Origin of the sequence: Terrimonas pollutisoli (genome assembly GCF_029360765.1) — a bacterium.
Classification (GTDB): domain Bacteria; phylum Bacteroidota; class Bacteroidia; order Chitinophagales; family Chitinophagaceae; genus Terrimonas_B; species Terrimonas_B pollutisoli.
Genome location: NZ_JARKNA010000010.1, coordinates 1 through 57671 on the forward strand (window position 1 = coordinate 1; position 57671 = coordinate 57671).

The window sequence follows — 57671 nt, forward strand, 5'->3', positions numbered from 1 at the left end:
AATCGAGTTTTGCGTGTGGTAACTCAAAATTATCTTTTATTAATGCTCACTTCTTTTTTTATACACCAAACAGCCTATTGCGTTGACCAAATAGTTTTTTTGACATATTAACTAGCAACTTGAGTTAATTAAGTACCCGGGATCAACACGTATCAAAAAGGCGATCAGTTGCTGATCGCTTTGGATGTACCTTAATGCATCAGCATGTTACAACGAATCTATTATAAATCTTGTACTCAACCAGCAATTTTTCGAAAAAAGCAATTATTGCTTTACAAATTGAATTCGCTTATTGATTTTATCACCCTGCACACTGAGCAAATAAACGCCTCTGGATAATTTCGTCACATCAAGCCCAACGATATTGTCGCCGGCAGCAATCGTACGCTGCCCATTCATTACCGTGACACCCGACATGTTAATTATTTTCCAAACTACTCTGTCATTAGCAGAGGAACTTATTTGTAAGCCCAGTTGATTACCGACAGGATTTGGGTAAACTTTTACTTTACTTGCATTATTTTCCAGTGAGACTGCTATAACTTTTGAATACGTAGACTTTCCGTCAATATCTTTTTGGAGCAACCGGTAGTGAACAACGGAGACGCCATATGCATTGATGGCCGGATCTACAAAACTATAGTTATGAGTTCCCGCTGTGTTTGCGGCCGCTACTACTCCTACACCGGCGTAGGATGTGCCGTCCGTACTTCTTTCTACAATGAACTCCTGTGTGTTCAATTCATTTTCTGTTTTCCAGCTTAGTAGCGCATCATTGTTTTGCAATTTGCCTGAAAACTCCAGTAAGGTCAATGGCAAAGCTGTGCTGGATTTATTGGCAAAATAAAACGTAGAAAAACTGGTAACACTGGTTTGCAGTACATAATCATCTATCCAGTTGGCTGCATTGGAAATAAGTGACACTGCCTTCTTTTGCAGCGACGGATTGCACCCGTCATCATTTTTGAAAACACCCAGGTCAGCAATAGTGTTTATCCCGGATGCCGTGCCGTTCGAATTAACCGCAGCTTTTAATGCAAGCAATTCCTCGCCCCGGATGTACAAGCGAACATCTACCGGTGTTGCAGGCTGAAATTGTGGTGTGATGGTGATGTTCCTGTCAAGATATAATCGCTTTGTCCCATCTTCTCTTACAGCACCATTATTTATAAATACAAAAGCAGTAACAATACCCAGGTTATTACCATTGGCATTTATTTCTGCAACAGCAAGGCCACTTGCATCGGTGATGGGTACCCATTTGTTGCTGTTTTCAGCGCCAATTGTGACGGGAGCATAAGCCTGGCAACTACCGGGCAGTCCTCCTGCTACTTCTACTGGTACCCGTGTTAATTCGTTCTTACCAGTCGGATTTCTGCCATTGGCTCCATTGAAATCTGATTTTTTTGCATACAAATTCATAGCAGGATCCCATTCGAAAATTGTCCCTAAACCAAAGCTGCCGCCGTTCCTCGTCATCCCGTAAAACTTGCCATCGTTTAGCACAAGACTACTGATGGGATTACCTCCCTCGATGCTATTGAAGTCATATTTTTTGGTGTAAATATTTGTAGCCGGATCCCATTCGAAAATGACACCTATATTATTAATACCACCGGCATCGGTCATGCCGTAAAATTTGTCGTTGTAAAGTAGCATTGTTCCAACAGGCGTACTACCAGACGCAGCGATCAAATCAAATTTTACAGCGTAGCTTGTTGTCGCAGGATCGTATTCAAATATATAACCTGCATTGTTGGCACCGCCATTACTTGTTCCGTATAGCTTTCCGTTTTGGCTGACTACCCCATTTCCGTCGGAACTATTTATCTGATTTGCCAAACCTGACGTAAATTGATTAGATGCCGGAGTGTATTTAAACAAACCCCTGTTTAAAGAAGGTTTGATAATGCCATATAAGGCATCCCCACTTGCTGTCAAACTACCTGTATTTCCGTAACTCCCATAATAAAGCTTTTGTGTAAAATTGTTGATAGACGGATTCCACTCAAAAATATGACTCTGAGGGTGTGGACCGCCACCACCCAACATATAATAACTTAGCCCGTAAAAACTACCATTGAAAAAAGTGAGTTTTCCACTTGGATGACGGGTATTGCCTGAAGGTTGCTCTAAGCCGGCATTTCCATCAAACTCATGTTTCCCGACAATTTTGTTTGTTGCAAAATCCCACTCAAAGATCGTCCCCAAACCATCAAATCCTCCTTTATTGGTAATTCCATACAAGTGATTTTCATGAAATACAAGGCTATTGGGTAGCGAAGCATTGTCATGAGCATTTAGATTTATTTTTTTTGCATATTGATTCGTAGTTAAATCGAACTCAAAGATGACGCCATCATCACTGCTTCCGCCTTCGGAAGTCATTCCATAAATTTTTTCGTTTTTAATGACTAAACTTCCATAGGGATTCTCTCCACTAAATGTGTTATCCCTATCGCCCTGAATCGTGTATCTATATTTAATGGTATAAGCATTGGTGGTAAGATCAAGCTCAAATAAATAACCAAAGTATTTTCCATTACTTCGATAATCTGAACTGCTCATTCCATAGAGCTTACCGCTATGAGATATCAAATTTCCACGAGAATTTCCGTCTGCTCCCTGGTACTCGTGTAACTTAATGAAAGTGTTTCCTGATGGATCCCATTCAAAAATAATTCCTTCTCTTGCCCCCGGCGCCCTGCCCCAGGTCATTCCATAAAATTTTTGATTTACTAATGTCAGGCTGCCGTATGGTTTGCCCTGGTTTGTAAGGTCAAAATCCAATTTCTTTACATAATTATTGGAATTGGGGTTCCACTCAAATATTACTCCATAGTTATTCGCTCCACCCAAAAAAGTCATCCCGTAAAACTTCCCTCCTTTTAATGCCAAATCCCCATAAGGATTACTACCATTGGCGCCATCAAAATCATATTTTTTAGTATACACATTTGTCGCTGGGTTCCATTCGAAGATTACGCCTTTATCATTAACGCCGCCGGAATAAGTCATCCCATAAAATTTTGCGTTACTAGCCACGAGACTACCATAAGGATTGCTGCCACCCGCCCCAGTAAAATCATATTTTTTAGTATACACATTTGTTGCGGGATCCCATTCAAAGATCACACCCTTATCGTTGGCGCCACCAAACACTGTCATTCCATACAACTTATTATTCAATACTACGAGGCTACCATGGGGATTGATGCCGGAGGCGAGTTCGAAGTCATACTTTTTTATATACCTATTGGTGACAGGGTCCCACTCAAAGATCACCCCTAAATTATTTGCACCTCCCTGTGAGGTCATGGAGTAAAACTTTCCGTTATACTCCGTGAGTTGATTGTACATGGGAACAGCTCCTAAGTTGGTCTTCGGGAAAGAATAAACTGGCTGAATATTGCCGCCTTGTCCATCAGTGCGGAAGATAGCGCCGATATCGTCGGCTCCTCCCTGCGATGTCATTCCCCATAATTGGTAAATACCCTGAGCTGATGATGTGGAAATAATAAAAAATAAAACAAAAGAAGTTAGAATAGAGTAGAGAATTTTCATACCAACGGTTTAAAAATGAGCAAAAATTATAGCCTTTAATTTGCTACGGGAAGACATAGGAATTGAACATTGTAAACTCGTTACAAAAGAGCCCCGCGAAAAATGATTGGTTTTTTTACAGTAAACGTTCGAACAGAAGAATTACCCGATTGGTATTGGAAGATGCAAGCTTGAAAGTAGCATTAATTCCAAATTTTGACAAAAAATATTCCCTTTCCCGGATGAGATTTAATCCACACTGATTCGGCTGTTGAATGTCAGACAGCCATTCCAGGTTACTCTTGTTTATTGTTTTACGAATTGAACTCGAGTATTGATCCCATCTCCCTGTACAGACATCAGGTAAATTCCTTTTGACAATTTGCTTACGTCGATAGCAGTTATATTGTTGCCCTGGCTTATTGCCCGCTGCCCTTTCATTACCGTGATACCGGACACATTAATGATATTCCAGATCACTCTATTGCCTGTTGCTGATCTCACCTGTAAATGCAGCAGGTTGTCTGCCGGGTTGGGAGAAAGTCTTACATAGTTTGTTTCGTTGTTTAATACAATCGAAACAATCTTTGAGTAGGTAAATTTTCCCTCAATATCTTTTTGCTGCAACCGGTAGTACACTTTATTGAAACCAGAATTGTTTATACCCGGATCGGTAAAGCGATAGTCATGGCTGCCGGGAATGTTTGCAGCAGCCACTTTACCGATTGAGTTGAAATGTGTGCCATCTATGCTTCTTTCAATGTTAAACTCCAGCGTATTCAATTCGTTTTCGGTTTTCCAGTGCAACAAAGCGTCATTGTCCTCCAGCTTTGCTGTAAACTCCAGCAGATTTAGCGGCAGGGCAGCACTGCTTTTGTTAGCAAAATAAAAAGTGGAGAAGCTGGTAACACTTGTTTGCAATACATAGTCGTCTATCCACTCCTCACCCTGTGTTACAAGTGGCGTTGCTTTTTTTTGTAAAGATGAATGACAGCCATCATCATTTTTAAAAATCCCGAGATCCGTAATCGTATTAATTCCTGCCCCCTTGCCACTTGAATTTACTGCAGTCTTCAAAGCCTGGAACTCTTCACCGCGGATATAAAGACGGACATCAACCGGACCGGAAGGCTGAAACTGGGGCCTAATGGTAATGCTCCTGTCAAGGTATAATCTTTTGGTTCCGTCTTCCCGCACGGCGAGGTTATTTACAAATACCGAAGCATTGACAAGTCCCAGGTTATTGCCATTGGCTTTTATCTCGGCGACAGCCAAGCCGTCGTCATCCATGATTGGCACCCAATCATCATGATTGCTATTGTCTACAGCAACTGGTGCATAACTGTTGCAAGTGCCGGGTGTACCGGCAGCAACGGATACGGGAACTAATGTTAACCTGTTTTTTTTCAGCGGATTCCTGCCATTTACACCATTAAATTCTGATTGCTTCTTATAGTTATTGTTTACAGGGTTCCATTCGAATATCGTTCCAAGACCAAGGCTACCGCCATTACGGGTCATACCATACATCTTTCCATTATTTTCTACCAGGCAACCGACCGGGTTACCACCATCATCGCTGTTAAAATCATATTTTTTAACGTAAGTGTTGGACACAAGGTCCCATTCAAAAATGACACCCAGGTTGTTTGCACCACCTGCATCAGTCATCCCATAATATCTATCCTTATAAAGTAACATGGCGCCAACAGGATTGGTACCCGTTGATGCTACAAAATCATGTTTTACTGTAAACAAACTGTTGGCGATATCCCATTCAGAGATCCGGGTATCCACTCCATACAACTTGCCATCATTTTCAACAAGTTCATTATCTGAACTGACAGGAGCGGGCAGAAGTGTTGTTTGCTGCAAAGCCAGATCATATTCAAAAATTGACGGTCCTCCGCCGTACCCGTGAGTTCCATACAACTTACCGCCGCTTTCTACAAGATTTCCACGTGTTAATATTCCAAAGTTCCCGCCGAGTTGAAATTGTTCGAATTGGTTAGTGGTAAAATTCCAACCGAAAATATGATCAGTAAAACTGACTGGGGCCAGAGAGTACGAGGTAGCTCCATACAGCTTTCCGTTGTAAGGAGTCAATTTACCTTTTGGATAACGGCTATTTGAAGCAGTAGAGGTGGCTCCCGTAATACCATCGAACTGATATTTTTTATTAAAGCTTTTTGTTGCAAAATCCCATTCAAAAATTACTCCAAGACCGTCAAATCCTCCATTTTCAGTAACTCCAAATAAATGGTTTTCATGAAACACAAGACTGTTAACGGCGGAGCCATTTTCATGCGCATTAAAATTTATCTTCTTCTTGTATACGCCTGCTTCCAGGTCAAATTCGAATATCACACCATTATCACTGGCGCCGCCGACGGATGTCATACCGTACAATTTGCCATTTTTTTCAACAAGTGTACTATAAGATTTGTCGCCATCGTAAACATTATCGATTTCGGTCATTGGCCCTTGCCTGGTAAAAACGTATTTTTCAGTATAAACATTTGTGGCAAGGTCAAACTCGAAAAGATGACCCCAAAAAAATCCTTTTGGCCGGAACTCGGGGCTGGTACATCCATAAAGTTTTCCATTATGATACAAAAGACTCCCACGAGGACTCCCCCAAATGTCGCCAAACTCAAGTCTTTTGGTGAAAGCATTCGTAATTGGCTCCCATTCGAAAATAACACCATAATGGCCAGCGCCACCCCGGCTTGTCATTCCATAGAATCTGTTATTAACCAAGATAAGGCTACCATAGGGCCTGCCACCTGAAGTGCTATTAAGATCATATTTTTTAGAGTAAATATTTGAATTAACATCCCATTCAAAAAAAACACCGAAATTATTAATCCCACCTGAATAAGTCATTCCATAAAATTTGCCATCCTTGATAGCAAGATCGCCATAAGGATTACTTCCATTGGCTTCGTCAAAATCATACTTCTTCGTATATATATTGCTTGCGGGATCCCATTCAAAAATGACTCCTTTATCATTGGTGCCACCATCATGCGTCATCCCATAAAACTTACCGTCTTCGTAAACGAGTCCGCCGTAGGGATTGCTGCCATTTGCTCCATCAAAATCATATTTCTTCGTATAGATATTGCTAGCCGGATCCCATTCAAAAATCACTCCCTTGTCATTAGCGCCGCCAAACAAAGTCATTCCATAGAATTTGTTGTTTAACACAGCAAAACTGCCATGCGGGTTGATGCCATTGGCCAGTTCAAAGTCGTACTTCTTTATATAAATATTCGTCAGGGGATCCCATTCAAAAATTACACCCGTATTATGTTTACCTCCCTGCGACGTCATGGCGTAAAATTTCCCATTGTATTCAGTCAACTTGTTGTACATGGCTGTAGCACCTTCATTCGTAACAGGAAAATTGTAGACCGGCTTTAGATGTTTTCCCTTTCCATCAGTTTTAAATATCACACCGATTTCATCGACGCCACCTTGCGAGGTCATACCCCAAATCTGGAAAATACCCTGGCCAAATCCAGTTGCAGAAAAAAAGGATGATAAGTAGAGAATAAAAGCCGGGTAAAATTTTCTTTTCATAACAAAGATTTAATGGTGATGAAATAACCATTGTTTTTTGCTACTGCTTAACCTTTGTTGTTTTAGAAAGGATACCGGCAGAGTGATCAATCCGGCAGGAAATAAAAAGAGGGATTAGTATTTCAAAATGGTATGAAAGTTTCCTGGGCAGGTTACTTATCAAACAATGCTGACCCTATTGGTCGCATTTTCTTTTTTTCAAGAAACACAAATGGAAGACCAAGTTAATATTAAAGCTGATAATTATTGTTTCCAAGTAATAGTTGGGCGTCCCTGGTGAACGGTTTGCTCAAATGATCATCTTATATTCAGACTTATTCACCCATTGCTACCGGCAGGTCATTCCTCGACCATTCACTCCAGGAACCCACATATAACGAAGCCATCCCAAGCCCGGCATGATCCATGGCCAACAGCGTATGACAGGCAGTAACGCCTGATCCGCAGTGAACAATCACCTGTTTGGACTCCTTGTTGCCAAGAGCTTCTTTATATTTTGTTGCTAATTCTCCCGGTGAAAGGAAATTTCCATTTGCATCCAGGTTGCCGGCATAAGGGATATTGACCGCTCCCGGAATATGACCTGCAACGGTGTCGATTGGTTCGCTTTCGCCGCGATACCGGAATGCTTCTCTTACATCGACCACTTTGTAGCCGGGGTCTTGTACTGCGTTTGCAACGGTATTGATATCAACGGTCGGTAATACCCATTCAATCGCAGGATAAGCCGATCTTGTTCTTGCTTTTGACGCTTCGTCAGTTATCGGCAGGCCGGCGTTTTGTGCAGCCTGTAATCCGCCATCCAGCACCTGAACCTTTTCATGTCCAACGGCTCTCATCATCCACCAAAAACGAGCGGCAGCATTGGCGCCGCTTTTATCATCATAAACTACTACATGGCTTGCTTTATCAATACCCAATTGTCCGAGCAAAGCTGTAAAATCTTTTACTGCCGGTAATGGATGACGGCCCCCATTTGCAGGATCTTTTTTTTCAGACAGATCTTTTTCCAAATCCACAAATAAAGCTCCCTTCAAATGCTGCCCGTTATATTTTTCCTTTATCCCAGGCCCTGTCCTTGCATCAATCAAAACAAGATTTTCATTTGATATCAATGAGGCCAATTCTGTTGCACTGATTAAGGGGGATATTCTTTGCATAGCTATTTTTATTTGAGTCATCAAAATTGCAATGATCCGGTAAAACTTGAAAGATTTTTTTATTGGTCCTCTCAATAACAATCGTTGGTCAGCTTGTCTAAAACGCTTAAACTTACTAATTACCTACATTTGCGGCACAAAATTGTATTGTATGGATTATCGTATAGAAAAAGACACCATGGGCGAAGTGAAAGTGCCGGCCAACGCCTATTATGGCGCACAAACACAACGCAGCATCGACAATTTCAGGATTGCACAGGATATCAATAAAATGCCGAAAGAAATCATCCGTGCCTTTGCTTATCTGAAAAAAGCGGCGGCCATTACTAACCAGGAAGCTGGTGTATTGGCAAAAAATAAAGCTGCCCTGATCGGTAAAGTATGTGATGAAATACTGGATGGAAAACTGGATGATTATTTTCCGCTCGTGGTTTGGCAAACAGGTAGCGGTACTCAAAGCAATATGAATGTAAACGAGGTGGTCGCTTACCGCGGTCATGTGTTGAAAGGCGGTAAACTTACCGATAAAGAAAAATTCCTGCACCCTAACGATGATGTCAATAAATCACAATCATCGAACGATACATTCCCCACAGCAATGCATATTGCCGCTTATAAAATTTTGGTGGAGACTACGATTCCCGGCATCAAAAAACTTCGTGATACACTGGCGAAGAAGAGTAAAAAATATATGAAAGTAGTGAAGATCGGCCGCACCCACTTCATGGATGCTACTCCACTAACTGTAGGCCAGGAGTTCAGCGGTTATGTTTCACAACTCGATCACGGATTAAAAGCAATCAACAATTCACTGGCGCATTTGAGTGAACTGGCGCTGGGAGGAACTGCAGTAGGTACCGGCATTAATACACCGCCAAACTATGCTGCAAACGTGGCCAAACAAATTGCTAAACTTACCAGGCTTCCTTTTAAAACAGCCGACAATAAATTTGAAGCTCTTGCTGCACATGATGCGATTGTAGAAGCACACGGCGCCTTGAAGATGGTGGCAGTGAGCCTCATGAAGATCGCCAACGATATTCGCATGCTATCTTCAGGACCAAGAAGCGGCATTGGCGAACTGTTTATCCCGGATAATGAACCGGGCTCTTCTATCATGCCCGGTAAGGTGAACCCAACACAATGTGAAGCACTGACGATGATCGCTGCTCAGGTAATCGGTAATGACGTGGCCATCAGTGTAGGTGGCAGCAACGGCCATTTTGAATTAAATGTATTCAAGCCGGTGATGATCTATAATTTCCTGCATAGCGCAAGATTGATTGGCGACGGTTGTGTCAGCTTTAATGATAAATGTGCCGAAGGAATAGAACCCATTGCCGCTAATATCAAAAAGCACGTTGACAATTCTCTGATGCTGGTTACTTCATTAAATACGAAGATCGGCTACTACAAAGCGGCGGAGATTGCTCAAAAAGCACACAAAGAAGGAACCACACTAAAAGAAATGGCGGTGAAACTGGGCTACCTGACACCAAAGGAGTTTGATGAATGGGTGGTACCGGCCAATATGGTTGGAAAATTGAATTAAAACAATAGTATATTTTCTATCGTAAAAAGAGAAGAACTGCTGGTTCTTCTCTTTTTTTATCTGGCTGTGCTTGTAAATTAGGTGGTTTCCTGACTATCTTTCTAGTCGAAAATTTACTACAATCCAACCTTATGAAAAACAACATTAAACCCTCCTTTTATTATTCGGCTTACCCGTTAAAGGCTATTGAAAAAGCCGTATCAGAAGCAAAAAATGGTGATCCTTCGCCAAGACTGAAAGCTCTGCTTTCAAACGATTCAAAAATTCCAGGTCGTATCCGGGTTCATCCTATGGTCAATGCATACAAAACTGTGGTGAGAGCATTGACGCCCCGGCTGAAGAGAGTAAAAGAGGTAGAGCCTGAAGGAAAAGACTGGTTCTCCAATTATGAATAGAGGCCCAGCCCCCTTCCGACTTCCCCCATTAGGGGGAAACCACCCACTCACAACCCTTGCTTTTCGGAGACTCTCCAAACAATCGGAGTCTTCGAAAATGATGAATGGGACCTCACCTGACCTCTCCAAAGGAGAGGAACCAAGCACAGCCCTCGCTTTTCGGAGATACTGGTAATAATAAGAAACTCCGAAAATGTTGAGGAGAGATATAAAGCTGAGGTGGTAGCTATGAAGTTTAGATTTGCATTGCAGCACCGTTCCCTCTCCTTGGGAGAGGGAAAAGAAGGGTGAGGGTTCTAAAGCACCTGCATTTTATCACTTACTTCCGTACTGGTTTCAACAGTTGGATGTTTCTCTTCTTCATGATGTTTTTTGAAGAACTTTTTTTGAAACACAAATAAGGTAATCACACCAATTGAAATAGAAGCATCGGCTATATTAAAGATCGGGCTAAAAAATTCAAAATCGTCACCGCCTACAACAGGCAGCCAGGAAGGAAAATTCGATTTGATAATAGGAAAGTATAGCATATCGACAACCCTTCCGTGTAAGAAGCCGGCATATCCCTGCGGCGGAAACATTTTAGCTACATGAGAATACGAGCTGTCTTCAAATATCAACCCGTAAAACATGCTATCGATCAGGTTGCCCAGGGCACCTGCATAGATAAGGGCTGCGCAAATAATAAAACCCCGGTTGTACTTCTTCTTAACAATTTTGCCAAGATACCAGGTTCCAAAGATCACTGCGCCTAAGCGAAAAAGCGTCAGGATCATTTTGCCCCATTCACCGCCAAATTCCCAGCCCCAGGCCATTCCTTTATTTTCAATAAAATAAAGCTTGAACCAGGGAATACCCATTACATCAATAACATGGCCAAAAGGAAAGCTCGTTTTAATCCATATTTTCAGGGCCTGGTCAGCAATAATAATAAGGGCAATAATCAGAACCGTATTTCTAAGCTTCACTGCTAAGTTTTTAATCAGCAAATATAATGGATATATAGCGAGAGGGGTATAGCGAGGGCTAAGTGAGGGAAAGGGATTTTATTTTTTATGATTTTCTTATTTATTCTTCATAATAAACCCGTTTTACCCGCTGCGAAATGCCCGTCATGATTTCATAGGGAATGGTTCCGGCCCATTCGGCCAAATGCTGAACGGGTAATTCTTTTCCAAAAATGATCACTTCATCGCCTTCCTGTATAGGAGATATGCCTGTTACGTCGATCATCGTCATATCCATGCAAATGCTGCCAATAACTGGTACCAGTTTTCCTTTCACCAACATTTTACCGTTGCCATTTCCGAGCTTTCTTGAATACCCATCAGCATATCCGATGCGGACGGTGGCTATCACTGAATCCCGTTGTACAATACCCCGGCGATTATAACCAACTGATTCTCCTTTTCTCAAATGTTTCAATTGCGCTATCGTTGTTTTTAATGTAGCCACAGGTTGCAACAACGACTGGTGATCAACAGCACTATCTACCCCGTACATACCGATCCCCAGCCGGACCATATCAAGATGAAGTTCGGGGCGCCTGAAAATACCAGCCGAATTACTGATATGCTGTAAAAAGGGATAGCTGATCTTTTCTTTTAATTGACTAACGGCATGTTTGTACTCATCGAGCTGCTGTGAAGTAAAAGCATCTTGTTGTGGATCTTCGCTGGCCGCAAGATGAGAAAAGACCGTTTGCACTTTTAGCAATGATGTTGATCCAAGATGTGTTGCCAGTTGCGTTATTTCATCGATGGCAAATCCCAACCGGTTCATTCCTGTCTCTATTTCTATGTGAACCGGGTAGCGCTGAATTCCTTCATTCAGCAAAAAGTTTTCAAAGGAGTGCAGCAGGTCAAACGAATAAATATCGGGTTCAAGATTGTATCCGGCTATCGAATCAAAAGCAGACTCCTCGGGATTCATGACCATGATAGGTAACACAATTCCAGCTTTACGCAACTCTACCCCTTCATCGGCATAGGCAACTCCAAGATAGTCGATATTCTGGTATTGCAAAATCCCTGCAATCTCTGCACCGCCGCTTCCGTATGCAAAAGCCTTTACCATCGCCATCATTTTAATAGACGGCTTCAGGTTTTTTTGATAGGCTTTTACATTGTGCACAATCGCATTAAGGTTAATCTCCAGCACAGTTTGATGTACCTTCTGTTCCAGCAATTGTACAATTTGCTCGAAGCCAAATATCCTGGCTCCTTTTATTAGAACAACCTCCTCTCTAAACTGCGAAGAACGGAACTGTTGAAGATAGCTTTCAGTTGAAGAAAACAATTCTATGATGAATCCTTCATCTGCAGGGACATGCCGCAATGTTTCAGCCATATGTTCTCCGATACCTATCAGCCGGCTTACCTGGTGTTTTTTCAATCGATCAATGATATAAGGATATAATTGCTCATCCAACCTGGCGGTTTGTAAAACATCCGAGAGAATGACCGTCTTTTTCGAAAAGCTTTTTTGCTGATCTAAAAAATTCAACGCAATCTCAAGCGAGTCGATATCCGCACTATAACTGTCATTGATAATAATGCAATGATTAATGCCCTTTTTTAATTCCAACCGCATGTTAACGGGTTGAAGTTGCTTCATTCGGTTTGAAATAACACTTTGCTCTACTCCCAATTGCAATAAAGCAAAAAAACAGGTGATAGCATTTTCTATCGATGCGTCATCTGTAAAGGGAATAACAAAAGATATATCGGATGAGCCCGGGCAAACAGTAATAGTTGTATAGGCTTCTTCTTTTTCAATATGCTTTACTGTCAGATCGCAGGTGGTTGAAAAGCCCCATGTCAGGAGTCGTGGATTAGTTTCAAAAGAGCTGATCAACGCTTTTTCGTTCTCCACATCTTTTTCCCGTGCAATGATCAACTGGCAATGCCGGAAGAGTTGAAGTTTCTCTACCAGCTTTTGTTTTTTATCAGCAAATCCTTCGTTATGCGCCTCACCGATATTGGTTAAAATTCCAATCGTCGGTTGAATGATTTTTTCCAATGATTCCATTTCGCCGGGTAATGAAATGCCTGCCTCAAAAATGCCCAGTGTGTGTTGTTCTTCCATTTGCCACACACTTAGCGGAACTCCGATCTGTGAATTATAACTTTTAGGGTTTCGGACGATGTGATAGTCCTGGTGTAAGAGTTGGCAGAGCCACTCTTTTACGATCGTCTTCCCGTTACTGCCGGTAATACCTATCACCGGTATGTCAAAACGTTTCCGATGATGGATGGCCAATTGCTGCAGGGCCGCCAGGGTATCTGGTACAACAAGAAAGTTCGCTGCGGGATAGTTAGCCAGTTCAGATTGTTCACTAACAACAAAACTGCGAAGGCCTTTTTTGTATAGATCTGGTATGAACTGGTGACCATCCCGTCTTGGTCCTTTTAAAGCAAAAAATAAAGAAGTGGCTGGTGAATACACTTTACGGCTGTCAAGCAAGAGCTGTTCAATAATAGTATCTGCAACAACTGCATTGGCGCCAAGGATACCGGCTATATGAGCTAATGAATATTTCAAGCATCATCAAATTAATCAGAAGAAGACCCTGCAATATTTTTATCTTATACTTTTATCTTCAAAATCTTCTGGCAGGCCTTTTTTAGTCATGAAAATGGAATAAAAAATGGCGCCCGCAATACAAACCATGATCACACCCAGTGAAATAAATACCTGTATTGTTTTATCAACCGCCTGGTTGATCCAATGTTCGCCCAGCATTTTCAAGCCGATAAATACCAGCACAATGGCAATACCCTGCTGCAGGTAATCGAACTTGCTAACTGCCCCTCTTAATAAAAAGAATAAAGAACGTAAACCCAGCACAGCAAAAATATTGGAAGTATAGATCACCAGCTTATCTCTTGATATACCCATTACAGCAGGGATAGAATCCACTGCAAAAACGACATCAATGGCAGCCAGCATGATCACTACCACAAATAAAGTAGTATAAGCAGGCTTCCCGTTTTCCCTGATTATGTATTTACCATTGCCATCATGAGGAACAAGTGGTAAAAAATTTTTCATGAACTTGTATACTTTGCTTTTATGCGGGTTAAACTCTTCTTCATGATTTGCAGCAAACATTTTATAGCCGGTATATACCAGAAAAACTCCGAAAATATAAAGTATCCAATAAAACTTATCTACCAGGGCCACACCTACAGTAATAAAGATGATACGAAAAACGATAGCCATCAATACACCTAAAAACAAGACCCTTCCATAAAATTTTTCCTTTACACCAAAAGCGGAAAAAATCAGGACGAATACAAAAATATTATCGATGCTTAAACTCTTTTCCATCAGGTAGGCGCTATAGTACTCAAGAGCGGAGGTTTGTCCTTGCTCAAACCAAACAAAAACTCCAAAGCCAAGTCCCAGAGCAATCCAGAAAATACTGGTCCATAATGCATTTTTCAGAGAGATAGTGGCTTCTTTTTTGGTAAACACACCGAGGTCAATGAAAATCGCCAAGGCCAATACAATTCCAAAAACGAGATAAGATAACTGGTCCGATGTCATACTTCTTGCAAAAATTAAACGACAAAGATAGCGGAAAGGCGCAAGCGATGAGGAACAGAATACAGGTAAACCTCTTCTTTATGATGCGTATTTTCTTTTTCTTGTCTGTTGATAAATGAAACCGGCGAGAATAACCAGCAGAACGGGTAAGACGATGTTTATAAATTGCCAGAATGCTTTTTTCTCCTGCACTTTTTTTGAATCAAGGAGACGGAGAACAATATCTTTATTTCTTGTTTGACTTATAGCAGGATCATTCACCAGGTATTCAATACAATTCAATAAAAACTCCCGGTTGGCTACAGGTATGAACAGTTTGCCATATTCAGATTGTTTTTGGTATTCCCCATAGGTATATTTATTCCAACCCATTGGCAATGGTATCGGCTGGCTATTAGGTCCGCCGCCGGGAATAAAATCATTCAAAACAATATCACCATCTGCAACAACGATCATTTTATTGTCCTGTGACAACGGAACAAACTGTCCGCCATGCTGCGATAAACTATCGAGCTGTGCTTTTGTTGCCCTGTTCTTATACAACGAGGTAAATTTTCCCTCCAGCATCATTGCCACCGGAATAGCATTGCGTTTGAATTTTTCATCTTCAGGAGTGTTCTTATTTTCATTCAGACTGATCAGGGCAGGTGTGCTGATGGATCGTGAATTGGCTGATGAAACAAGCAACGGCGTTTTGCTGATATTCTCCACTTTGATCGTATCGATTGAATTAGCAAAACGACTGGCGATATAGCCAAGGTTTTTGTTTAATGATTGAGCACCAGCAGGCGTAAATAAAGGGAAGTAATTCCAATGTAAAAATTCATACTGCGGATTTTCCGCCGATCCGCCAACAACAAAGGGAATCATATCACATTGCAGATCCATTACCAGGTCAGTATTGATCCGAAGGCCGTAGCGAAAGAAAAGATCAGTTAAGTTCAGATTCCTGTCATAAGCAATAGTCTCTGGTTTAAAAGCGAGACTATCCTGTTCTGCAAAAAGATTATCGATAAAACAAAGCAGCTTGCCGCCATTCATTACAAACTGATCTATTTTAAACTTCTCTTCCTCGGTAAAAGTTTGACTTGGTTTTACGATCATCAACACATCAACACCAGTGGGTATTGGACCTGGTAAGTGAAGGTTGAGAGTGCCAAACTGGTAATCTTGTCTAAGAGTCTGCGTTAAATCATAAGATCTTTCATTAGAAACTTCACCATTCCCAACGCTATAGGCAATACCCGGTTTGCCTTCCTGAGAAATTTTATCAAGAGCTTTTGCAAACTGGTATTCCATTAACGCTTCTGCGCTGTTTATTTCTTCCTGTGAAATTCTGCCGCTGGCGCCGGGATACAGGTTCACCAGTGACTGTTTCCCTTTATACTGCATCAATGCTACCGGGAAAACTATATTGCTACTTTCTCCTGTCTTTTTTTGAACGGTCAGGTTGATAGGTGTCGCTCCAAGATTGATCAGCGAATCACCATAAGAAACCTCTGAACCCGGCATCTTTTCTTCCGGTGAAATAAAGCGATAACTTATTTTAGAACCGTTGCGATCTTTTAATAATTGCAGGAATTCATCCGTGCTATTGGCCAGTTTTCTAAAGCCTGCCGGAAATTCGCCTTTCAAAAAAACATCTATCTGTACCTTATCATCCAGGGCTACCAGCAAATTCCTGGTGGCCTTGCTCAACGTATATCGCTTTTCTTTGGTAAGGTCAATGCGGGAGTGAAATGCTGAAGCGAGAAAGTTTATCAAAAACAAGACTAATAAAAGCCAGAGCCAGCCGAGTTTTGAAGCCAATATTTTATCGAAAAGGTTTTTCATTTTTTCTTGTTTTCGTAGCTGGAAATTTTATCCCCTTATCGCTTTAAAAGATTACGGTCTGTTATCGTCAGAAATAAAAAAATCATACTCAGGAAATAGACCAGGTCCCTGGTGTCAATAACACCGCGGCTGATGCTGCGATAATGAAAATCGATACCCAGCATTTCAATATAATAATCCGCCCCTCCTTCTAATGTAGCAAGCTGGCTGATGGCACTAAACCCATAGTACAACAACCCACAGGCAATAAGGCTAATAATAAATGCGACTACGGCATTATTGGTGAAACTGCTCACACCAATACCGATGGCAGTAAAAACAGCCGCCAGGAAGAACAACCCGATATAAGAACCTATTGTAGCTCCCATATCAATTCCATCGTTGGATGAAAGTGACTGAATCGAAAAAATATATACTATGGTTGGTAGCAGGGCTATCAATACAACTACCAGGCTGCCGAGGTATTTGCCGCCCACTATTTGCCAGCGGGTCAATGGTCTTGTCTGTAAGATCTCGAATGTGCCCCCCTTAAACTCGTCAGCAAAACTTCGCATGGTTATGGCCGGAATCAGTAACAGTAATATCCATGGCGCTAATTGAAAAAAGCGATCAAGTGTAGCGTAGCCAAACTCAAGAATATTATCCTTGAAGACAAAAAGCATCAATCCATTCACTAACAGGAAAACAATAATAGCAATATAGCCGGTGAGACTGCTGAAAAACTGCCGGAGTTCTTTTTTACAAATGGACCACATAGATATTGCAAAATAAGGCAAAAAGGTGAGCCATCAGTAGCGAATAGAATATCAGAAAGTGAAAAAGCAAAAGTGAGAAGTGAAAAGGCAAAAACTAAAACAGAGGCAGGTGGATGAGACCTGCATTAAAAAATATGGAATAATGGCGTTAATGAATCTAATGCTAAAACCAATTTATGAAGAAGATATTATTACCCGTTTGCCTGGTTTGCATTGTTGGGATAGCACAGGCACAAAACAAGAAACTTCCTCCACCGCCGCCGCCGCCACCAGTTCCGGCAGTAGTTGAAAAAACAGAAGCCATAGCTCCCCCTATCATGCCTGATGAAGAAGTGGCCGCTGCAGTTCCCGCGCCACCACCACCGCCAGCGAAACCAGGAACCAAACATTTGAAAAAAGGAGTTGCAAAATCTGACCCAACAGGGATTGTAAAAGATGGAGAGATGAACACCGCTCCACCGCCACCGCCTAAACCGCCAACACCGGCAAAAGCACCCAAACAAATTCAATAAAAATAAAAGCCTCCCTCGATAAAGGGAGGCTTAATTCATTATAAAAAGACTCTATACTGCGAAGCTCTCACCGCAGCCACAGGTGCGGCTTGCATTTGGATTATTAAAGAAAAAACCTTTCCCATTCAAACCATCGGAAAAGTCAAGCGTCGTGTTTACTAAATATAAAAAGCTTTTCAGATCGGTTACGACTTTTACGCCATTGTCTTCAAAAACCTGGTCGGATGGTTTTTGCACGTTATCAAAATCCATTTTATAACTTAAGCCAGAGCAACCGCCGCCAACTACGCTTACACGCAGAAAGTACGATGGGTCATCCCCTCTTCCGCCTTCTTTCAAAAGCTCTTTGATTCTTTCTTTTGCTTTATCGCTTACATGTATGCCATTATCTAATGATACACTCATATTTTGAAATTTTAAACGCTGAATAAGCCACAGGTAAATTTGTTTAGACTATAGCTCATCAATTTATTTTTTACTATAATTTTCCTGCCATTGATTCTGCTCTTAATTTGTTTACCGTGCTTGTCACCTGCTCAATGGCATAATCTATTTCTTCCTCTGTTGTATGTCGTCCCAGGCTAAAACGCAATGAACCATAAGCCAATTCATCATCCACACCCAATGCTTTCAATACATAAGAAGGCTCCATCACCGCCGATGTACAAGCTGAACCCGATGACAACGCAATGTTTTTATTCAGGCCCATCATCAACAACTCACCATCCATATAACGAAACGACATATTAGTAACGTGTGGAAGCCTGTTTTTCATATCGCCATTAACGGTTGCCCCTTTAATCTTTAGTAACGCCGATTGAAGCCGGTCTCTCAATTTTGCCAGTCTTGCAGATTCTTCTCTCATCTCATTTCTACAAATTTCACAAGCCTTGCCAAAACCGACAATGCCCGGCACATTCAGGGTGCCGCTTCTCACTCCTTTTTCATGCCCCCCACCATGGATCTGCGCTGTCAATTTTACCCGGGGATTTTTTCTCCGGATGTATAATGCCCCTGTGCCCTTTGGTCCATACAGTTTATGCGCTGAAAACGCCATGAGGTCGATCCCATCTTCCATCACATTGACCGGTAATTTACCAACCGCCTGGGTAGCATCGCTAAAAAAGATTATCCCCTTTCTTTTGGCTATTGCGCCAATTTCTTTGATGGGCATTATAGTGCCTATCTCGTTATTAGCATACATGATAGCAATAAGAATGGTAGTCGGCCTGATAGCGGCCTCCAACTCCTCAAGGTCAATCAATCCATTATTCTTTACGGCGAGGTAAGTGACATCACCGCCCCGTTTTTCGATATGATAACAAGTGTCAAGAACTGCTTTGTGTTCAATATTGGTGGTGATGATATGATTGCCTTTTCCGGCATACATTTCAAAAACACCTTTCAACGCCAGGTTATCTGCCTCAGTGGCCCCGGAAGTAAAAACGATTTCTTTCGATCCGGCGCCTACCAGTTTAGCCACTTGTTCACGGGCATCTTCCACGGCCTGCTCAGCTGCCCATCCTAGCTGATGAGTTTTGCTGGCTGCATTACCGAATAATTGAGTAAAGTAAGGGAGCATGGCATCTACCACCCGTTGATCACAGGGTGTAGTGGCATTATGATCAAGATATACAGGCAATTTCACCATAGCTTTTGCTCCTTGTACTTAACACAAAAATAGCTCAAAAGGTTCTATTTCAAAGCCGCTGTAGCTTGTCGCATTCACATCAGCCATGCTATAAATTTTTATCTTTAACACTATCAATCATTCTTTTAACCTTTGTCACATGCAAAAAGTAGAACATATCGGTATCGCAGTAAAAAGCCTGGCCGTATCAGTGCCATTATTTGAAAAATTGCTGAATACCAACTGCTATAAAACTGAATTGGTAGAGAGTGAAAAGGTAAACACGGCTTTTTTTAAAACCGGCGATGCAAAGATCGAATTACTGGAAAGCACCGATGCAGAAGGCGTGATATCCCGCTTTATTGAAAAAAAGGGCGAAGGGACACATCATCTTGCCTTTGAAGTAGCGGATATCGAAGCCGAAATGAAAAGACTTCAAAATGAAGGTTTTGTTTTGCTCAACGAAAAACCTAAAGCGGGTGCGGACAATAAGTTGGTTTGCTTTTTACACCCCAAACATACCAATGGGGTCTTGATCGAACTATGTATGGAAAGAAAATAAAGGAAAGACTACATCAGGCGGTTCTGCCGATACCACTTTCTTCGATTTGTGTGTCTGCATTCACGATCCCTAATTTTTCAACGGCTGCCTGGGCTGCAATTTGCGAGGCGTCTTTTTTATTGAAAGCTTTTCCCTCTGCTATTTGTTTACCATCAATCACTGCGGCGACGGTAAATAGGCGCCGTCCATTCTCCAACTGCTCGTTGATGGTTTCAAATTCCAGCACCTTCCCGTTTTTGTTAGCCCAGCCATACAGCTTGTTCTTATGGTTGATCTCCAGGTTTTCCAAATCATCCATAAACATATGTGGAAGAAGGATGTACTCCTGTACCCATTTTGCTGTTTTCTTATATCCAAGATCAAGATATACTGCGCCTACCATGGCCTCGAGGGTATTTCCAAATATCTGGCTCACTTTCAGCGACCCATCCATCTTATTATACAGGGTAATTTTTTTGAGGCCCATCCGTACCGCTATTTCATTTAACTGCTGGCGATTGACCATCTTGCTGCGCATTTCGGTCAGAAAACCTTCCTCTTTGTAGGGATAACGTTTGAAAAGATAATCGGCGACCAGGGCACTCAACACAGCGTCACCCAGGTATTCAAGGCGTTCATTGTTTTCATCTGCGCCTTCACGAACAGAGCGGTGGGTCAATGCTGTTTTATAAAGTGACAGATTCTTCGGACTGAATCCCAGAATATTGGTTAGCTCTTTTTTAAAGGTTGAACCTGAGTGCTTCTTAAAAAGATTAGTGATAAAATCCACGGAATTCAAGCTACGAAAAAAAATTCAGCTGTTGAAAAGTTTGCCGGTCTAAAAAAATATGCAATAAAATTTCGGATAAAAAATAATCGTGATCAAGAAGTTATTAATCCTTAAACTTTTTCACAATAACGCAGGCATTATGACCACCAAAGCCAAATGTGTTGCTCAATGCTGCATTCACCGTACGGTTTTGTGCTTTGTTAAAAGTGAAGTTCAACTTTGGATCCAGGTCAGGGTCATCAGTAAAGTGATTAATGGTTGGGGGAACCATATCATGAACTACTGACTTGATACAGGCAATGGCTTCGATAACACCGGCAGCTCCCAGGCAATGGCCGGTCATACTTTTAGTAGCACTGATATTCAGTCTATAAGCATGATCACCAAAAACATCCATAATCGCCTTTGTCTCCGCGATATCACCCAACGGTGTTGATGTTCCGTGTGTATTGATATAGTCAATATCCTCCCGCTTCATACCAGCATCTTCTAATGCTACAAGCATTACGTTTTTAGCACCTAGTCCTTCGGGATGTGGTGCCGTAATATGATGAGCATCAGCAGTAGCGCCGCCACCAACTACTTCGCAATAGATTTTTGCGCCTCTGGCTTTGGCGTGTTCCAATTCTTCCAACACCAATACTCCGGCTGCCTCACCCATAACAAATCCATCCCTATCCTTGTCATAAGGCCGGCTGGCTGTTTTGGGATCATCATTTCTTTCGCTCATGGCTTTCATGGCGTTAAAACCGCCGACACCAGCTTCGCTAATCACTGCTTCACTGCCACCAGTCACAATAATATCAGCTTTGCCAAGACGCAATATTGTAAGCGCATCAATTATTGCGTTCGTACTACTGGCGCAGGCACTTACCACGGCATAATTGGGTCCGCGGAGATTGTGACGCATACTGATTTGGCCGGCAGCGATATCCAATATCATTTTTGGAATAAAGAAAGGATTAAAGCGGGGGGTACCATCACCTTTTGCAAAATCCATTACTTCATTTTGAAACGTAATTAAGCCGCCTATACCGGAAGCCAACACCACTCCGATACGATCGGGGTTAATGTTTTCTTTATTTAAACCAGCATCTGTCATGGCCTGGTCGCTGGCAACTAACGCTAATTGAGTAAAACGGTCGATTTTTCTTGCCTCTTTCTTATCAAGGAACTGAACAGGGTCAAAATTCTTTACCTCGCAGGCAAATTTTGTACGAAATTTAGCAGCATCAAACAGGGTGATCATATCAGCACCCGAAACACCATTTATTAACCCCGACCAATAATCATCCACCGAATTACCAAGGGGTGTAAGGGCGCCCATTCCTGTAACAACTACTCTTTTCAGTTCTACTCTTTTCAGTTCCATATAGTCTGTTCAGCTTTTTATGTGCTAATTATACTGGACTTAATTACAATTTGTTCCAAAACTGATTCGGAAAGAATTAGTCACGCTAATTAATTATTATGACTTATTTCTTGTTCAAGATTAAAACCGCCTTCCTCCAATACTTAGATCAACTGAGTATATCGGATAAGAAGGCGGGTTTTTGATTTATTTACCTGTCTGCCCTGTCTGCCGACAGGCAGGCGGCAAGCAGGCATTAACATCATTCGTCCCGAAGTCGTCGGGATGAAATGCACCAGGTTCATTATTTAGCATGCTCTTCCAGGTAAGAAACAGCCTGACCAACTGTAGTGATGGTTTCAGCCTGCTCATCAGGGATGGAGATATTGAATTCTTTTTCAAATTCCATGATCAGTTCCACGGTGTCTAATGAATCGGCACCCAGATCATTTGTGAATGAAGCTTCATTTGTTACCTCTGCTTCGTCAACACCTAATTTGTCAATGATGATCTTTTTTACTCTTGATGCAATGTCTGACATGTCGTAATAGTTTAGTTATTATGGGTGCAAAAATATACTTTTTGAGTAAACCAACATCGTAAAGCCAATTTTTTCCAATTTTACCCTAAACGTCTGAGAACAAGTAAATAAGGGCTTTCATTTATTTTAAAACCGATTAAAATAATAAAGCATATCCGTTGGCCGTGTTATAAGTTCTTTGTAAATTGAAAACCTTCAAACTACATCAATACAATCAATGGCGCTGAAAATTATTGACTATGGTTCTCCTGAATACATGCAGATGGTAAAGCTGCGGGACGCTATCCTGCGCAAACCATTAGGGTTATGCTTTACGCAGGAAGACCTGGAGAAGGAAAAAGACAATATGTTTATCGGCGCTTTTGAAGAAGACAGAATGTTGGGATGCTGCATGTTGGTAGAGGAACAACCAGATGTCGTACGCTTACGTCAAATGGCTGTACTCAATGATCTGCAGGGTAAGGGCATTGGAAGGGCTTTGATGAACTTTGCTGAAAATCTTGCCCGCGACCGGGGTTATAAAATTGTTCGCATGCATGCACGTAACAATGCTGTCGGGTTTTATGAAAAAGTAGGCTACAAAGTAAAAGGTGATCAATTCATTGAAGTAACGATACCTCACTTTGTGATGGAAAAAGAACTATAAAAGAAGCTTCGATCCGCCGCGGCGGATACGAGCTCTGAGCTTTTATCCCATTCGTCAGTATCGGTCTCTCAGCCGTCCTTATTTCTTCTTTGCTTTTGCATTAAGCAATTGTCTTAATTCATGTATTTCATCTTTATCACGAAAGCCGCTTTTGGGTACCAGAAAAAAAGAACGGCTATCAAAATACAGGTGAAAGAAATGCGGGCTTTCAATAAAATGGCTTAATGCTTTCCACGGCCATGCCCGTGAACCTTTTTCATGCTGCAGGGAAAAACCTTCATTTTCAAAACTCATACTGAACTCGTGACGAAAAGTTTCTGCCCTGCGATAGACCATAATGGGAAGAATAAACCAAAAACTTATCATGAGTATGATCCATAAAAGCGACCCCACCAAAAAAGCAAATGGCGTAATCTTTTTCATCATGTATAATACAAGTGAGACCACTGCAAATACATTTACCAATATGATCATGACACGTATTTCCGGACGACTAATGAAATGGTAACGTAACGCCTGTAATACCTGTCCTTTTTCATATTCAAAATGTATGGTCATAATCAGAGTCTGTTGGTTTGATAATAGGCAGGCAAACGTACAACGAATTTTAATGCAGAAAATGGTTTCGCCCATTGCAAATACAAAAGCCTCCTGCAATAGCAGGAGGCCGAACTAAAATAAATAATAATCAGTAATTATTTATTGATCATTTGTTTGGCTTCAATGCTCAACGTGGCATGAGGCACTGCACGAAGACGAGCCTTATCGATCAGCTTACCGGTAACACGGCAAACACCGTAGGTTTTATTTTCGATTCGCATCAATGCTTTCTCCAGGTGATCGATAAAGGTGATCTGGCGACTGGCCATCTGGCTCAGTTGCTCACGTTCCATGCTCACACTACCATCTTCCATGGTCATATAGCGGGCCTCATCCATGTCACCGCCTTCATCACGACGTGTAATCAACCCCTGTAAGTAGGCCAACTCTTTTTTAGCGGCGTCTAATTTTTTATTGATAATTTCTCTGAATTCTGCAAGGTCTTGATCTGCATATCTCATGGTAGGTCCAGTTTGTTCGTAAGAAGGTGAAGAATCTAATACGGATTTAGTGAAATCGGGTTCATACTTTACAGCACTCTTAATAGTTGTTTTTGGAATGACAATTTTAGAGGGCTTTTCAGGTTCCTTTTTAATAACCGGTTTCGCAACCGGTTTTATAGAAACCAGCGACTGAGGTCCCTGTACGGCTGGTTTTTTTACCGGAGCGGCTTGTGCCTCCACGGGTTTAGCTTCTACAGGTTTTACTTCAGGCTTTGCTGCTACAGGAGGTGCAGGTTTTGCAGGTGCAGCCTTTTTAACCGGCACAGCATGTTTAGCAACGGGTTTGGCAGCTACAGGCTTTTTAGCTGCAGGAGCCTTGGCCGCTTTTTTCGGCGCGGGGGCTGGTTTTTTAGGAGCTGGCTTTTTAGCGGCAGGCTTGGCTGCCTTTGAAGAGGGCTTGGCTGCAGGTTTAGCCGCTTTTTTTTGTGCGGCCTTTTTAGGAGCCGCTTTTCCCGCCTTGTGCGGAGCATTTTTTTTAATAGCCATACAAATTAGCCTTTTTTTGAAACAATCACATTTAGCAAAACATCGTTAAGTTCAATCGTTGTACCTCCCTGTATTTCAGGCACTATTTCCAGCCTATCAGCCAGAATTTCGGCGCAAATATAGGTATTAAACGTTGCCAAAGAGTCTTTGATACCGTTGCCGGCAGCTACTATAACAGTTATCCTGTCAGTAAGTTCAAACCCGCTGTCCTTGCGGATTTTCTGGATCCTGTTCACAAATTCCCGGGCATTTCCTTCGGCCTCTAATTCCGGTGTTATAGTGATATCCAAAGCCACTGTCAATACACCTTTATTGGCTACCGTCCAACCCGGAATATCCTCGCTGCTGATCTCTACTTCGGTAATCTGTAATATTACGGGTTCGTTATCAATTGACAAATTATATTGACCTTCTTTTTCTAAACTGGCGATATCTTCTTGTGTGAATTTGGCTAAAGCCGCCGACACAGCCTTCATTTTTGGACCGAGCTTTTTACCCAGAGCTACAAAATTGGGCTTTATCTTTTTGCTGATAAAAGTGTTGTTGGGATCTAGGTATTCTATTTCCTTCACGTTCACCTCCGCCTTGATCAGATCCTCCACTTTGGTCAACTGCTCTTTCATGGCGGGATTCAGCGCCGGGATCAACACCTTTTGCAACGGCTGACGAACTTTGATATTTACTTTTTTTCGCAGTGATAAGATCAACGATGACGCATCCTGTGCCAACTGCATTCTTTCTTCCAACAGGGTATCGATTGAAGCTTCATTCGCTACAGGAAAGTCGGCATGATGCACCGATTCCGCATTGAAGCGTTTGGTAACGGCATTCAGGTTTTGGAAAATAGTATCACTAAAGAAAGGTGAGATTGGCGCTACTAAACGCACTATCGTTTCCAGGCACTCATACAATGTCTGGTAAGCGCAAATTTTATCCTGCTCGTATTCGCCTTTCCAGAAACGGCGGCGACAAAGACGAACGTACCAGTTGCTGAGGTGCTCATCTACAAAATCCTCGATCAAACGACCGGCCTGTGTAGGCTCATAATCGTCCATGTAGTCATTTACTCTTTTAACCAGTGTGTTCAGGCTCGACAATATCCAGCGGTCAATCTCTGGTCTTTGTTCGAGAGGTATGTATTCTTCAGTAAAAGCAAATCCATCTACATTGGAATAGAGAGCGAAGAATTGGTATGTATTGTAAAGCGTACCAAAAAACTTCCGCTGCACTTCTTTGATACCTTCGCTATCGAATTTCAAATTATCCCAGGGTGATGCATTGGTAATAAGATACCAACGGGTAGCATCAGCGCCATAGGTCTCAATGGTTTTGAATGGATCAACTACATTCCCCAGGCGTTTACTCATCTTATTGCCATTCTTATCCAACACCAGTCCATTACTGACGACAGTTTTGTAAGCGACAGAATCAAACACCAGGGCCGCAATAGCATGCAGGGTATAAAACCATCCTCTTGTCTGATCCACACCTTCACAAATAAAATCAGCCGGGAAGTTTTGTTCAAAGGTTTCTTTATTCTCGAATGGAAAATGCCATTGTGCATAAGGCATTGCGCCGCTGTCAAACCATACATCGATCAGGTCCGGCACCCGCTTCATCGGCTTGCCTGATTTACTCACTAAAACTATATCATCAACATAGGGCTTATGTAAATCTAACCCCTCTAAATCTCCCCTAAAGGGGAGACTTTTTACGACTCCGGCATCAACAGCTTTTTTTGCTTCAGCAACTAGTTCCTCAATACTTCCGATGCAAATTTCTTCATCACCATCTTCTGTTCTCCAAACCGGCAATGGTGTTCCCCAAAAACGGCTACGGCTCAGGTTCCAATCAACCATATTCTCCAGCCAGTTGCCAAATCGTCCTTCACCGGTTGATTTGGGTTTCCAATTGATGGTCTTATTCAACTCAACCATTCTTTCCCGGATAGCAGTGGTTTTGATAAACCAGGCATCAAGAGGATAATAAAGAATGGGCTTATCAGTACGCCAGCAATGCGGATAATTATGCTCGTATTTTTCTACTTTAAACGCTCTGTTCTCTTTCTTCAGCTTTACAGCTATGTCAACGTTAACATCAACATAGTCTTTCTCATCTTTATAATTTTTTACATAACGATTGCTGAATTCGCCAAGGCCATCAACAAACTTACCTTGTTTGTCCACCATCGTCAGTATTCCGAGTTGATTATTTTTATCACTCATCCCTACTTTATAATCATCTGCTCCGAATGCAGGAGCAGTATGAACTATCCCTGTACCGTCTTCGGTTGTAACAAAATCTCCAAGCATAACCCTAAATGGCCTTGCATTTGGAGTAATCTCATGTATTACTTTTAGTGAATTTGCCTCATATGGCAGTAGTTGTTCGTACTCACAACCGCTTAGATTTATACCGGGAAATTCAAGTAAAACAGACCAAGGCAGAATTTTAGTACTAGGTGAATAACTATCAAAATCTCCGTCTTTACCTTCTTCTTTAAAATACTTACTCAATAAAGCTTTCGCAAGAACAACATTAATTGGTAAATGAGTGTATGGATTAAAAGTTTTAACTAATGCATATTCAATATTTCTTCCTACTGTTAATCCCAAGTTGGAAGGCAAAGTCCATGGAGTAGTAGTCCATGCAAGCAGAAAAACTTCTGAAGATTCTATCCCTGAATTCTTCCAAGCATCCTTGGAAAGATTGATTAGATTATCAACAAATGTATTTACTCCATATTTTGCCAAGGCTGCTGCAGGTGATGACACCATTGAATCATCAACGTAAGGAACTGCCTTACTAACCATCTTGAACATAACTGTAGCACTTGTATCCTTCACATCTTTATACGTACCTGGCTGGTTCAATTCATGTGAACTTAAACCGGTACCTGCCGCCGGCGAATATGGCTGAATGCTAACGCTTTCATACAATAATCCCTTTTTATACAGTTCACTTAGCAGCCACCACAGTGTCTCAATATACTCGTTCTTGAAGGTGATATAAGGATCATTCAGATCAACCCAGTAGCCCATCTTGCGGGTGATATCATCCCATTTATCTTTATAGCGCAATACCGCTTCGCGGCATTTCTGGTTATATTCTTCAACCGATATTTTTTTACCGATATCTTCCTTGGTAATGCCTAGTTCTTTTTCTACTCCCAATTCAATCGGCAGACCATGGGTATCCCAACCGCCTTTGCGTTTTACGTGGAAACCTTTCATGGTTTTATGGCGGCAAACCAGGTCCTTTAATGTGCGGGAAATGACGTGGTGAATACCGGGCATGCCATTGGCGCTGGGTGGTCCTTCATAAAAAACGAAAGGGGTAGCCCCCTCTCTCAGGGACACACTTTTTTCAAAAGCCTGGTGTTCAGTCCACTTAGCCAGTATTTCCTGCTCGAAAGCAGGCAGATTCAATCCTGAAAATTCTTTGTATTTAGCTGCCATACTCCTTTTCCTGCCTGGTTTTTAAAGGGGGCAAAGTTACGGGAAAAAGGCAGGGAAAGATTGAGTAAAAAGCAATCCCTTTTGTAAGTATTGGGCCGATATTCAACAAATAGGTTTCAATAGTACCCGGTTTTTGATCAGGGGGTATATTCCCAAAAATCTTTTTTTACATCAACGGTTGTTTCACCGGTACCCAAGCCAATATAGCCCTTATCATTGATAGTAAAACCCTGCCCAAATACTCTAAACCCTCCGCCAATATCTGTTTTATTGATCCAGGTATTGGCTGTAGGGTCGTACATCCAGAAATTCTTTCTTTGTCCATCCACTGCGTCAAGATCATATATGCCCACTCCGAGGTAGATTTTTTTATCAATCACAAATGTAGTGCCCCCTCCTCCATACTGCACTCCCGGTGTAGGGAGCATCGCTTTTTTCTCCCAACTATCATTTGATGGATAATATTTCCAGATAAAAATATCTTTATATTCAGTCAAAGGTGCAGTGGGATTGTTTTGCCCAAGTTCCACTACAAATCCGTTATTTTCGACAGCTACCCCCGATAAGCTAATGGCGCGGCTGCCCGGAAAATTTTTAAGTTGTGCCCATGTATCGGTTGCCTGATCATATTTCCAAAAATCAAAAATTTGCTCACCACCCCAATTTGTAGGATCACCGCCTCCGATATAGCCTGTATTGCCAATTGCAAAACTAAATGGCACTATCCGCTGGCTGCCGGGAAAGTCTTTTTTTTGCGTCCAGGCATTAGTTGTTGCATTATACTCCCACACTTGTTTGGATGATGAAATATCATCGCCCGGAGCAAGGGCACCAAGCCCAAAGTATGCTTTATCACCAATGGTAAAACAGAAACCATATTGGAATACCTGGCTTGCGGGCATCGATTGCTTTTCCGTCCATTCATTTGTTTCAGGCGAATACATCCACAACTTATCATAATAGAGATAATATCCTTTGCCATTTAATGAAAAACTACTGTAATACCCGGGGCCTTCTTCAGGCTCAGGTCCTTTAAAATCTGCCTTTTGCACCCACATTTTGATACCGGGCTGTAGTATTACAAGGTCTTTTTCTGTTATTGCTGTTTCACCATTCACCGTAACACTGATTTTGCCGGTAGCTGCACCATCGGGAATAAGAACAACTATCGAAGTATCAGTCACACTAACTACCGTGAGAGAAGTAGTGTTCAGCTTTACCAAATTATTTGCAATAGCTGTGTCAAAGCCGGAACCTGCAATGGTTACATTCATCCCGGTACTGGCAGTATCGGGGGTAAAATAATGGATGGCCAGGGAATCGGCAACAATATCACCCTGTATTACAAGGTCCTTTTCAGTAAATATTGTTTTCCCATCTACCGTGATGCTGATCTTACCTGTGGTGGCTCCTTCGGGAATGGTAACAACCAGGGAAGTGTCGGTTACATTTACAATTGACAAAGCTGTTCCATTCACCTTCACCGAGTTGTTAAGAAAAGCCGTGTCAAAACCTGAACCAACAATAGTTACATTCGTTCCTTCTTTGGCTGTATCGGGGGTGAAATAACGGATGACTAAAGAATCAGAGACCGGTATTTCGTCAAGAATACTTTCATCAATCTCTTTCTGACAGGCTTGCAATAAAGCTATCGAAAATAATAATAGGGCAAAGATTCCTGACCGCATCGGCTGTATGATTTAGTATCCGACAAAAATACCCGCCAGCCATGAAAATCACAATTCCTGAATAATTTATTCTCCATCAATTCACGACGGAGTTGGTCAGTTTTTCCAATGTTGCGTCAGTTGAATAACCTGTTTTTGTCTTCGTCTTTTTTCTTCTCCCCCACCAAATCACAAATCCTGTGACTGGCAAACTGGCCGCAATAAGGCTTGCAAAGAACGCCAATATTTTTCCCGGTAGCCCCAACACAGCACCTACATGAATATCATAGTTCATCCGTGCTATCTTATCAGCAAGTTCTGCGTCTTTAAACTTACCATCCCAACTGCCGGGTGCTTTTAAGCTTTTACCGGTGTATTGATCGTAATGAAAATAATCAGCATTGTAATAAGTACCGGGACGATGATTGATCACTACCTCCACAGGATCAGTAGGAAGGTTAGCAAAGTAAACTCCGATGCTTTCATTTGACCTTACAACTTTTTTATGTTGCTGCCACAGATGATCTGCCATGTTTGTAATAATCGATGGCTTTGTTGTATCAGAAACGGGATGCTGATGCTCTACCATTGCTTCACCGCCGCTTGTAACCCAATAAACGGATTTAGCAAACCATTGAAAACCGAATACCAAACCGGTTATCGCAATGAAGATGGCGATCCAGGTGATATAGAAGCCAAGCACATTATGAAGATCATAGTTTTTTCTTCGCCAACGTGCCGACCATTTAATGGTGAATCGTTGTTTTCTTGCTGCTTTGCTTCTGGGCCACCATAAAATCAATCCTGTTATCATCATTACTAAAAAGATCAACGTTGCTGAAGCGACAATGGGCTGGCCGATATGATGCGGCAACCATAAATAAAAATGACCATCGAGTATAATGCGGAAGAAATCCTTATTCATGTTTTTATGCTTCAGCACTTCACCGCTATAAGGATTGAGAAATACCAATTCATAATTCGATTCATCATAATATGCAGCCACTGCTGCTTTTCCTTCACCGGGATATTCAATGCCCAATGCGTTTTTTGAATTGAGATGTTTTGTTGCAATTGCTTTTAATGCCGATGGCGGCAAATAAGGTTTGTCTTCAACATCAACTTTTCGAAACGATTCCGTTAAGTTTCTTATTTCAATTTCAAAAGCAAGAATACAACCAGTGATGCCTAAAAATAAAACCACCAGCCCGGCACTTAGGCCGAGCCAGAGGTGAATTTTTCCAACAATCTTTTTAAATGACATGCTACTTTGTTGTCAGGATTTAAAAGCTCGTATGTTTCAATTAATACTAAAGATTCATTTATGAATTAAAAAAGATGCCATGAAAACCGAACGATGAATGGAGCGTCGCAACAGGCGATGCCATGAAAAACTACTGCTGGTACAAGAAATAAACAACTCAACATCCTCTTAAAACCTATAGTTTATACCAAGCCGCCAATTGCGTCCCGGTTCAGCCTGCCAGTAATAATAACTGCTATATGCGGAGCCTGAATAGAGAAATTTATCGGTTACATTAAATATGTTCAATGCAATCCGCAGCTTATCCTGCTCCCAGAAAATACCGCCATCTATTTTACTGTAATCAGGTAATGCCGCTTGCTTCGATGCGCCAGCCCATGTCCAGGTGCTGCGCTCTGCCAGGTAAGAAAATCCGGCAGAGAAACCAAGACCTTTTAATGCTCCATCGCTGATCTTATAATTCAACCATGCATTGGCAGTATGTTTTGCATAACCGGGCACTTTGTTTCCAATAGTGGCTTGCGAGGCAGCGCTGCTGTCGGCTTTTGTAATCCGTGAATCTGTCAGCGCATAGTTTACTGTGGCGGTAAGACCCTTTATAATTTCACCACGCAGGTCAAGTTCAATTCCCTGCGAACGGGTTTGTCCTAATTGCACAATATACCTGCCTGTCGCATCACTTGGGTCTGTAGAGTTTTCATTGTTTTTCAAAATACGATACACTGCTAATGTAGTTCCCCATTTACCGCCGAACCAATCTCTTTTAATGCCAAGTTCCATATTGTTACCGGTTAATGGTTTTACACTGCTGCCATCTCTTTTAAAACCTGTTTGTGGCAGGAATGACTGATCGTACAATGCATAAAAAGAAGTTTCCCTGTCAACAGAAAAACTTGCACCGATACGCGGAGTGACTTTTTCTGCATCGGCTTCTGTTCCGTAATCGTTATTTTTTACATAGCTATAGCGACCCGCAAGTGTAAGACGCAACTTATTATCAAAGAATCCAAGTTCATCCTGTATATATACGCCGGTATAAGTTTGTGCTACATATCCATATTGGCCGGCTCTCTGCCGGAGACTTGTTGATCTGTCCCACTCAGGGTATCCATTGGCTGGTGAACCATACACAGGGTTATGCAAACTAAACTTTGACCCGTCTGTATCCAACGCATGAAATTGGTTCCAGTCGGCCATATATTCTTTATCGTTTACATCAATACCTGTTAAGATGCGATGATGAATTTTACCTGTTTGAAAATCTCCGTTTAAAAATACCTGTCCGTATTTAGCAGCGCTGGCCGCATCCCAAATACCTACACCTCTCACCATGCTGTCGGCGCTAACAAAAGCCGGCCACAGATCCGATCCTTTTTGTTTATAATCAAAATAAGCAGCCTGTGCAGTCAGTTTCCAGTTATCATTGAATTTATGCTGCATGTTCAATGTGATGCTCTGATCTGTAACATGAGTTGGATCCAATCCACGTTCTGCCGTGGTAAAGTTGTGTGGCAATACGCCATAACCCTCAGTTGAGAATACATAATAGGTGCCTACATCGGACATCTTTACTTTTTGCAAAACATATTCTACCGTAAAAGTTGTTTTATCATCCAGCTTATAGCTGATAACAGGAGCAATACTATAGCGGTTGCTATACTCATAAGCCCTGAAAGAGTTTTTGGTTTGGCCTGCTGCATTCAAGCGATACAATAGCTTTCCTTCTTTGTCGAGCTTACCGTCAAGATCAATTGTGGCCCGGTACAAATCAAAACTGCCTGTAGTAAAACCAACTTCACCTTTTGTGATGCCGGTTGGTTTTTTTGTAACAACATTATAAATACCGGCAGGATCACCCACAGCCATCATAAAACCGGAAGGCCCTTTTACAAATTCAATATGATCAACAAAGCTCATATCCTCTGTAAGCGGCGACCAGTAGGATGTTATTGCATTCATTCCATTGCGAAAAGCAGAAGCACGGGAACCACGCATATTGATATTGGTATAAAGATCTCCCCAGTGTTCTAACCGCATAGCGCCGCTAACATTGCGGATAACGCCATCAAACATGCTCACGACCTGCTGATCGACCAATACTTTGTTGGAAATAACCTGTATGTTTTGTGGAGTTTCCAGCAAAGGTGTTTGAATACGGAGCGAAGGTGATAGCCTGGTTGAATTATAGCCGCGTCTGCCGGTAGTAACAATTACTTCCTGCAACTGTTTATCTGATACCTCTAACCGCAACTCCACCGTTTCAGTTTTGTTTGCGGCTACAGTTACAGTCTTTAAGATATTCTCATAGCCTACAAGAGATAGCTCTATTTCATAACTACCGGGTTGTATATTTCGTATTTCAAATCTGCCATCATCTCCCGACAATACATTCTTCTTTGTATTCTTTAATGACACGGTAACCATTGCAGCGGGTTTACCATCGGTTGTCGTTATTTTCCCTTTTATACTGCCTAATGGCAACTGCGCCGAGATGTTTAATGCCAATACTATTACCGTCATCAAAAGCATGCTGATCTTCTGCATAATTATTTCCGGTTTGGTTTATTGGTTTTGAAATTGGCGGGCACACTCCCGTAAAACTTTGCAACTGCTTAGCGAAAGAAACAGGAGTGGCCCTATTAGTTATAATGATTTCTGGAAGATCCGATAGCTATCGGATGTAAAAACGAAATGTTTTACTCAATCGTTATGATGTAAAACTATTGTTGCTGATGATGAAGTAGCGACTGTATCGGGAAAACAGTTTTCGCAAAAAGGAAACTGACTTAATAATGACAAACAACAATGGCTGAAAATTTTTAGTGCCCCTCCATGAATGAAGCGGCACCATCCACATTACTATTGTCTATGATTAATTGTTAAACAATTTTAGCAGGCAGGAAGATTGCAATTCAGTATCCGCTTCTTCCAGCATGTGATCAAACTCCTTCAGCTCGCGGAGACTGAGTAGTAGTTTGATCCCTTCGCAGGGGGTAGGTACAACAATGCAGCGGAGCGTTTCCTTTTGATCAGAAGATTGCTCACACATGATCTTCTTGAGCAAACTGCGAAATGAATTGAATGCACTTGTATTTATTGTCAGCATCAGGTTGCCGTACCCCATCTGTATGTGTTCACATTCATAACAACGAACCACATACCCGATAACATCATCATGATACAACGTCTGGTAACTGCACATATTGATAGTTTTCGTAAAAATCTATCATTGCGGTTTTCTTTCATTACGATTTGGGAAACCATTGTTTCGCTATCGGGAAACAGTTATATCAACCTCTTAATACGCCTGAATATTAAATTTAACTGACGCCTGGTTGCCATTAGGCTACCTGCTCTGCTTCTTCAATATTGATAGCTGGCTGATCCGATGCTTTTCGTTTGTTCTTCTTTTTCATTTTATTCAGCCATATCATTGTGCCGGTAATGGGTAAACTTGTTGCAATAAGACACGCTAGAAAATAGATGAGCTTTGTAAATGTGCCATAGACATTGCCGACATGAATGGCTTTGATGGAACCAGCAATTCTTTCATTGAAAGGCTTGTCTTTAAAAATCTCTTTCTTCAATACCTTGCCGCTGTATGGATCGATAGTCAGGCGGTCAGCCGCGGCAGGAGCAAAAAAACCGGTCTTTGTTTTACTGACAACTGCAGTTGCAGCAGCGCCAGCCGGAAATGTGATCATGTAGTTACCGGAATATGCAAAAACCTTATCTGCTTCTTTTATATAATCAGCAATTGATAAGTTGGTCTTCGACAAACTATCAGACGACAATATTGATTTAGGAGATTTTTCTTTGGGACCATCCTTTGGTTTATAGGTTCCCAATGTTTTTTGCAAGCCATTTCGGTACCATTCAAATGACCATTGAGGGCCGGTAAGTCCCATCAGCAGCAAAAAGAATAATGCATAAAAAGCAAGTGTATTGTGCAGATCATGATTTACTCGTTTCCATCCTGCTCCCCACTTTATCTTCAATCCCTGTTTCCAGGCTTTTAATTTCTGCGGAAACCAAATGATCAAACCGGTGATGCAGCCCAGCGTAAAAATGATAGTGGCCCAACCCGTGATCATACTACCGAGTTCACGATTAGGCGTTCCTTTTATGATCGGCTTCTCCACCCTATCCAACAATAACCAACGATGGAGACTGAACATGGTGCCCATGAACTCTTTGGTTCCATTTTTTTCTTTTGAGTTGCCGGCAATTTCTCCTGTATATGGATTAACAAAATAGCCAACGCCGCCGCGGCTATCATCACCTTTCTTTTTTACGTTGAACTGGTAGGTTCTCTTTAGGTCATCTGGAATCGTAACACTAACTACAGATCCACCCGAAGCGGCTTTTACTTTTTCAATCAATGAATCGGCAGGTATACGTTCTTTACCAGCAACAGGAGTTACTCTATACAGATGCGGTGCGGCTCTTTCAGTAAGCTCTGTATTAAAAACATACACGGTACCACTGAAGCAAACAGCTATTACAATCAGGCCACTCGAAAGTCCCAGCCACAAGTGGATATCATTAAATAACTTTCTAAGTTTTTGCCAGTTTGTTCTCCTTGCTGCGGGCTTCGCCATGATCATTGATGATTTTTCGATTCTATATTCTTTTTTATAGCAAAAGGGATCAGTGATTAAACTGTCCCTTTTAAATGCTTATTCTTACCGGTTAAAATTTATAGGCAACTGTTGCTATCAACTGGCGTGGAGCAATCGGGTTGATGCTATAGTTTTCATGTACATAGTAGTTGTAAGTGTTGGTAAGATTAGAAAGCTTGGCCAGCAATGAAAATCTCTTAATGCTATAACCGGCAGAGATGTCAATTGTAGTAAAACCGTCAACAGGAATCAACCTTGAATAATTTTGGGATTGTTCGATTGTATTATTCCAACCACCAAAACGATCACCCGCATAATACACAGCAGCACCCAGTTTTAACCGGTTAAGAGCACCATGGCTGAATGTATAAAACACACTGGCGTTGGCGGTATGGGCAGGAGAGTTTACCAGGCGTTCTCCTTCCCTGTAACTGCCTTTATTACCCGGAGTTTTGGTGTATTCCATATTATTATAGCTATAACCCGCCATTACAGAAAGACCTTTCATAAAATTCGCCATCACATCCAATTCAACACCATTGCTCGTTGTTTGACCGGTTAATTCTTTCAGGTTACTATTGCTGTTCAGATTACCATCTTTATCAAACTGTGCTGTTTGTGCCAGGTTGTTATTAATGATCTTATAAGCAGTAAGATTAACAGTTAATCTTCCATCGAGGAAAATGTTTTTCACACCTAACTCATATTGATCAATAATAGATGGGGGCAAAACATTATTGTAAATATCAAGACCCGTATTAACCGAAAATGAATTAGAATAGCTAGCAAAGAATGAAACATTTGGTTTAAATCTATACACCAGGCCGAACCGCGGAGAAAATGCATTGGCTGAAGCAAATTTTCCTTTTGCTATTGAATCATTTTTTTGCAGGTATGTAGTGGTGGCAGCAGGAGACTCCTGTAATGACCAACGAACACCTGCCAGCAATTTGATTTTTGGAGAAAGGCTGATCAGGTCCTGTACATAAGCGCCAAACCTGTTTACCGGTGTTTCCACAAAAGTCAGTCTTGTTGCAACAGGAATATCAGTACGGGGAGTATACTTATTGGGATCAAGAATATTTATGGTATCATATATCTTACCTTGTATATCGTAGTTATAAGTGTTAGTCATGTAGCGATCAGCATCAACACCCGCCAGCAATATATGCTCCACCTTACCGGTTTTAAAATTGCCATTCAGGTTTACCTGCCCGGTAAAATATTTTTCTTTTGTATCCACACGACCCAGTGGACGGGCCCAATCTCCCAAAGGAGTATATAAAGCCTGTATTCTTTCAACTGCATAATAATCCCGTTTGAACTGCTGATAAGAAACAACAGTATTCAGCTTCCAATTTGTATTGAAGGAATGATTTAACGTAACCGATGCTGTTGATTGATCGGTCGTATTATATTGCCAGGGCGTTCCCATGAATCTTGAACGGGGAACATCAGGAACAGAGGAAGGACGGGTGCCTTTAGTAGAATCATTTAACGAGCCAATACCGAAATCAGGAGTGAACTCATGCTTCAGGTAATCACCTTCTACAATCAATTCAGTCTTATTTCCCAATTTGAAAAGTAAAGAAGGATTTACATAATAACGTTTGGAAGAAACCTGGTCACGATAGCTATCGGCGGATTCGAAAGTTCCATTGACACGATAAGCAACTTTATTACTGATAGGGCCGTAAATATCAAAAGTTGGTTTGAAAAGATTATAGCTTCCTGCACGAAGACTTACTTCACCACCTAATTCAAATTTCGGTTTCTTGGTTACCATGTTCAGCACTCCACCAGGTGCTACATTTCCGTACAGAATAGCGGCGCCGCCTTTTAAGATCTCTACACTTTCCAAAGAGCTAACTTCAGGCATAGCACCGGAGTTTACCCTGGAACCATTTTTAAACATATTGGTAGAAGAAAAGCTATAACCCCTTGCGTAAAAAGCCTCCTGGGTGCTGGCTCTTGCGGTACCCAGGTAAACGCCATTAACGTTTTTGATTACGTCACTTAACCGTTGTGCTTGTTGATTTTTTATTACGGACTCCCCTACTGTTACAACGGCCTGCGGCAGGTCCATGGGTTTGATGGGTAATTTGCCGATTGAAGCGGGCCGTTCATTCATCGAACGGTTAGCGGTTACCACTATTTCAGCCAACTGGGTTTCATTTTCTACAAGGCTGAAGTCAAGATTGTTGGTTGTTCCGCTTGTTACCACAACGGGTTTTTGTATGGCCTGCAAACCAACAAAGGATACAATGATGGTGTATTTTCCTTCCGGAATGTTTGACAACTGATAGGAGCCATCCGCCTTCGAAATCGTTCCTTTCCTGGTTTCCTTTAATTGTACATACACTTCAGCGGCTGGCTTGCCATCACTTGTTTTAATAAATCCTTGTAAATGACCATTTTGTGCATTAGCCGACAGGGTCAAAAACAGCATACAGCCAAGAAAACTAATCCTTTCTTTCATATTTATTGATGAGTATAAAAATTTCATTTTGATTGATTTGATTGCAAAAGAACAACATGTATTTTCCTGTTAATTACGGTATTGGGAAATCAGTTTACGTTAACAGGAAACTGACGATAAGTTGACAATGCAGCCCATAAAAAAAGACAGCCCATTGAAGAGCTGTCTTACGTATTATATAATTTTTTCTTTAAATGTTATTACAACTTCGCACCAACACTCACAAAGAATGTTCTGCCATCTGCAGGTAATGCACCCGGCCCAGGATAGCCTCCTGCACGACGGGTGAAATAACGTTCATCAAATAAATTATTGATCCCCGCTTTTATATTCAATCCTTTCGCAAATTTATAAGTGGCTGTAAGATCGGTTACAGTATAGGATGGAATCAAACCTGTTTGTGCATTGCCACTTACTGCTACGGTGTTGTTAGCATCGCTGAATGTTTCATCCACATAACTTAACTGGCCTGTCAACAGGAAATTTTTATACCCGGCAGAGATACCGGCACGAATAATATCAGCAGGCGCATTCTCTACCTTCTTGCCTTTGGTAGCCTCATTTTTATAGTTACCGCTATATTTTGCATTGGTATAACCATAAGAACTAAAAACGATCACATCAAAGGGAGATGCAGAAGAAAAAGCCTTTACCGGGTTGAACTCCACATAAGTTTCCAAGCCTTTGCTGGTGCTGTTGCCCACGTTTGTTACCAGGCGATAGGATGGTGTTCCGCTGACAGAAACTGTTCCGATACGATCATTGTACTGCAGGTAGAAACCACTTACATCAAACTGCAGGAAGTCTTTTACTTTTCCACGATAACCCAGGTCGACATTGTATCCTTTTGAATCTTTCAGGTTAGGATCCACCACATCAGTTGTAGGAGGAGCCTGCAGGTTTGCAAACTGGATAGGGCGATAAGCCTGTGTAAAGTTTGCATAAAATTCTGTCCCACTGGTGATATGATATTCAGCCCCGATACCCGCTAATAAAAAGCTGCGGCTGCGTTTGATATTTTGCAAGAGAATTTCTGAACCGCTTTGGGTATAGCCATCACGACCGGTAGCTTTTCCTTCCAACCACTCGTAACGCAAACCTGGTACTATTAAAATTTTGTCCGTAAGACGGAAGATATTTTCTACGAATAGAGCAGCATTGGTTGATTTGAAATCAATATCCCTGGGCCAGCCATCAATTACACTTACATCGTAACCCGAACCTGTCGTTCCTTTTCCATTGGCTAAACGATAAGTTGTTCCGGTATACAGGCGAACACCACCCGAGAAAGTATTATCCATTTTACCAATATTATAATCAGTGATAAAACGGCTTTCCAAACCATAGTTGCGGTACTTATCAATTTGAACTGAACGGTTATTGTATTCTAAAGTAGCAGGATTGATACTGTCTTTGGTAGTGATTGATTGCAAATAACCAACACTATTGCGGTCTCCGATAGTTGCAAACAATTTAGTATTCAAACGGGTTTTCTCATTGAACTGGTAGTTAGCGATCAATGCAGGTGTTGTCCATTTTATATCAAACCAGTTGCGGTTGCGGAAACTTTGTTGAGCATCAGCTTTGATCTGAACATCCGTCAACCCACCAGCCTGCTGGCTGCGGATATGCGAATGCATTAATTCAGCTGTTAAAGAAAACTTTGGAGTAAAGCGGTAGGTAACTGTTCCAAAGCCGGCATTGGTGTAATAACGGCTGTTTTGTCTCCAGCCATCCCCATTGCGGTGATCGAAGAAAGAATAATAATGCACTTTATCTGTCTTACCACCGATCGCATTGTAGGAGTTGAATAAAGAGTTGCTGCCGATAGTTTGTTGTGTTTCAAATTCAAACGGTTTATTGATCTCGCTACCATTGCGGAGAATATAGTTCACCATACCGCCAAACTGCGGACCATATTGCAATGATCCCTGGCCTCTTACGATTTCTATTCTTTGTACAGCCTGCAATTGCGGATTGTAATAAGCCTCCGGGTAACCAAACGGATCAGCAGCTATATCATAACCATTTTGCCTTGTATTAAACTCCCAGCTACGGTTGGGGCTTAATCCTCTTGCTGCAATGCCGATCTGGATGCCACTGGGGTCGCTTTCCCAAATTTGTATGCCCGGAACTTTTGCCAATACCTGGCGCATATTATTTGTTACCACATTGCCCTGCACATTATCCAATACAATGAGTGTATTCTTTTTACCGGCATAGATGGAAGTACCCACTACTTCGGGCATCTGCTGGTAATCGCTTTTGCTACCGCGGCCTACCACGGTTATTTCGGGTAAATATTTGTGTTTTGGTTTGGTGGAATCATCATGAAAGATTTTTTCATTATCCTGTGCCGCCACTACCATACTACTGACTAATCCTGTCGTTATCAAGGTCAATTTTCTTAACATAAACTTCTTTTTGAGGCTGCAAAGGTTGCCCGGGGGGCTTAATCTTGTTTGCGGAATCAGGAAAAAGGGTTACGGAAAAAGAAAAATGACATTGATTTGACAAATAAAAAAAAGCGGCGCACTATGCACCGCCTTTTAAATCAATGTTTTGAGCTTATTCTATCACTATGATCCCCTTAGCCGTTACACGAACCTCATTTTCCGGTTTCGTAATAGCGTTTATTTCTTCTTTTGGCTTTTTGGCGTCTTCAGCGTAGTGTTTTAACTCGGCTACTGAAATGGTTTTCTTTTTTACCTCGCCGTCAATTACTACTGTTTTTCCTTTGGCGGCCAGTGGTAGAAAGAATCCGTAGTCCTTCATTTTAACCATTGCTGTTTCTTTGTCATTAAGCTGCAGCTTCAACCAGCATCCTTTTTTGGGACATACGTCAACTATTTTGGCTTTTATTTTTGTGTTCAGAGTTTCTGTTCCTTCATTCAATTTGGCTACCGCTTCACTAATGGGTATTGCATTATCAGCTGTTATTTTTTCACCATAGGTATCACCAGGTTTGGCGTCACCGGCAGGTGGCTGACTATTGCTCATAAAAGCAAAAAGAATTACGACAAGAACCGATATTATTTTTTTCATATGTTTATTTGTTATTGCTTTTTAGCCATATGGAATTCGCCAACTAATTATTCCTATGATCATAAGCATTATTATGGCTCATTTCATCTGTCTAAGGTTTGATTTAATATGGTAAACAAAGATAATTTTTACAACTGATAATTCTCAGCCTCCTGCTACGCATTTACCCATGTTACTTTTTCTTCCAGTGGTAATCTTGTCGCACCTGTTGACGGAATAGCTGTATAGCCGATATAAAAAAATCCAAGCAGTTTATCCTGGGTTTCCAAACCAAAAAATGATTTCGCTTCTTCATAATAGGTTACCCCACCCGTGGTCCAATATCCACCCAATCCATATGCGGTAATAGATAAATAAATATTTTGAACGGCACAGGCTACCGCTTCTATGTCTTCTATTTCAGGAATGTTTTTCGTCAGTGTTCTTTTCATACCAATAGCGATGATATGCGAAGCTTTCAGTGGATTGTTTTGCAATTTGCCATAGGTAATTTCTTTGAACAGGCTACCGGCTTTCTGTTTGTATAATTCGCTTTGAAAAGCGGCTAATTTTTTTAATCCCTCACCAGTAAACACTGTAAAATGCCAGGGCTGCTGCTGTCCGTGATTAGGCGCCCATGTTGCATTGATTAATATTTCATGTATAATTTTATCATCAACTTTTTTTCCCGCTTCCAGTTGATCAGGAAAAACAGAACGACGGCTTCGGACCAATTCATTAAAAAGATCAGGATTCATCTGTTTATTTTTTATTTTTTTGGCCAGAACTTATCCCGAACTGGCTTCGGGGAGGAACCTTGCAAATAATCATTCTCCTGTGTGGAAAAAATTATCATACCCGGTTTCATGTTAAAATTTATCCGGCAAAAGTAAAAGCATGCGACTGCAATTAAAAACTTTACTATAGCAGTTGGTTACTTTAAAAACAATTTTTAGCCAGCTAAATTCCGGCATGATTTAAATGGAATGAGCTCACTTCACCAAATAAAATATTCCCCATGAAATGGACATTTTTTTGAAATGCAGTCCTGAAAACTGTTTGCTGGCTGACAAAAAAATCTATGCACATTCTGTGAAAAACTCCCAAGGGAAACTTCTATGAATTGATATTACATTCGTCCGAGTTCTTAATAAATAATTAATATCGGCGTTGGGCAGTTACCTTATCCACTACTGCCCTGCTTAATAGGGAACCGTGTGAAAATCATGGGCTGACGGGCAACTGTAAAGCCATTCTCTTAAACAAAGGGAACAGACCCGGTCAAGAAAAAGCCACTGCCCCGACATGGTGTCGGGATGGGAAGGCGACCAGGTTGGGCCAAGCCAGGAGACCTGCCGTTGTTATGTTTATTGTTTGGAGCCTTCCCGGAAAAGGTACAGGCAAAGATTGAATGTCGCTTCTTTCTTCAAAAGAGGTGGGGATTCTTCGTCTTTGGTCGTGCCACTTTTTGACAACACTTGAATTTTATATACTATGCACGACGAACAAGAAATTTTATTAAAAGAAAACAAAGACCGCTTTGTTATTCTCCCTATCAATTATCCAAAAATTTGGGAAAAATATAAACAACACGAAGCCAGCTTTTGGACGGCTGAAGAGATTGACCTGAGTGGCGACATCAAGGATTGGAATGGCCTCAATGATGGTGAACGTCATTTCATTTCACATGTACTGGCATTTTTTGCAGCAAGTGATGGCATTGTGAACGAGAACCTGGCGGTGAATTTCATGAGCGAAGTACAATTGCCTGAAGCCCGTTGTTTTTACGGTTTCCAGATCATGATGGAAAATATCCACTCTGAAACCTATGCGTTGCTGATCGACACGTATATTAAAGACCCCAAGGAAAAGGATCGTCTTTTCCATGCCATCGACACAGTGCCTGCTGTTAAGAAAAAAGCAGAATGGGCACTTCGTTGGATCGAGAATGGAAGCTTTGCTGAACGCCTGGTGGCATTTGCTGCCGTTGAAGGAATCTTCTTTAGCGGAAGCTTCTGTTCCATCTTCTGGATGAAGAAAAGAGGATTGATGCCGGGGTTGACATTCAGTAATGAACTGATCAGTCGTGATGAAGGCCTGCATTGTGAATTTGCTTGTTTGTTGTACAGCATGTTGAAAAATAAAATGAGCGAAGAACAAGTGCATGCAATCATTGGCAATGCAGTGGAAATTGAAAAAGAGTTTATCACAGATGCTTTGCCTGTCGATCTGATTGGTATGAATGCAAAACTGATGCAGCAATATATCGAGTTTGTTGCAGACAGGTGGTTGACGGAATTAGGCTATACCAAATTGTTTAACGCTACCAATCCATTTGATTTTATGGAACTGATTTCTTTACAAGGTAAAACCAACTTCTTTGAAAAAAGAGTAGGCGAATACCAGAAGTCGGGTGTGATGAATGATATCAAATCAAATACGTTTTCTATTGACGAAGATTTTTGATGTCCCTGGTTTTCACTTTTGACTTTTCACTTTTTAAAGACTTACAACTACTAACCTTCTAAATATAAAGACATGTATGTACTGAAACGCAATGGCAAGCAGGAAGCCGTTCATTTCGACAAAATCACATCCCGGGTAATGAAATTAAGTTATGGCCTTACCCTTAAATCGGATGACGTTATTGAAATTGCCAAAAAAGTAATTGTTGGTATTTACAATGGCGTACCGACTACTGAATTGGATAACCTGGCCGCAGAAACAGCCGCTTCATTTACTACCAAGCATCCTGATTTTGCAGTATTGGCTGCAAGGATCGCCGTGAGCAACCTGCATAAGAATACGACCAAGTCTTTTTCAGAAACTGCAAAGCTGCTTTACAATTATATCGACAATAAAACAGGAGAAAAAGCGCCTTTACTGGCTGATGATGTGTACGAAATCATCCAGCAAAATGCTGATCAGCTCGATGCCTCTATTATCTACGAAAGAGATTATCATTTTGATTTCTTTGGTTTCAAAACCCTGGAAAAATCGTACCTGCTGAAAGTAAATGGTAAAATAGTTGAACGTCCGCAACATTTGTTTATGCGTGTTGCCTTAGGCATTCATAAAACAGATATCGATGCAGCCATCGAAACTTATAACCTGATGAGTGAAAAATGGTTTGTGCATGCAACGCCAACCCTGTTCAACTCCGGTACGCCGAAACCACAAATGAGCAGCTGCTTCCTGCAGAGCATGAAAGAAGACAGCATTGCCGGTATTTATGAAACATTGAAAAATGCGGCGCTTATTTCCCAATCGGCCGGCGGACTCGGCATCAATATTCATAATATCCGTTCAACCGGTAGCTATATCAAAGGAACCAACGGCACCAGTAATGGCATCATCCCGATGCTGCGTGTATTCAATGATACGGCCCGTTATGTAGACCAGGGCGGCGGTAAGCGCAAAGGAGCATTTGCCGTTTATCTGGAACCCTGGCATGCAGATGTATTTGAATTTTTGGATCTGCGCAAAAACCATGGTAAAGAAGAAATGAGGGCAAGAGATCTTTTCCTGGCCCTGTGGATTCCCGATCTCTTTATGAAACGTGTAGAAGCCGACGGCCAGTGGAGTTTGTTCTGCCCCAATGAAGCAAAGAGCCTGCACACTACTCATGGCGCTGAATTCGAAGCATTGTATGAGCAATACGAAAAAGAAGGAAAGGCAAAGAAAACAATCCCTGCCCGTGACTTGTGGAATGCTATCCTGGAAGCACAGATAGAAACCGGCAATCCATACATGCTGTATAAAGATGCCGCCAACGAAAAATCAAACCAAAAGAATTTGGGTACGATCCGTTGCAGCAATCTTTGCACCGAAATCATTGAATACAGTGATGAGAATGAAACAGCAGTTTGTAACCTGGCTTCTATTTCATTACCACGTTTCGTAGAAGGAAAGAAATTCAACTTCGACAAGTTGCTGGAAGTAACTCAGATCATTACCCGCAATCTGAACAAGATCATAGATAATAATTACTATCCATTAGAAGAAACGAAGAGAAGTAATTTCCGTCATCGCCCGATCGGAATTGGCGTGCAGGGTTTAGCGGATGTATTTATGTTGCTGGGCTTGCCATTTGAAAGCGACATGGCGAAACTGCTGAACAAAAATATTTTCGAAACGATCTATTATGCTTCGTTGGTTGCTTCCAATCAGATTGCAAAAGAAGTGGGAGCTTATGAAACATTCGAAGGCTCTCCGCTGTCAAAAGGTATTTTCCAATTTGATATGTGGAACGTGCAACCCAGCGACCGTTACAACTGGGATGCTTTAAGAGCTGAGATCAAAGAACATGGTGTAAGAAACTCTTTGCTGCTGGCGCCAATGCCGACGGCCTCTACGTCACAGATTCTTGGTAACAACGAATGCTTCGAGCCCTACACTTCCAATATTTACAATCGCCGGGTATTAAGCGGTGAGTTTGTAGTTGTCAATAAACATTTGTTGAAAGACCTGATGAGCCTTGGACTTTGGAACGACAGCATGAAACAGCGTATCATCGCTGCAAATGGATCTGTTCAGAATATTGACGAGATACCGGCCAATTTGAAGGAGATTTATAAAACAGTTTGGGAGATCAAGCAACGCTCATTGATTGACATGTCGGCTGATCGTGGTGCATTTATCTGCCAGTCACAATCGCTGAACCTGTTTGTAGAGCAACCAAATTTTGCCAAATTGAGCTCGATGCATTTCTATACCTGGAAGAAGGGATTGAAAACCGGTATGTATTACCTGAGAACAAAAGCGGCAACAGACGCCGTTAAGTTTACGGTTGACTCATCTGTTATTAAGCAAACACAAATAGTTGCCGACAAAGCAGAAGCCATTGAACAAATATCCTGTTCACTGGACAATCCTGAGGGTTGCATCAGCTGCGGATCTTAATACTTGCTAACTGGTCTATATACAAGCGGAACAAATTAAATGTTCCGCTTTTTTTATTCCTGCTTTTTCTACATTTAATTTTAGACTTAACTTGTAGTAAAATCTATTGCTATGTTATCAAAACCTATACAGGAAGCACTCAACAGCCAGGTGCAAATGGAAGCCGAATCTTCACAAGCGTACCTGGCTATGGCATCATGGGCTGAAATTCAACCAGGATTGCAGGGAGTAACTGATTTTTTTTACAAACAATCGGATGAAGAAAGGATACACATGCTGAAGTTGATCCGCTTTATCAACGAGCGGGGCGGGTTTGCCGTTGTTCCCGCATTGGCTCAACCTATTATTACATTTAAGTCACTGAAATTCGTTTTTGACGAATTCCTGAATCACGAATTGAAAGTAAGCAATAGCATCAATGATCTCGTACACCTTTCACTTTCTGAAAAAGACTACGCTACCCATAATTTCCTGCAGTGGTATGTGAATGAGCAAATGGAAGAAGAACATACTGCCCGTACACTAAATGATAAACTGGAACTGGTAGGCGATGATAAAGGAGGCTTGTATTTATTTGACAGGGATATTATGATGTACCGGGGACCAGGCGGAGGAGGAAAGAAAAAGAAAAGATAATCAGAGTAAAAAAACAATGTTCAATTCTCAACGTTCAATGGTCAATTTTCAATTGACGAATTCCTAAAGTTGAGCATTGAGAATTGAACATTGAAGATTGAACATTCTCACCCGTTCTTAAAGCTTCAATTTAATTCCGCCATTTATCACAAACCCATCCAACGGCGCATAAATATCTTTGAACACCGGGTTATCGATCGATCCTGTATAAATGCTGCCAAATCTTGTTTGCCTTGTATCGAGAAAATTTTCAAAATTGATATACAAAGAAAATTTCTCCCAAAGTTTTTCCACCATGAAGCCATTGATCCAATAAGGTTTGCCGGTGCTGCCATCGCTTAGCTTTTGTTTGCTGAAATAATAACCTTCCAATCCAATCTTCCATTTATCTTCCACTTCATACAACAATACCGAATTGAACCGGTGCCTTGATGTGAGATAATTTTCTGTTTTACTATTTCCTTCATGCAGGTAAGCTTTAGTAAATGTATAACCCAGGAATAATTTAAAATCACTATAGCCCAATTTAACATTGGTTTCCATTCCCCGGCTATCAATATGACCACTCATTGTATAAAATCGATAGTTGTTACCATCCGGTTGCAACAATAAAGGATCGGCAATGCGGGTATAAAAGAAAAGATGATTGATGCTGAAACTCACATCGCCATCAGCAAATCTTGTTTTATAATTGATATCTGCATTTACACCATAGCTGCGTTCCAGTTTATTCGTGTTATCATCTACCGGCAATACATTTTTATATTGCAGCCTTTCACTTTCTTCTGTAAAGATGGTTGGCGTTTTATAACCCAATCCGCCGCCTATGCGGGACGAGAGTTCGGGAGTAAAATTGAACAGGGCGGAGATTCTTGGTAAAAATGCAAATCCATAATCCCTTACCTGGTCGCCTCTTAAGCCCGTCTCCACACTAAACTTATTGGTGAGCTTCAGATTGTTTTGTACAAAAGCACCTATTGTTATTTGGTCATAATTTCTCAAGGGAGTTGACGTAGTTTTCACCTCACTGAAATGATCGGTATAAAGATTGAGGCCGGTAATCCATTCTGACCTGTCACCATGATAAGCATAAGTGGCTTCCGTAAAAGTTCCATTTTGTGTGCCATTAAATATATATCCCGGCAAACTCATCACCCGCTTAAAGTGATTGAAGCTGTTCTTTACTGTTATGTGGCTGCATTTACCAAAACGATGTTCCAAGCTGAATTGAGTACTGATACGATCACTGTTGTTTTTTTCAAAAAAGCCTGCTGATTTTTTTCCTTTGATGAAATCAACATCACCACCAGTTCTGTCTTCAGTAGTTAGATTTACTCCCAAATTCAATTGAGTATTCTTGTTGACGTACGCAAAGAATTTAGGATTTAATGTATATCGTTCAAATTTTGGGATAGCAGTTAAACCTATATCCGCCGGATCGTATGCTTTATTACTATTTCTTGAAGCGAATATCGTCGTTCCAATTTTTCCAAATCTTCGTCCAAAAAATCCGCTGGTGTTTAAACCACCGCCTGAAGTGGCATCCAGGTGAAATTTCAATTCTCTTTCTTCTGCTGGTGTTTTGGAGATCAGGTTGACCAGGCCCGCGATTGCCCCACCGCCGTATAAAGTGGAGGCAGATCCTTTGATCACCTCGAACTGCTTAAGGTCTAAAGGAGGTGTTTGCAACAAGCCCAGGCCACTGCTGAAGCCTGCATATAAAGGCAATCCGTCTTTCAAAATTTGTGTGTACCCGCCGTCAAGACCTTGTATGCGAATAGATGCGTTGGCTGAAGTAGCAGAAGTTTGTTGGGTTTGAATACCCGTACTTTCCGTTAATACCATCCGGATATCACCCGGTTTCATATTAGCCTTTTCATCCAATTCCTCCCCGGCGATAAACTCGATCCTTGTTGGAATGTTCTGTATGGTTCTCGTACTCCTGGTGGATTGAACAATCACTTCTTCCTCTTCCTCCTCTTCTTCGGCCCGCAATAAAATTTCATATGGCTCCGCTCCCGCATAGGGAATGTTTATGTTTTCATGCCTGGATTGAAACCCGGTATACGAAAAACGAAAAATGTATTTTCCGGCAGCCAGCCCGGTAAATGTCGCAAGCCCTGCTGTATCTGCCGCAGTTCCTTTTTTAAATGCTACGATCAAAGCGGAAGCTCCTGCCAATGGTTCGAAGGTTTCAGCATTTTTTATTGAAAAACTGATGGAATGTTGTGCGAGTAATGTAGTACTGCAAATCATTGCAGCCACACATAGCAATATTTGTTTCATGCGTAAGAATTAGGTTAATAATATAAAAATCTCCGTCATCCGACGGCGATAACAGTATTAACCCAACCGGGGTGGTTGCCAAAACTCGTAATGAACATCGGGGATTATTGAAGGGATAAATCCCGTATAAACTTGTAGCACCGGTAAAGAAATAACTTCAAAGTGAACTGTATCGATTGTAACCGAAACGGCGGCACATCCTTCACAATTAAAAAAGGGCGAACAGTTGCCGCAATCCTCGTCACCATTTTCATGAGCGGCCAATTGCTCCGTTTTTGCTTTATCATCCGGACAGTCATCCACCAGGCAGCAAGGAAATACTGCCAGCAGTAACATATAAAAGGATAATATATAAGCAAACCATTTCATGAAGATGCAAAACTAAAACCGTGATGGAAACAAGAAAAATATAAGGAGGAATTTATTATCGCAACAACAGTTCAACCCTCCTAAATCCTCCCTAAAGGGAGGACTTATCAACGCACAGCCCTCGCTTGTCGAAAATTCTTCAATGTAACCGGAGTCTGTCGAAAACTTTGTTATGTGACCGGAATCTTCGAAAATCCTGATAGAGATATTGAGTTGATGTGGTAGTGATGCAACCGGGATTAGTGACAGAGCATCGTCCTTTTGAGAAGATATCTTCGCAAAGTAAGGGCTGTGTATAGCGAAGTCTTACGCCAGTTGGCGGAGAGATTTAGAAGGGATCCCTATCTCAACAACAGCTCACAAGGTTTTAAACCTGTGTGCTTTTTAAATGCTGTAGAAAAATGTGAAATAGAAGAATAACCTAGGAGCATAGAAACCTCGGTAACACTCAGTCCTTTTTCATATAAAAGAAAACGGGCATGTTCCATTCGCTGGCTTTGATAAAAATCGAAAATGGTAGAACCGAACATTTCTTTAAACCCTTTTTTCAGGTAGCATTCATTCATCGCCACCTTACGGCTCAACTCCTTAATGGTAATAGGTTCGCCGATATGCTGGATTAATATTTCCCTCGCCCTGGTTACTTTTTCCCGGTCGGCTTCATTAGCCAGGAACTTGCAGTTGATCACATCAATCTCTTTATCGCCAATCATGCAATCCATGCTGTACAGCAACAGCATCTGCATCTGCGCATTGATAAAGATATTTTCCAGGCTATCGGTATAGTTATGATTGAGTAATGACTCGATCACCATTCTTGTCTTACTGCAAAGAGGTAGTATTTTGGTAAATGAAGACTCTCTTTTAAAATTCAATATATCCTCACTTAACGTATCGTTTGAGTTCCGGGGCTTTACAAATTGTGATAATAATGCAGGTGAAAACCGAAAACCCAGTACATCAATGCTTTCTTCTTTATCAGCACAATTATTGGAGATGCCTGCTTTGCACTTGTTGCATTCAGTTCCCCTGGACCGGCAATACATATTACCGGCTACGCAAAACTTCAACTCCAGGTAATTTTTTCCCGGATCTTTTTTCTCGTAATGGTACACCATGATCCCGGTATCTTCAATATTCCATTGAATATTTCTGCCGTATCGTTTAATGGAATACTGTACTGAGCCCGGCATTTGCTGTTCTTTCTCCTGCAAAAGCAGGAGCTGCTCCTGCATAGGAGCTTGCTTGTAAGCCAGCGTTAATATATCCGGGGGATTGAACATGAGTTGCAAATTTACAGTCCAAACACCGATTTTGAACACTGATCTTAATCAAAAGCAGGTTTTACCGCCGGGTTTTAAAAAAAATCCATTTTTTGGCCGTCCCGATAGCTATCGGGATTACCTTTGCACGGTCTCCGCTTATGGCGGAGGTTTTTTTATATAAAAACTGCATGATTCATCCACATACCTATATTCACCCGAATGCAAAGCTGGCAACTAACGTAAAGGTTGATCCTTTTACAGTTATACATCAGGATGTGGAGATTGGTGAAGGCACCTGGATAGGATCCAATGTGACGATTATGGAAGGTGCCAGGATCGGTAAAAATTGCCGGATTTTCCCCGGTGCCGTGTTAGGAGCCATACCCCAGGACAGAAAATTCGACGGCGAAAGAACTACCGTTGAAATTGGCGATAATTGCACAATTCGTGAATTCGTGACCATTCACCGTGGTACCTCAGACCGGATGAAAACGGTGGTGGGTAATAATTGCTGGATATTGGCTTATAGCCATATAGGCCACGACTGTATTATTGGGGATAATTGTACCATCAGCAACAATTCGCAATTAGCAGGGCATGTGGTGTTGGGCGACTGGGTGGGTCTGGGAGGCGTTTGCGCTATTCACCAGTTTGTGCATGTAGGATCACATTCATTTATATCAGGCGGCTCCCTGGTGGGAAAAGATGTGCCGCCATATATCAAGGCTGCCCGCCAGCCACTTAGCTATGCCGGTGTTAATTCCGTTGGTCTCAAAAGACGTGGCTTCACGGTTGAGAAGATCAATCATATTCTTGATATCTACCGCATCCTGTATAATAAAGGGCTAAATACTTCGCAGGCACTGGAATTTTTAGAAGAAGAATTTCCGGCCACCGACGAGAGAGATGAAATTGTGACTTTCATCAATGAAAGCACCCGGGGCATCATCAAACGTTTTTCAAAAGCCAACGGCGATGAAGATAATTCTCTCTGATGTAGGCAAACGCTTTAACCGGGATTGGATATTTCGTCATTTCACCTACACTTTTGAACAGGGTCGCTCCTATGCTATAACGGGTCCCAATGGCTCCGGCAAATCAACCCTGCTGCAGGTATTAAGCGGCTCCATGCATTTTAATGAGGGGAGTTTGAGATATGAAAGTCAGAAGTCAGAAGTCGGAAGTGAGAAATTGGAAATCCCTCATGAAAAAATTTACCAGCATGTTTCGATCTGCGCTCCTTATTTAGAGGTGGTGGAAGAAATGACGCTGAAAGAATTTTTGGATTTTCATCATGGGTTCAAACCTTTTTTGCCTGACATCACTACTGGTTCCATCATTGCCAGGCTTGGCCTGGAAAAAGCCGCGGACAAGCAAATTCGTTATTACTCATCGGGTATGAAACAAAGGGTGAAACTGGCCCAGTGCATTTTTTCCGATACTACATTGGTATTACTGGATGAGCCTTGTACCAATCTTGATGTGGCCGGCATTGAATTATATCACCAACTGGTCAGTGAATACTGTGATAATCGACTCGTGGTTGTAAGCAGTAATGATAAGGTAGAATATAGCTTTTGTAAAGACGTGATCAGCATCAGCGACTATAAATAATTTATTTCCGACGGACCTTTTATACCAACGGTAGAGACCTCCCCTTCCAATTTCAGTAATTTACAATAGCTAAAGCTCTTCTATATGAAAAAGTCTCTTCATCTGCTGCTTTGCCTGTTCGGCATTTCAATGATACCGAATGCCCAAAACAATTACAATGAAATCAGCCTCCCGGCACTCATGGAGAAAAAACAAAAAGGTGACGATAATATCGTCATCGTAGATGTAAGAACCAAAGGCGAATACTGCGACACTGTTTCAAGGGGAAAACAATCCAATATTGGCAAGATCAAAGGCGCTATCAATATTCCCCTGCAGGAATTGCAGAAAGACCCCGAAGCAGTAAAACAATTGGATGCTTACAGGGACAAGGATATTTACCTGATCTGCTCTCATAGTTACCGCAGCCGCGCCGCTTCCAACATTCTTTTAAAAAATGGATTCACTCATGTCAATAATGTACGGGGTGGGATGACAGAATGGTTCCGGCGTTATGATGATCTGGCGCCTTACCGTACGCAATTTTATGAAACAGCAAATAGTTATAAAAATATCTCACCGGCGCAATTACTAAAGCTTCTTTCATCCGGAGAAAAGGTGCAACTCATCGGCATAACGAATGAGCCACGGTTTTTATGGGATTCAGCAACGATAAGATTTTACCAGTATTATCCCGCTTTTAAAAATGCGGTTTACTTTAATTATGCTGATTCTCTCAAAATACTTGAGCAGATACAGAAGAATAAAACAAAACCTGTTGTACTATTCAATATGGTGAACAATGGTGCAGCGGAAACGACCGAATGGTTGACGCAAAAAGGTATTTCCAATGCCGCTTATCTTGTCGGTAACAGTTATTTGTTTTATGAATTTTTCCGAAATAAAAACCCCGGCCAAAAGACAAACAAGTTTATCAAGTCTAAAAGCAATATAGACTTTATAACCGCTCCTAATTATTGCAGTAAATTAAAAGCCGGCAATATAGTCCTCGTAGACCTGCGGCACGACAGCCTTTACAATAAAGTAAATAAAGGCACAAAACATGAGTATAAACATTTGACCAATTCAGTTAATTTTTTTGAAGGAAATGGCATTGACCAGTTTGAACAACAATTCACCGATAAAATGAAGAACTATGTTTTTATCTCTGAAAATGGTATCGATGGATTGGCACTTGCAGATGACTTAACAAAAAAGGGATATACCATCAGTTGGCTGATTGGTGGCTTGCAACGCTGGGAATGGTATATGAATAATGTGGAGAACTTTGGATGCAATGATTCACTTGTAAAATAGGGTCAGTTAATAGCGTGAATAAGTTTTTTCTCACCCACGATCCAAACGATATCGCCTAACTCAAAGGTCGTAGAGGATTCGGGATTAAGCAGGCGTTGCCCGTTTCGTTCAATACCAACTACTAAGCCATTGGTGCTGGTACGAATTCCCGAATCCCGGATAGTTTTATGAATAAAAGGAGAGTCAAAATCAATAGTGAATTTATCCAATTCCACTTCAGTTTCTTTTTGGTTTTCCATCAATTTTTTATCGGGACGAAGAATTGCATTCATCTTTTTTTCCTGCGCATCTGTGCAGATGATGAATAAGCGATCGCCGGGAAAAATGCGATCGATCTTTTGTGGTGTCGTGATCGTTATCTGTCCCCTTTTTATCATGGCTACATTTACCCCGATCAACTCCCGCCAACGAAGCTCTTCTAATGTTTTTCCGATAATGTTTACTTCGGGCTCTACTTCAAATGTCGTCATATGAGCATCCCAGGGCGCCAATTCAACATTTCTTTTGCCAGCCTGCAATTCCAGTTGCTTTAATTCTGCCTGCAGTTCCCTGTCATTCAAATTTTTTATAAACCGGCTTTCAATACTGTCGTACAATACCTGGATCTTTTTTCGAAACATGGCGAACAAGCTGATCATAAAAATAGCTGCATATAATGCGATAGCTAATGAAAAAAACCTATTTAACAGGAAGATGATCGAAAATAAAGCCAGCGACAATTTTATACCCCGCATGAGCCAGATAGGACCGCGGTATTTTTGTTGTGCATAAATTTTTGCGAACGACTCGTTCCGCTCATTCCTCACCACCAATCCCCAAAGAAAAGGCGCCATCAACAATAATGTAACTACAGCCGCAGTGATACCGCCAAACGCATACGATGTATGAGAAGCTACCCAGGGCTTTACATGCACTGATGAGAGATAAACGATAGCACCTACCAACACTGAAAAAAGCACCACATTGATGATAAAGGACTTTACCACCTGTTGAAAATCATTCGCAGCAGTTATTATAGTTGCGTCGGAACTATACCGGTTCAACGAGGCCCGCCATTTTTCAGGAAGCCGCTTATCGATCCAGTTGTAAAGCGGGGCTCCGGCTTTTATTAAGTAAGGTGTTGTGAAGGTTGTAATACCTGACACTGCGACAATAACGGGATATAGAAAATTACTCGTGACATTCAGGCTAAGACCTAAAGCAGCTATAATAAAAGAGAATTCACCAATCTGTGCCAGGCTCATGCCTGTTTGTAATGAAACTTTTAGTGAATTACCCGAAATAAATGCGCCAACACCAGTTGTGACAACCTTACCCAGGATACAAATAACAGTGATAAGGATAATTGGCACTACATAGTCACCGATCATTTTCACATCGATCAGCATGCCAACAGATACAAAAAAGATAGCACCAAACAAATCCTTTACCGGCTTAACCAGGTGTTCGATCCTTTCAGCCTTGGTGGTCTCCGCCAATAAGGACCCCATGATAAACGCACCCAAAGCTGGTGAAAAGCCTGCCTGCGCCGCCAGGTACACCATCAGCAAACACATTGCAATCGATACGATCAGCAATGTTTCATCTGACATCAGGTTTTTTGCTTTCTTTAAAATGGTAGGAATAAAAAATATCCCTGTTACAAACCAAAGTATTAAAAAGAAGATAAGCTTCAGGATGGAAAGAAGCATTTCTGTACCGACAAACTGCCGGCTCACCGATAAGGTCGTCAGCAGTACCAGGATGGCGATGGTAATAAGATCCTCTACGATCAGGATACCAAATACAAGTGTGGCAAATTTTTTCTTTTTCAAACCCAGTTCTTCTACCGCTTTGATGATAATGGTAGTGGATGAAACTGCCAGGGCAGCTCCAAGGTAAATACTATCCATCGCTGACCAGCCCAGTACCTGTCCGCAGGCATACCCTAATGCAGACATACCAATTGCTTCCACAAAAGCCGACACGGACGCTGAGCCGCCTACCTGTACTAATTTTCTGAAACTGAATTCTAGACCCAGGCTAAATAAAAGAAAGATCACCCCTATTTCCGCCCACACATTCACACTTTTTGTTTCCATAATGGAAGGCAACAAGGTAAAATTGGGACTTACCAGTATCCCGGCAATAATGTAACCCAGCACCAATGGCTGCTTCATTTTTTTAAATAATAAAGTCATGATGGCCGCTGCGCCAAGTATCAATGCCAGGTCTGATATCAGATGGGGTAAATGATTCATACAATTGCTTTTTCCAACAAATACAATAGCTCTTAGATCATTAAAATATCCTATACCACTTCTATCACCTGGTAATGACTGGAAGAACTCACAACTAACCCGACGAACTCATTTTTACCAGAAATAATGCGAGGGAAATATATGCAACAGGTAATCTTTCAGTACTCTCTCTGCTTCGGTTTTTTGTACTGTTTCTTTTTTTGCCAGGCCGGTAATTAAATGGAAAAATCTTTCTCCATCAGCTGGCGAAGAAAATACGGTATTGGCAACCCTTGGGCCCATTCGGCTATAGAGATTGTCAGCGATATTATCCGCCTTTGAATCAAATGGAAATTGAAAAGATTTTTTTAGGATTGTAGCATTTTTTGCAGGCGAAATAGAATAACCAGGAGAAGATTTTTTTACTGAGTCCGCCGCTGAAGTCCATACAGTAACATGTATAAAACATAAAAGCAAACTGTATGTAATCAGCATTTTTTTCATTATTGCGAAGATAGCCAAAAAATGCCAACGGGTCGGCCTGTAAAGACTTCTGAAAGAATGAACGTATATAAATTAACGCTGGCTCGCAATCAGCAGGTTGAGATCGGTATACTTGAGATCAAATCGTTCACTCAAATAAAAATTAGTCAACGCTCCTTTGAAAAGATATATGCCGCTGCGAAGATGAACACGATGCCAAACCAATTTTTCAAAACCACCTTCTTCACCCGCTTCCAGCAACAACGGCATTAATACATTGCTGATAGCCTGGGAGGCCGTTCGTGAAAAGCCGGATGGAATATTGGGAACACAATAATGTATGACACCATACTTCATGAAAATAGGATGCTCATGCGAAGTGATTTCGCTTGTTTCAAAACATCCGCCGCGGTCAATACTAACATCAATGACCACCGAACCGGGCCGCATATTACTGACCATTTCTTCCGTTACTACCATCGGTGTTCTGCCGGTTTCAGAACCGAGTGCACCCACGGCCACTTCACAAGTTTTTAATTGCTTGGCTAACATCCGGGGTTCTATCACTGATGTCCACAGACGATGACCAATATTATTCTGCAACCTTTTTAACCGGTAAACACTGTTATCAAAAACTTTAACGGATGCACCCAATGCCAACGCCGCTCTCGCTGCATATTCGCCAACAATACCTGCGCCGATGATGATAACCTTGGTTGGTGCTATACCGGATATCCCACCCAACAAAACTCCTTTTCCATGATTGGCTGAACCCAGGTATTGAGCCGCTATCAGCATTACCGCACTCCCGGCGATTTCACTCATGCTGCGAACAATCGGATAAGAATCGCTATCATCTTTGAGGTTTTCAAAAGAAATAGCAGTTACTTTCTTTTCCATCATTTTTTCCAGTATCTCTGCTTTCAACACCGAAAGATGGATAGGAGAAATAATCACCTGGTTTATCTGAAGCAGGGGAAGATCTTCTTCAATTACCGGAGCGCTTTTAACCAGTATTGGCGCTCTGTACACTTCAGCTCTCTCATATACAATCTTGGCTCCGGCCTCGCTATAATCTTTATCACGGAAATGAGATGCGTCGCCGGCATTATG

The 57671-nt window shown here is 41.5% G+C and carries 42 protein-coding genes and 1 riboswitch (1 of these 43 running past the window's edge); of the genes, 11 read left to right on the forward strand and 31 right to left on the reverse strand.

The features are described 5' to 3' along the window. Positions 1–264 precede the first annotated feature (264 nt). The 3 genes from P2W73_RS15965 to P2W73_RS15975 all read right to left on the reverse strand — a co-directional run bounded on the left by P2W73_RS15965 (position 265) and on the right by P2W73_RS15975 (position 8288). The gene (locus tag P2W73_RS15965) at positions 265–3564 is read right to left on the reverse strand and encodes a choice-of-anchor tandem repeat GloVer-containing protein (protein ID WP_276503075.1); all 3300 of its coding nucleotides are present in this window, start codon (positions 3562–3564) and stop codon (positions 265–267) included. 285 nt (positions 3565–3849) lie between these two features. Further along, a complete protein-coding gene (locus tag P2W73_RS15970; protein WP_276503076.1) occupies positions 3850–7128 on the reverse strand; it encodes a choice-of-anchor tandem repeat GloVer-containing protein in 3279 nt (1092 codons plus the stop codon). A gap of 314 nt (positions 7129–7442) precedes the next feature. Then, positions 7443–8288 (reverse strand): sulfurtransferase, encoded by an 846-nt coding sequence (locus tag P2W73_RS15975; protein ID WP_276503077.1) that lies wholly within the window; start codon positions 8286–8288, stop codon positions 7443–7445. Positions 8289–8439: 151 nt separating this feature from the next. Between P2W73_RS15975 and fumC the strand changes: the two genes are divergently transcribed. Together fumC and P2W73_RS15985 are read left to right on the forward strand one after the other, a co-directional pair. Next, positions 8440–9840, forward strand: coding sequence for a class II fumarate hydratase (gene fumC / locus P2W73_RS15980; protein WP_276503078.1), 1401 nt, complete (start codon positions 8440–8442; stop codon positions 9838–9840). A 131-nt stretch (positions 9841–9971) separates the two neighbouring features. Beyond that, complete coding sequence (locus P2W73_RS15985; RefSeq protein ID WP_276503079.1) at positions 9972–10235, forward strand: hypothetical protein; 264 nt, start codon at positions 9972–9974, stop codon at positions 10233–10235. Between the two features lie 296 nt (positions 10236–10531). Here the strand turns inward: P2W73_RS15985 and P2W73_RS15990 are convergent, their stop codons facing one another. The 5 genes from P2W73_RS15990 to gldF form a co-directional block, all read right to left on the reverse strand. Continuing rightward, the gene (locus P2W73_RS15990) at positions 10532–11203 is read right to left on the reverse strand and encodes a lipoprotein signal peptidase (protein WP_276503080.1); all 672 of its coding nucleotides are present in this window, start codon (positions 11201–11203) and stop codon (positions 10532–10534) included. 100 nt (positions 11204–11303) lie between these two features. Continuing rightward, complete coding sequence (locus P2W73_RS15995) at positions 11304–13778, reverse strand: bifunctional UDP-N-acetylmuramoyl-tripeptide:D-alanyl-D-alanine ligase/alanine racemase (protein WP_276503081.1); 2475 nt, start codon at positions 13776–13778, stop codon at positions 11304–11306. A gap of 39 nt (positions 13779–13817) precedes the next feature. Beyond that, positions 13818–14786: a TerC/Alx family metal homeostasis membrane protein gene (locus P2W73_RS16000; protein WP_276503082.1), complete on the reverse strand. Its 969-nt coding sequence runs from the start codon at positions 14784–14786 to the stop codon at positions 13818–13820. A gap of 78 nt (positions 14787–14864) precedes the next feature. Then, positions 14865–16619, reverse strand: coding sequence for a gliding motility-associated ABC transporter substrate-binding protein GldG (gene gldG, locus P2W73_RS16005; RefSeq protein WP_276503083.1), 1755 nt, complete (start codon positions 16617–16619; stop codon positions 14865–14867). Between the two features lie 35 nt (positions 16620–16654). Beyond that, positions 16655–17374 carry a gliding motility-associated ABC transporter permease subunit GldF gene (gldF, locus tag P2W73_RS16010; RefSeq protein WP_276503084.1) on the reverse strand — a complete coding sequence of 240 codons (720 nt, stop codon included), beginning with the start codon at positions 17372–17374 and terminating at the stop codon, positions 16655–16657. A gap of 176 nt (positions 17375–17550) precedes the next feature. On the opposite strand from gldF, the gene P2W73_RS16015 reads away from it, so the two are divergent. Beyond that, complete coding sequence (locus tag P2W73_RS16015; protein ID WP_276503085.1) at positions 17551–17886, forward strand: hypothetical protein; 336 nt, start codon at positions 17551–17553, stop codon at positions 17884–17886. 51 nt (positions 17887–17937) lie between these two features. Here P2W73_RS16015 and P2W73_RS16020 read toward each other — a convergent pair whose 3' ends face one another. Both P2W73_RS16020 and P2W73_RS16025 read right to left on the reverse strand, forming a co-directional pair. Next, complete coding sequence (locus P2W73_RS16020; protein ID WP_276503086.1) at positions 17938–18291, reverse strand: HesB/IscA family protein; 354 nt, start codon at positions 18289–18291, stop codon at positions 17938–17940. A gap of 73 nt (positions 18292–18364) precedes the next feature. Then, positions 18365–19537, reverse strand: a complete 1173-nt coding sequence (locus tag P2W73_RS16025; protein ID WP_276503087.1) for an IscS subfamily cysteine desulfurase — start codon at positions 19535–19537, stop codon at positions 18365–18367. A 139-nt stretch (positions 19538–19676) separates the two neighbouring features. On the opposite strand from P2W73_RS16025, the gene mce reads away from it, so the two are divergent. Beyond that, positions 19677–20078 (forward strand): methylmalonyl-CoA epimerase, encoded by a 402-nt coding sequence (gene mce, locus P2W73_RS16030; protein WP_276503088.1) that lies wholly within the window; start codon positions 19677–19679, stop codon positions 20076–20078. 13 nt (positions 20079–20091) lie between these two features. Here the strand turns inward: mce and rnc are convergent, their stop codons facing one another. The 3 genes from rnc to P2W73_RS16045 all read right to left on the reverse strand — a co-directional run bounded on the left by rnc (position 20092) and on the right by P2W73_RS16045 (position 22739). Next, on the reverse strand, positions 20092–20847 hold the full coding sequence (rnc, locus tag P2W73_RS16035; protein ID WP_276503089.1) for a ribonuclease III: 756 nt from the start codon (positions 20845–20847) through the stop codon (positions 20092–20094). 103 nt (positions 20848–20950) lie between these two features. Then, the gene (gene fabF, locus P2W73_RS16040; RefSeq protein WP_276503090.1) at positions 20951–22219 is read right to left on the reverse strand and encodes a beta-ketoacyl-ACP synthase II; all 1269 of its coding nucleotides are present in this window, start codon (positions 22217–22219) and stop codon (positions 20951–20953) included. Between the two features lie 283 nt (positions 22220–22502). Further along, positions 22503–22739, reverse strand: a complete 237-nt coding sequence (locus P2W73_RS16045) for an acyl carrier protein (RefSeq protein ID WP_276503091.1) — start codon at positions 22737–22739, stop codon at positions 22503–22505. A 217-nt stretch (positions 22740–22956) separates the two neighbouring features. On the opposite strand from P2W73_RS16045, the gene P2W73_RS16050 reads away from it, so the two are divergent. Then, positions 22957–23385, forward strand: coding sequence for a GNAT family N-acetyltransferase (locus tag P2W73_RS16050; RefSeq protein WP_276503092.1), 429 nt, complete (start codon positions 22957–22959; stop codon positions 23383–23385). Between the two features lie 78 nt (positions 23386–23463). Here the strand turns inward: P2W73_RS16050 and P2W73_RS16055 are convergent, their stop codons facing one another. From P2W73_RS16055 to P2W73_RS16110, 12 genes are all read right to left on the reverse strand, one after another. Further along, on the reverse strand, positions 23464–23943 hold the full coding sequence (locus P2W73_RS16055) for a YcxB family protein (protein ID WP_276503093.1): 480 nt from the start codon (positions 23941–23943) through the stop codon (positions 23464–23466). A gap of 137 nt (positions 23944–24080) precedes the next feature. Beyond that, positions 24081–24974, reverse strand: a complete 894-nt coding sequence (locus P2W73_RS16060; protein WP_276503094.1) for a TraR/DksA family transcriptional regulator — start codon at positions 24972–24974, stop codon at positions 24081–24083. Between the two features lie 5 nt (positions 24975–24979). Further along, positions 24980–28432 (reverse strand): isoleucine--tRNA ligase, encoded by a 3453-nt coding sequence (ileS, locus tag P2W73_RS16065; protein ID WP_276503095.1) that lies wholly within the window; start codon positions 28430–28432, stop codon positions 24980–24982. Between the two features lie 137 nt (positions 28433–28569). Next, entirely contained in the window at positions 28570–30120 is a 1551-nt protein-coding gene (locus P2W73_RS16070; protein WP_276503096.1) for an IPT/TIG domain-containing protein, read from the reverse strand. Positions 30121–30196: 76 nt separating this feature from the next. Then, positions 30197–31363 carry a PepSY-associated TM helix domain-containing protein gene (locus tag P2W73_RS16075; RefSeq protein WP_276503097.1) on the reverse strand — a complete coding sequence of 389 codons (1167 nt, stop codon included), beginning with the start codon at positions 31361–31363 and terminating at the stop codon, positions 30197–30199. Between the two features lie 168 nt (positions 31364–31531). Next, the gene (locus P2W73_RS16080) at positions 31532–33907 is read right to left on the reverse strand and encodes a TonB-dependent receptor (protein WP_276503098.1); all 2376 of its coding nucleotides are present in this window, start codon (positions 33905–33907) and stop codon (positions 31532–31534) included. Between the two features lie 328 nt (positions 33908–34235). Next, the gene (locus tag P2W73_RS16085; RefSeq protein ID WP_276503099.1) at positions 34236–34565 is read right to left on the reverse strand and encodes a DUF6686 family protein; all 330 of its coding nucleotides are present in this window, start codon (positions 34563–34565) and stop codon (positions 34236–34238) included. A gap of 139 nt (positions 34566–34704) precedes the next feature. Beyond that, positions 34705–35964: a PepSY-associated TM helix domain-containing protein gene (locus P2W73_RS16090; RefSeq protein WP_276503100.1), complete on the reverse strand. Its 1260-nt coding sequence runs from the start codon at positions 35962–35964 to the stop codon at positions 34705–34707. A 91-nt stretch (positions 35965–36055) separates the two neighbouring features. Next, positions 36056–38491 (reverse strand): TonB-dependent receptor, encoded by a 2436-nt coding sequence (locus tag P2W73_RS16095; RefSeq protein ID WP_276503101.1) that lies wholly within the window; start codon positions 38489–38491, stop codon positions 36056–36058. 173 nt (positions 38492–38664) lie between these two features. Beyond that, on the reverse strand, positions 38665–40878 hold the full coding sequence (locus P2W73_RS16100; RefSeq protein ID WP_276503102.1) for a TonB-dependent receptor family protein: 2214 nt from the start codon (positions 40876–40878) through the stop codon (positions 38665–38667). Between the two features lie 154 nt (positions 40879–41032). After that, on the reverse strand, positions 41033–41509 hold the full coding sequence (locus P2W73_RS16105; RefSeq protein WP_276503103.1) for a DUF4920 domain-containing protein: 477 nt from the start codon (positions 41507–41509) through the stop codon (positions 41033–41035). 155 nt (positions 41510–41664) lie between these two features. Further along, positions 41665–42246 (reverse strand): nitroreductase family protein, encoded by a 582-nt coding sequence (locus tag P2W73_RS16110; RefSeq protein ID WP_276503104.1) that lies wholly within the window; start codon positions 42244–42246, stop codon positions 41665–41667. A gap of 390 nt (positions 42247–42636) precedes the next feature. After that, a riboswitch (cobalamin riboswitch) is annotated at positions 42637–42862 on the forward strand. 120 nt (positions 42863–42982) lie between these two features. Between P2W73_RS16110 and P2W73_RS16115 the strand changes: the two genes are divergently transcribed. The 3 genes from P2W73_RS16115 (at position 42983) to P2W73_RS16125 (ending at position 47026) form a co-directional block, all read left to right on the forward strand. Then, positions 42983–43954: a ribonucleoside-diphosphate reductase small subunit gene (locus P2W73_RS16115; protein ID WP_276503105.1), complete on the forward strand. Its 972-nt coding sequence runs from the start codon at positions 42983–42985 to the stop codon at positions 43952–43954. 72 nt (positions 43955–44026) lie between these two features. Continuing rightward, entirely contained in the window at positions 44027–46390 is a 2364-nt protein-coding gene (locus P2W73_RS16120) for a ribonucleoside-diphosphate reductase subunit alpha (RefSeq protein ID WP_276503106.1), read from the forward strand. 111 nt (positions 46391–46501) lie between these two features. Further along, positions 46502–47026, forward strand: coding sequence for a ferritin (locus P2W73_RS16125; protein WP_276503107.1), 525 nt, complete (start codon positions 46502–46504; stop codon positions 47024–47026). A gap of 117 nt (positions 47027–47143) precedes the next feature. Here P2W73_RS16125 and P2W73_RS16130 read toward each other — a convergent pair whose 3' ends face one another. From P2W73_RS16130 to P2W73_RS16140, 3 genes are all read right to left on the reverse strand, one after another. After that, complete coding sequence (locus P2W73_RS16130) at positions 47144–49312, reverse strand: TonB-dependent receptor (RefSeq protein WP_276503108.1); 2169 nt, start codon at positions 49310–49312, stop codon at positions 47144–47146. A gap of 57 nt (positions 49313–49369) precedes the next feature. Beyond that, positions 49370–49681, reverse strand: a complete 312-nt coding sequence (locus P2W73_RS16135) for a DUF6660 family protein (protein ID WP_276503109.1) — start codon at positions 49679–49681, stop codon at positions 49370–49372. A gap of 341 nt (positions 49682–50022) precedes the next feature. Next, positions 50023–50964: a helix-turn-helix domain-containing protein gene (locus P2W73_RS16140; RefSeq protein WP_276503110.1), complete on the reverse strand. Its 942-nt coding sequence runs from the start codon at positions 50962–50964 to the stop codon at positions 50023–50025. 170 nt (positions 50965–51134) lie between these two features. Between P2W73_RS16140 and lpxA the strand changes: the two genes are divergently transcribed. The 3 genes from lpxA to P2W73_RS16155 all read left to right on the forward strand — a co-directional run bounded on the left by lpxA (position 51135) and on the right by P2W73_RS16155 (position 53856). Further along, positions 51135–51941: an acyl-ACP--UDP-N-acetylglucosamine O-acyltransferase gene (gene lpxA, locus P2W73_RS16145; protein ID WP_276503111.1), complete on the forward strand. Its 807-nt coding sequence runs from the start codon at positions 51135–51137 to the stop codon at positions 51939–51941. After that, positions 51922–52560, forward strand: coding sequence for an ABC transporter ATP-binding protein (locus P2W73_RS16150; protein WP_276503112.1), 639 nt, complete (start codon positions 51922–51924; stop codon positions 52558–52560). Before lpxA ends, P2W73_RS16150 begins: the two co-directional genes overlap by 20 nt. 84 nt (positions 52561–52644) lie before the next feature. Continuing rightward, complete coding sequence (locus P2W73_RS16155) at positions 52645–53856, forward strand: rhodanese-like domain-containing protein (RefSeq protein ID WP_276503113.1); 1212 nt, start codon at positions 52645–52647, stop codon at positions 53854–53856. Positions 53857–53858: 2 nt separating this feature from the next. Here P2W73_RS16155 and P2W73_RS16160 read toward each other — a convergent pair whose 3' ends face one another. From P2W73_RS16160 to P2W73_RS16170, 3 genes are all read right to left on the reverse strand, one after another. Beyond that, positions 53859–56096 (reverse strand): cation:proton antiporter domain-containing protein, encoded by a 2238-nt coding sequence (locus P2W73_RS16160; protein ID WP_276503114.1) that lies wholly within the window; start codon positions 56094–56096, stop codon positions 53859–53861. Between the two features lie 114 nt (positions 56097–56210). Then, entirely contained in the window at positions 56211–56570 is a 360-nt protein-coding gene (locus P2W73_RS16165; protein WP_276503115.1) for a hypothetical protein, read from the reverse strand. 81 nt (positions 56571–56651) lie between these two features. Then, positions 56652–57671 carry the 3' portion of an alanine dehydrogenase gene (locus P2W73_RS16170; RefSeq protein ID WP_276503116.1) on the reverse strand. It continues 195 nt past the right edge of the window, so the window shows 1020 of its 1215 coding nt (coding positions 196–1215); the start codon falls outside the window, past its right edge; the stop codon is at positions 56652–56654.

Excerpts from the sequence above, each read along its gene's own strand:
- P2W73_RS15965 (WP_276503075.1), bottom strand. The coding sequence starts at position 3,564 with ATGAAAATTCTCTACTCTATTCTAACTTCTTTTGTTTTATTTTTTATT.
- P2W73_RS15970 (WP_276503076.1), bottom strand. The coding sequence starts at position 7,128 with ATGAAAAGAAAATTTTACCCGGCTTTTATTCTCTACTTATCATCCTTT.
- P2W73_RS15975 (WP_276503077.1), bottom strand. The coding sequence starts at position 8,288 with ATGCAAAGAATATCCCCCTTAATCAGTGCAACAGAATTGGCCTCATTG.
- fumC (WP_276503078.1), top strand. The coding sequence starts at position 8,440 with ATGGATTATCGTATAGAAAAAGACACCATGGGCGAAGTGAAAGTGCCG.
- P2W73_RS15985 (WP_276503079.1), top strand. The coding sequence starts at position 9,972 with ATGAAAAACAACATTAAACCCTCCTTTTATTATTCGGCTTACCCGTTA.
- P2W73_RS16000 (WP_276503082.1), bottom strand. The coding sequence starts at position 14,786 with ATGACATCGGACCAGTTATCTTATCTCGTTTTTGGAATTGTATTGGCC.
- gldG (WP_276503083.1), bottom strand. The coding sequence starts at position 16,619 with ATGAAAAACCTTTTCGATAAAATATTGGCTTCAAAACTCGGCTGGCTC.
- gldF (WP_276503084.1), bottom strand. The coding sequence starts at position 17,374 with ATGTGGTCCATTTGTAAAAAAGAACTCCGGCAGTTTTTCAGCAGTCTC.
- P2W73_RS16015 (WP_276503085.1), top strand. The coding sequence starts at position 17,551 with ATGAAGAAGATATTATTACCCGTTTGCCTGGTTTGCATTGTTGGGATA.
- P2W73_RS16020 (WP_276503086.1), bottom strand. The coding sequence starts at position 18,291 with ATGAGTGTATCATTAGATAATGGCATACATGTAAGCGATAAAGCAAAA.
- P2W73_RS16025 (WP_276503087.1), bottom strand. The coding sequence starts at position 19,537 with ATGGTGAAATTGCCTGTATATCTTGATCATAATGCCACTACACCCTGT.
- mce (WP_276503088.1), top strand. The coding sequence starts at position 19,677 with ATGCAAAAAGTAGAACATATCGGTATCGCAGTAAAAAGCCTGGCCGTA.
- fabF (WP_276503090.1), bottom strand. The coding sequence starts at position 22,219 with ATGGAACTGAAAAGAGTAGAACTGAAAAGAGTAGTTGTTACAGGAATG.
- P2W73_RS16045 (WP_276503091.1), bottom strand. The coding sequence starts at position 22,739 with ATGTCAGACATTGCATCAAGAGTAAAAAAGATCATCATTGACAAATTA.
- P2W73_RS16050 (WP_276503092.1), top strand. The coding sequence starts at position 22,957 with ATGGCGCTGAAAATTATTGACTATGGTTCTCCTGAATACATGCAGATG.
- P2W73_RS16055 (WP_276503093.1), bottom strand. The coding sequence starts at position 23,943 with ATGACCATACATTTTGAATATGAAAAAGGACAGGTATTACAGGCGTTA.
- P2W73_RS16060 (WP_276503094.1), bottom strand. The coding sequence starts at position 24,974 with ATGGCTATTAAAAAAAATGCTCCGCACAAGGCGGGAAAAGCGGCTCCT.
- ileS (WP_276503095.1), bottom strand. The coding sequence starts at position 28,432 with ATGGCAGCTAAATACAAAGAATTTTCAGGATTGAATCTGCCTGCTTTC.
- P2W73_RS16070 (WP_276503096.1), bottom strand. The coding sequence starts at position 30,120 with ATGCGGTCAGGAATCTTTGCCCTATTATTATTTTCGATAGCTTTATTG.
- P2W73_RS16075 (WP_276503097.1), bottom strand. The coding sequence starts at position 31,363 with ATGTCATTTAAAAAGATTGTTGGAAAAATTCACCTCTGGCTCGGCCTA.
- P2W73_RS16080 (WP_276503098.1), bottom strand. The coding sequence starts at position 33,907 with ATGCAGAAGATCAGCATGCTTTTGATGACGGTAATAGTATTGGCATTA.
- P2W73_RS16085 (WP_276503099.1), bottom strand. The coding sequence starts at position 34,565 with ATGTGCAGTTACCAGACGTTGTATCATGATGATGTTATCGGGTATGTG.
- P2W73_RS16090 (WP_276503100.1), bottom strand. The coding sequence starts at position 35,964 with ATGGCGAAGCCCGCAGCAAGGAGAACAAACTGGCAAAAACTTAGAAAG.
- P2W73_RS16095 (WP_276503101.1), bottom strand. The coding sequence starts at position 38,491 with ATGAAATTTTTATACTCATCAATAAATATGAAAGAAAGGATTAGTTTT.
- P2W73_RS16100 (WP_276503102.1), bottom strand. The coding sequence starts at position 40,878 with ATGTTAAGAAAATTGACCTTGATAACGACAGGATTAGTCAGTAGTATG.
- P2W73_RS16105 (WP_276503103.1), bottom strand. The coding sequence starts at position 41,509 with ATGAAAAAAATAATATCGGTTCTTGTCGTAATTCTTTTTGCTTTTATG.
- P2W73_RS16110 (WP_276503104.1), bottom strand. The coding sequence starts at position 42,246 with ATGAATCCTGATCTTTTTAATGAATTGGTCCGAAGCCGTCGTTCTGTT.
- P2W73_RS16115 (WP_276503105.1), top strand. The coding sequence starts at position 42,983 with ATGCACGACGAACAAGAAATTTTATTAAAAGAAAACAAAGACCGCTTT.
- P2W73_RS16120 (WP_276503106.1), top strand. The coding sequence starts at position 44,027 with ATGTATGTACTGAAACGCAATGGCAAGCAGGAAGCCGTTCATTTCGAC.
- P2W73_RS16125 (WP_276503107.1), top strand. The coding sequence starts at position 46,502 with ATGTTATCAAAACCTATACAGGAAGCACTCAACAGCCAGGTGCAAATG.
- P2W73_RS16130 (WP_276503108.1), bottom strand. The coding sequence starts at position 49,312 with ATGAAACAAATATTGCTATGTGTGGCTGCAATGATTTGCAGTACTACA.
- P2W73_RS16135 (WP_276503109.1), bottom strand. The coding sequence starts at position 49,681 with ATGAAATGGTTTGCTTATATATTATCCTTTTATATGTTACTGCTGGCA.
- P2W73_RS16140 (WP_276503110.1), bottom strand. The coding sequence starts at position 50,964 with ATGTTCAATCCCCCGGATATATTAACGCTGGCTTACAAGCAAGCTCCT.
- lpxA (WP_276503111.1), top strand. The coding sequence starts at position 51,135 with ATGATTCATCCACATACCTATATTCACCCGAATGCAAAGCTGGCAACT.
- P2W73_RS16150 (WP_276503112.1), top strand. The coding sequence starts at position 51,922 with ATGAAGATAATTCTCTCTGATGTAGGCAAACGCTTTAACCGGGATTGG.
- P2W73_RS16155 (WP_276503113.1), top strand. The coding sequence starts at position 52,645 with ATGAAAAAGTCTCTTCATCTGCTGCTTTGCCTGTTCGGCATTTCAATG.
- P2W73_RS16160 (WP_276503114.1), bottom strand. The coding sequence starts at position 56,096 with ATGAATCATTTACCCCATCTGATATCAGACCTGGCATTGATACTTGGC.
- P2W73_RS16165 (WP_276503115.1), bottom strand. The coding sequence starts at position 56,570 with ATGCTGATTACATACAGTTTGCTTTTATGTTTTATACATGTTACTGTA.